Raw genomic sequence first — 45,673 nt, forward strand, 5'->3', positions numbered from 1 at the left:
CGGGCACCCCGGCAGACTGTGTTAAGTTGGCATCTAGAGAACTTCTACCTAGAAAACCCGATCTTTGTGTAAGCGGTATTAATCACGGATCTAATGCTGCAATTAATGTTATTTATTCAGGAACTATGAGTGCTGCTGTAGAAGCTGGTATCGAAGGAATTCCTGCTATTGGCTTTTCTTTACTTGACTATAGTATTGATGCTAATTTTGAACCTTCAAAAAAGTTTGTAAGTAAAATCGTAAAAAAAGTATTGGCAAATACATTGCCAAAAGGTGTTGTTCTCAATGTAAATATCCCTGTTCTTCCAGAAAATGAGATTAAAGGTATAAAGATTTGTAGACAAGCCAATGCCCATTGGATGGAAGAGTTTGATAAAAGAACAAACCCTATGGGAAGAGAGTACTATTGGCTCTCTGGGAAGTTTGTAAATGAAGACAAAGGAGAAGATACAGACGAGTGGGCATTGCGCCAGGGATATGTTTCTGTAGTCCCTACGCAATTTGATCTAACTGCTCATCATTTTATACAAGAACTTAATAATTGGTCGTTACATGATTAAGAAAGAAATGGGTATAGGCCTTGTAGCCGGTCTATTCGCAAATAGTATAGGATTTACACTTTGCGTTTTTATATTTTCAGCATTAAGTGACCAGTATCTTGGTTTTTCAACTACTGTTAAAGCCTCTATAGCTAATGACAGTTTTGGAAGTCTTATTGTCCTGGGCGCTATTCCTAATCTTGTACTTTTCTTTTTATTTCTGAAAAAAGAACAAGTGTACAGGGCCCGTGGCGTGCTTCTTGCTACACTTATTGCAGCTATATGCATCGCAATTAGTAAATTTGGTTAATAATTTTAATGTTAAGTAGTTTTTAATGAAATACTACCTTATTGCAGGAGAAGCGTCGGGAGATTTACATGGTGCTAATCTCATGAAATCTATAGTACGAGAAGACCCAAATGCCGCATTCAGATTTTGGGGAGGCGATCTTATGCAAGCCGTAGGGGGTACTTTGGTAACACACTACAAAGAAAGATCATTCATGGGATTTATAGAAATCCTTCTAAATCTGCCTAAAATATTAGGATTTATAAAGCAGTGCAAAAAAGATATTTCACTATACCAACCTGATGTTGTGATTCTTATAGATAACTCGGGTTTTAATTTGCCTATTGCAAAATGGGCTAAACTTCATGGCTTTTCTACACATTATTATATTAGCCCACAAATTTGGGCTTCTCGCGAGGGTCGTATCAAGACCATAAAAGCTTATGTAGATCATATGTATGTAGTCCTTCCTTTTGTGAAAGATTTTTATGATACCTACGAATATCCGGTTCAATTTGTAGGTCATCCTCTAATTGATGCTGTTGCTGATCACCAACCGGTACTCCCCAAAGATTTTAAAGAAAAAAATGGGCTAGACGATCGACCCATTGTGGCAGTATTACCAGGAAGCAGAAAACAGGAAATCAAAAAAATGCTCGAGGTCATGCTAACGGTGGTAGAAGATTTTCCAGAGTATCAATTTATCGTTGCAGGCGCCCCAAGTCAGAACGCCGATTTTTATCAATCTTTTATGAAAAAAAAGGGGGTATACCTGGTGATGAACCAAACCTATGATTTACTTAGTTTAAGTAATGCTGCACTGGTCACCTCGGGAACGGCTACCCTAGAAACAGCACTATTCAAAGTCCCGCAAGTGGTATGTTATAAAGGAAGTGCCATTTCATATCAAATCGCAAAACGAATCATAAATCTGGACTATATTTCTTTGGTAAATTTGATAATGAACAAACCTATTGTGACTGAACTTATTCAAAGTGAATTAAATACCAAAAGACTAAAAGAAGAACTTACTGTAATTTTGGATGAGTACAAAAGAGCGGTTATGTTTTTGGAATATTATGATTTAGAAAAAAAACTTGGAGGCAAAGGTGCAAGTGATAAAACTGCTGCACTTATTGTAGAATCTATTAAATAAACCCTTCCCCAAAATGAAAAAAATAATAACCTACTGCCTTTTTGTGATGTGTGTCGCTACTTTATTTTCTTGCGGAAGCTCATCTAAAAATAAAGCTATAATTTCAGATCAACCCACACCAGCTTTCAGAAGAGGAACACCGAAACTTTCAGTTTCCCGAAAGATTAAAAACATAGTCAAGTATGCGAAATCTTTTAAAGGAACTCGATATAAATTTGGAGGAACTACAAAAAAGGGAATGGACTGCTCTGGTTTAGTGTACACCTCTTTTAAAAAAGAAAATATAATTTTACCCAGGACGTCAAGAACTATGGCGACACAAGGCAAGTCTATTGCTATCAAAAAGGTGAGTGTTGGTGATTTACTATTTTTTAAGACCAATAAAAGGAAAAATGTGATTTCTCATGTGGGATTGGTTGTCGAAACTAAAGGAGCTATTCAATTCATTCATGCTTCTACCTCTAAAGGAGTGATCGTATCAAGCTTAGATGAAAACTACTGGAGTAAAGCTTTTGTAAGTGCGAGAAGAGTATTCTAATGAACATACTGGTTCTGATATCTAATCACATAAGGCAAAATGATAGATTCGGTATAGGGCTATTTATCTAAATTATGTCATTTTGTAACCTCAGTTTCAAAAAATGAAACTGAAATCCAGTATTCTTGCATGGGTACACATTTTAAAAATCATTGTACCCCAAAACATGAAGCTACTCAACGTTCCGTTTTTGGTGCTTACGCTATCTACTGTACTGGGTGTGATCATTGGGTGGTACGATTTACTATCGTATCCGATATCGCTTACCCTATTTATTGTTTTAGTGGCCATATTGTCATTAACTTGGTATCATTCAAAAAAAATAGACTCTCGCTCTCACAGTTTTACCATTTTTACGATACTTACATTTATTGCTTTTGGTGTTGTCTTGGTTCAAATACATCATCCAAAAAACGATGACAACCACTACAGTCATAAAATAAAGGAAGAGCAGTATTCAAAAAGTGCTTTGGGCCTCAAATTTCATATAAAAGAACGCTTAAAATCAACTGCATACTATCATAAATACATAGTTGCTATCAAGCATATTGGAGAAAATTCTGCTAAAGGCAATCTACTACTTCAAATTCCGAAGAAAAAAACACTTCATCTTTTACATATAGGTGATACCTATACCGTTTATGCAAAACTTAAGGTAATTCCCGGTGCTATACATCCATATCAGTTCGATTATGCCAAATATCTTCGTAATTTTTATGTGCATCATAGAATTATAGTGCCTTATGATCAACTTGTTCGCAATGTTGAAATACATCAATCGCCATTCCGTTTGGCAGATCGCCTTCGAAAACAAATCAATGCAGACCTCTCTAAGTTTTCATTTACCCCTCAACAATTGTCAATAATCAATGCGCTACTACTAGGGCAACGGCAAGATATTGATGATAAAACTTTTGAGCGCTATAGAGATGCGGGTGCCCTTCATATTTTAGCGATTTCGGGGTTGCATGTTGGCATCATTCTTTACATTTTAAATATACTCGTAAAACCCTTGCAAAGGTGGCGTCGCCATGGCAAAAGATGTTCATTACTCATAATCTTGATTTGTCTATGGTGTTTTGCGATTGTCGCAGGGCTATCGCCTTCGGTACTACGAGCGGTCACTATGTTTTCATTTCTTGCCATAGGTGTGCAGTTTAGATCTCAAATCGCTATGTATAATGCGCTTTTTATCTCTATGTTTTTACTTTTATGTTTTGATCCTCTTTTACTTTTTTCGGTTGGATTTCAGCTTAGCTACCTAGCTGTCTTTTCTATCGTTTGGATTCAACCCTTACTGTCAAAAATATACCATCCGCGGTATTACATTTCAAAAGTAGTTTGGGAAACATGCACTGTAACGGTTGCGGCACAGTTATGCCTATTTCCGCTCTCCTTGTTTTATTTTCATCAGTTTCCTTTGCTATTTTTAGTATCAAACCTCATCATTATTCCTTTTTTGGGAATACTTTTAGGATTTGGAATTTTAGTAATCATTTTGGCCATGCTGCATATACTTCCCGAAGTAGTTGCAAAGGTGTTAGGTACTTGTATCGACAGTATAAATGTATTGATTACCTGGATTTCAAACCAGGATAAATTTATTCTGGAAGATATTCCGTTTTCTTGGAGGATGCTTGTGGTAACCTATACTATTATAATTGCTTTAGTTTTCTTGTTTCAGAAATACGAAAGAAGAAGGCTGTATGGGTTGATGGTACCTACACTATTTTTGTTTTTAATTTTTACTTATGAAAAGCAATATGCACATACCCTTCAGGAATTGATCATTTTTCAGAATAAAGAGAACACCACTATTGGAATTCTAGAAAATCGCAAACTAAAATTATACAGTAAACAAGCAATTACCCGCTCAGAAAAATCTTTTTTAGCAGGAAGTTACAGTATTACAAATAAAGTGCATATTGATTCTTCTTTCTTCCCGTTAAAAAATATGTATCGCTATAAAGATCATACTATCGCAATAATAGATAGTAGTAGCGCTATTCATTATTTTCAGCATAGTAAGCCAGATATAATCCTTTTAACTGGTTCTCCAAAAATACATTTAGACAGGCTTATCGATAGCCTGCAACCAAAACAAATTATTGCCGACGGTCATAATTATAAATACCTTATGGTGAAATGGGAATCAACATGTAATCGACAAGGCGTACCTTTTCATAACGTAAACAAAGCAGGTGCTTTCATTTTAAGGTGAGGTAAATAATTATAGCACGACAAAAGATTCTTTGATCTCATCGAATTGCGGAGAGACAATGATTTCTTGGATTATTTTATGGAGTTTAGGGATACAGTCTTTTGCCATTTTATTTGGACTATTAAAAAGAACACATATACCCAGATCTTCGTCAGGGTAAATGGCAATTTCGCTTCTGTAATTATTTACTCCTCCCCCATGATGAATGACTTTATTTGTCTGCTTAGCTTTATTGTCATAAAATTCATGAACTCGCCATCCTAATCCGTAGAAAGAAGCTTTATATCCTGGCCATCGTTGATAATAATTTCTTCTTCCACCTACCTGTACTTTAGGGTTAAAAACCTCTTTCATAGTCGATGCCATTAAAACATCTGGATGATTTCCTAATAAAAATTTCATCCATTTCCCCATATCCGTAGCACTTGCATTGATTCCGCCAGCAGCTACAGCATTATAATATTTTTTGTTGATTTTAGTAGGTCTCCAACCTCGTCGTATACGTTGATGAGGCATTGCTACATTATCAGACAGGGTTAGCTCTTCATAACTTGCAGAAGCCGTTTTCATTGCTAGAGGTTCGAAGATTCGGTTTTTAATCACCTCTTTTAAGGGTTGATGTGTTACTCGTTCGATAATTTCGCCACTTAGTGCAAAAATCGCATTCTGATAATTGTATACGTTACCAGGTTTTTCTAGAGGTAGTACTTCATTAAAACGACCTGCGATTGTGGTTAAAGACAATCCATCTTCCACCAAATTAGTAAAACTATGATATGGCAAACCAGAAGTATGCGATAATACGTGAGATAAAGTAATCTGTTGTGTTAGTTTGGCATTAGCAAGTTTGAAATTAGGAATATGATCTATGATCTTGTCACTCCATCCAATCAAACTATCCTGTACGTGAATTCCCGCTAAAACCCCGGCAAATCCTTTAGAAACCGAACCAATTCTAAAAACCGTTTCGGCATCTACGGTATCCTTTAAAGCTACATTCTTACTTCCAAAACCTCCTGAATAAATAATAGAATCACATTTTACGATAGCAACAGAGGCTCCTACAATCTGATTTTTATCTACTGCATTTTTAAAGTAGTCGGTTATGGCTTGCTCTAACTTCTTCTGATATCGGTCCGTAAAATGAATATCTATGGATTGCGGCGCAGGGAGTGGAGCCAAATCAACAAGATTAGCAATAGTTTGATGTTTACTTTCGGGTCGTTTTGCAGCGATGAAAATTAGCAACAAAACAATCAATGACATAGAGGGGACGGCTATAGCCAAAAATCTTTTCATCCGTTTATAATTTTTGTTTTTTAATGGTCAGATGGAATCGCCATGTAATCATAATTAATAGGTATTAACATATTCTGTTTCGGCTTATTTCATCTGTCTAAAATTATGTAATTCAATGAAAAATAAGTAATTACAAAATTTTGGACAGATGTAAACACTTCGTTTTCGCACAAACTTGTTTTAATCATATCGGTAGGGTATGCTGAAAAAAGTTTATGCTCATTTTATAAATAAATTTCAAAAGGGCAAAAAAATAAAAAAACATCGACAAAAACAACAAAAAATCCCATGAAATGCAATTTTGGTGATTTTTACTAGTTTTTTTAAGGTCTTTTGTGGTTGCGAATAAGATAACGTAGATATCTGTATTTAATTGTATAAAGGATAAGAGATAGTGATATAGTGAGATAGCACATTTGAGCGTACTATTGTATTATGCTTACTTTTTGGCAGCGCCGAAGGGTGTACTGCCAAAATGAACATAGGGAATTACTATTTAACCCAGTAAATAGCAGTAAATGAGCTAATAGCACTTCCACTTTAAAATAATTACTCATTAAAAATAAACAGACGATGTGAGCGTATCCTAGTTAGAGAAGCTGCCAACAAATGATTTTTCATACTTCTTCCAGGCATCTGCAGTTGTTAGTTTCTTGTAATCATTGTTGTTAATCATCTTAAGATACAGCTCTAACTGTTTTGGAGTTTTAAAGCCTACAACAGGAGCAATAAGATTTCCCTTTTCGTCAAAAAACACCATACTCGGATAACCGGTAACCTTTAATGCATTTGCAAAGAAATGTTGACTATTTCTACCTTTTCTGCCAGGATCGTGATTAGGATTGGTATAGGTGAAGTTATTGTATCGAATCTCTTCAGTACCCTCTGCATTGAATTTTACAGCATAATAATGTTCATTCACATAAGCAACTACATCTGCGTTGCGAAACGTTTTTTTATCGAGCAATTTACAGGGGCCACACCAATCGGTATAGACATCCATAAAAATCTTTTTAGGCTCTTTTTTTTGAGCGTCTAATGCTTCATTCATTGACATCCAATTGATTTCTTGTGCAAAAATCGATGTGAATGCTAAAAATGCAATAGTAGTAAGTAGGTTTTTCATAATCATAGCTTTTGATTTTTTTCAACAATAATTGTTCCTTTTTTAAAACTTTTCTTTTCTTTTAGAAAATGAGTAACGTTAGATCAATCGTTGTGCATACAAAACGAGTTTATATGTATATTATTGGCGCTGGCAAAGGGGATGATACCCCGAGACCTGCCGCGAAATTAAAAATTGTGTTCAACCAATGTCATGGATTTGCCTTAAGATAGTTGATTAGTATTCACCTACTTCATTTTCTAAACTCATTCTAATTACTAGTGTTGCACGATTATGACTTCACTTCTTCTACAGACTCCACTAATTCATATCCTTCGGTTTCATAAACTGTTCCTTCTTTATCTTCAACACCGTGGGTTAATTTTTCCAGTTTTTTTCTGAATACCATCACTAGTAATCCAAAAGTAACACAGAACACTGCGATACCTGTAAAAATGGTAAATTCTCCTAAACTCTCAGCAGATTCTCCAAGTAATCCTGCCAATTTGTTACCAAACCCTGTCATAGCGAAATATACGCCCATCATTAATGCCCCATATTTGACCGGAGCCAATTTGGTAATAAATGACAATGCTACGGGTGAAATGCAAAGTTCTCCGATAGTATGAAATAAATACGCTAATACTAACCAATACATGGCAGAAGATCCATCAGCATTAAATTCTGATGCTGCAGCGGTCATAAAAAAGAAACCCGTACCCATAATGATAAGTCCGATAATCATTTTGAATAACGAAGTTGCCACTTTACCCTGTAGTTTTCTCTTTGCCCAATACCAAGCCACCGTTGTTCCTAAAAAAATAATAAACATAGCATTTAATGACTGAAACCATGAAGCTGGAACCTCCCAACCCATCAGCATACGATCTGTTTTTTCTTTGGCGTAAATATTCATTAATCCCCCTGCCTGCTCAAAAGCTCCCCAAAATACAATTACTAATAAGAATGAAATTAATAACACTATAATTCTGTCCTTTTCAACTTTGGTTAGGGGTCGATTCATAGCCTCTTTATCTTCTTCAACTTCAGAAGTTCCGAGAAAATTTCCAACATTTTTCAAATATTTCTGACCTAAAAGATATTGTAACAATCCCAATGCCATACCTATACCTGCCAAACCAAAACCATAGTGCCAACCATGTACTTCTCCTACATATCCTACAATTAAACTAGACAAAAAAGCGCCTAAATTGATTCCGATATAAAAAATAGTAAATCCTTTATCCCGTCGTATATCTCCCGGTCGATACAATCCCCCTACCATTGTAGAAATATTAGGTTTTAACATGCCTACCCCGGCTATAATCAAACCAAGACCAGAATACCATGCCCACATTTGCTCTACAGCCAAAACACTATGTCCTGCAACCAATAAAATTCCCCCTATTAAGACTGACTTCTTTTGACCAAGAAATTTATCGGCAATCCATCCTCCGGGAATCGACGCCACATACACCAACATGGTATACCAACCATAAAGTGCCAAAGCTTCTCCAGAAGACCAACCCAGCCCTGGATTTTCATCTACAGTCTTCGCCGTTAAGTACAGTACAAATATTGCTCTCATTCCATAGTAGGAAAAGCGCTCCCACATTTCTGTAAAAAATAATATATAAAGTCCTACCGGATGCCCAAAAAGTTCTTTTTGATGTGCTGCTTTAACTGTATTTGCCATTATGTTAATTTAATATTTATAAGTTGTCTTTAATAAAATTGGTCATTTTTGTAAACAAATGTAAACGGGTATTACCACCATAAATCCCGTGATTTTTATCTGGATAGATGGCCCAATCAAATTGCTTATTGGCCTGTACCAAAGCTTCTATAAGTTGCATACTGTTCTGAACGTGTACATTATCGTCTGCACTACCATGTACTAATAAAAACTCACCTTGCAAGCCATTTACATAATTTATAGGAGAGTTTTGATCATACCCTTTGGCATTTTCTTGCGGAGTTTTTAAATAACGTTCGGTATAGATAGTATCGTAAAATCTCCAACTGGTAACAGGCGCAACAGCAATAGCCATTTTAAATGTATCTGCACCTTTAAACAAACAGTTGCTTGACATAAAACCTCCGTAGCTCCATCCCCAAATACCTATTCTGGCTGCATCAATATAGGCAAGAGCTCCTAATTTTTTGGCTGCTGCAATTTGATCTTGCACCTCTAAATTACCTAAGTCATTTTGTGTCACTTTTTTAAATTTTGCTCCTTTTAGCCCCGTACCTCTGCCATCAACACAGGCAATAATATAACCTTGCTGCGCTAACATCATATGCCAATAATCCCTTTGGCTATTCCAGGTATTTGTAACCATTTGGGATCCCGGTCCAGAATATTGAAACATGAGTAACGGATATTTCTTCTCAGGATCGAAATTATTGGGTTTGATCATATACATATTCAATTGCTCCCCGTGTATTTCAATAGTAGAAAACTCTTTGGGTCGAACATCGTAAAGCTTTAATTTTTCTACTAAAGCACTATTCATTTCGAGTTCTCGTATAATTTTTCCGGTAGTTCCATCATTTAATGTGTAGGTATATGGAGTTCTAGCATTCGAAAAATAATTAATGTATACACTGAAGTCTGCACTAAACTCGGCATCATTAGATCCATCTTTTGAACTTAATCGTTTCTTATTTTTTCCTTCTAGGGATATGCTATACACATCTCTATTGACATTGCTATCTTCTACACTTTGATAAAATATATTTTTACTTTTAGGATCATAACCATAGTATTGCGTAACATCCCAATTGCCTTGAGTTATCTGGTTGATTAATACTCCCGATGACGAATAATGATAAATATGGTTAAATCCATCTTTTTCGCTAGTCCATAAAAAGCTGTTATCTTCTAGAAAGGTCAAATTATCAGTAATATCTACATAGGCACTATCTTTCTCGTTAAGTACTACCTTCGGAGTTTTGATTTTAGCATCGATCATCAATACATCCAGGTTGTTTTGATGTCTATTCAATACTTGCGCACTCAAAACATTAGGATCTTTAGTCCACTTTATTCTGGGAATGTAAAAATCTTTGTAGGTTCCTAACTTAATCTCATCTAGCGACATCGCTTCTAAATCGGCAATAAACAGAGAAACTTTTGAATTTTTTTCTCCAGCTTTTGGATATTTAAATACTTGTTGTTTTTGGTATAATCCTGTACCAAAAACATCCATAGAAAACTCGGGTACTTCGCGTTCGTCAAAACGTATAAAGGCAATTTTTTTACTGTCGGCACTCCAGTCAAAAGCCCTAACAAAAGAAAATTCTTCTTCATGTACCCAATCGGTAATCCCATTAATTATTTCATTCTTCTTGCCATCATTCGTAAGTTGTACTTCTTTCCCTGTCACAAAATTTAGCATATAAATATTGTTGTCGAGCACATAAGCAACTTTGTTTCCATCTGGAGATAATACGGGTTCTTGAATTTTTTGATCACTTATTTTAAAAACTCCGTTTGAAGGTACATCGTAAATATGGTAAATCGCCTTTTTTGACCTACGATAGATAGGTTCTACCGCACTTGTGAGAAGTATTCTGGTTTCGTCTTTACTAAATGTATATCCCTGAAAAGAGTTCAACCCCTCTATAGAAGAAGAGCTCACCAAAGTCTTCACTTTATTACCAGTAGCATAATCATAAACTACAATATGGGTTGCGCCAGAAATTTTATCATTTTCTAAAACCGAATATTGTGTTCCGTTTTTTAAGGAGTGTACCGATTTCAAACCTTCTGTTCCAAAAGTGCCCGCAAAGATCTCTTTCAGGGTTATTGGTTTGTTTTGTGCAATTGCAGAGAATCCTACAAATAATAAGATTCTAAAAAACAATGTTGTACTGTTCATCTTTGTATTGATTGCATTTAAAAGTTTTACGTAGTAGCTTATTTTAGAATTTCAATACTAAGTTATGCTCTTCGCTATTTATTTTCTAAATTTTAACAATGCCAAGATTACTAAAAAATCTGCGAAAAATACAATAAATGCTGTTAAATACAATAAAATTACCCTAGACTATTGACTTTTTTTTAACATATCGTTAGTGAAATGAAGAATGTTTCTTACTTTACTATTTCTTAAAATGCCAAAATTGCAAAGCAAATCTATTGCAATTATGTATTTTCATACGTTTGAATGTTTTTAATTGTTTGAAAATGAAATAATTAAAAAATTGAGAACGTATGTAACCGCAACGCTCTAACATGAAAAATTGTAAACATTCCGTTTTGCGAAGTAATTTTTAAAATTTATTACTATTCGTTTCATAAAACAGAATAGTATATTTGAAGCTATTTATAATAGTATACAAAACATGAGTCCTTTAGTTTCTGGTTTTTCTAAACTCTCTAAAACTGATAAAATCAAGTGGTTAGCTACACATCATTTTAATAATGACCCTACTGCTACAGCTGTACTGACGACGTATTGGAATTCTGATGAAAAATTGCAGCGATTACATGATGAGTTTACAGAAAATACGATTTCTAATTATTACCTTCCGTTTTCAGTAGCCCCAAACTTTGTTATTAATGGCAAAACCTACACGATCCCAATGGCGATCGAAGAGAGTTCTGTAGTAGCTGCTGCCAGTAAAGCTGCCAAATTTTGGCAAAAACGAGGGGGTTTTACAGCAAAAGTGCTGTCTACTACGAAAGTAGGGCAAGTTCATTTTTTATTTACTGGAGTTCCTGATCACCTATTACAATTTTTTACAGAAATTGAACCCGTGTTGCGTGCTTCCGTCTCTCATATCACCAAAAACATGGAAAAACGTGGCGGGGGATTAAAAAGTATAGAACTAAGAGACAAAACCGCACAACTCGATTCGTACTATCAACTGCATTGTACATTTGAAACTGCAGATGCGATGGGGGCTAATTTCATTAACTCGACCTTAGAACAATTAGCTAAAACCCTGGTGACCGAAGCTAAACATTATGAGCACTTCTCAATTTCAGATAAGCATATAGAAATTTTGATGAGCATATTATCAAACTACGTTCCTGAATGTTTGGTAAAAGCTACTGTATCCTGTAAAATTGATGAATTAGAAAGCACAGCTACATTATCTGCAGAAGCATATGCCAAAAAGTTTATAAGAGCAATACAAATTGCAAATATAGAGCCCTATCGTGCGGTAACGCATAATAAGGGTATTATGAACGGTATAGATGCCGTTGTATTGGCAACGGGTAATGATTTTAGAGCAGTAGAAGCCGGTGCGCATGCGTATGCGTCGCGAAAGGGCACTTATACCAGCCTTACTCACGCCGAAATTAAAGATGATACTTTTACATTTTCGATTGAAGTCCCTCTGGCTTTGGGTACCGTTGGGGGATTAACTAATTTACATCCCCTAGTAAAATTCGCTTTACAGTTACTCGATACACCCAATGCAACAAAATTAATGGAAATTACTGCAGTAGCAGGACTCGCTCAAAATTTTGCTGCCGTAAACTCTTTAATTACGACAGGAATTCAGCAGGGCCATATGAAAATGCATTTGATGAATATCCTTAATCAATTTGAAGCTACGGCGCATGAAAAAGCAAAGCTCATAAAATATTTTGAAACCAATACTGTTACTCATAATGAGGTAGTTACGCAAATTGAAAAGTTAAGAACATCCTAACCATCATGAAAAAATCTTTTTATAGTCACGGCAAATTATTACTTACAGCAGAATATTTAGTTTTGGATGGTGTATCGGCTTTGGCCCTACCTACTCAAAAAGGACAATGGTTATATGTTGAAGAAAGCAGTAATGAACCGGTCATAAAATGGAAAAGCATTGACGAGCACGACATCGTTTGGTTTGAAACATCGTTAACTTTAAAAAATGACTATATCGTTACCACTAATGAAGCTCAAAATGATGATGTTGTGACTAAAACATTAATCGATATTTTAAATGCAGCAAAAAAATTAAACCCTAATTTTCTCACTTCGAATATAGGATATGAAATCGAATCTAAATTAGAATTTAACAGAGCTTGGGGATTAGGATCTTCGTCAACACTTATCAATAATATAGCCCAATGGGCAAAAGTTAATGCTTTTGAGTTACTAAACCTTAGTTTTGGAGGTAGTGGTTATGATATAGCCTGTGCGCAATACGATTATCCTATAATTTATACAAGAATAGAAAACAAACCTACTATAAAAGAGGTAAATTTTGATCCTCCCTTTGCAGATCATCTTTTCTTTATTTATCTCAATGAAAAGCAGGATAGTAAAGAATCGATTAAACGCTATCAATCCTTACCGCTGAAAGACTTTGACAAGGCTGAAACTGCAGTAACAGAAATTACTGCAGCGTTAGTAACATGCACAGCACTTCCCGAATTTCAAAAACTTATAGATACTCACGAAGATATTATTTCAAACATTATTAAAACCGAAACGATAAAATCGAGAGTATTTCCAGATTACTCAGGAAGCATTAAAAGTCTTGGTGGCTGGGGTGGTGATTTTGTTTTAGCCACCGGCACTCCGTCAGATATGGAATATTTTCGAAGTAAGGGATACACTACTATTATTTCATATAAAAATATGATTCTGTAAACATAACTAGAGAAAAAACTATTTTGACTTGAAGATAACTTTAATGAACTACTGCGAGGTAAATCCATTGAATTATTAAAATTACTACCTTCTCGTTTTAAAGATTAAAAAACTTGGTTATCATTCGTCCTAAATTCTGACTTTAAAAGTCCCATCGCCCGTTTTATTTCACTCGAGGCAAAGTCTTAAAAAACTCCATTGATTAAACATACAAAAAGCAATCCTCACAATTTTTGATCTCACCATAATAGGTTTCTCTGTATTTATGAAGTGTTTGAATAGGCAGGCCTAAAATATGTTTTCTAATATAGGTCACTTTGGTGGTAAGTTCACCCATTTTTTTACTGTATCGCTTTTCTGTTTTTGTTTTTCTTTTAATTTTTATTAATCTCATTGAATAGGTTTAGGTTTGTTATTCTAAATTTTGCATCACTACGTATACTACTGTTTTTTTATAGTATTTAAAAAGTAGGATCACAAGGCGCTATTGGTACACATCACCTCCCAATATGACATTTCTGAGAAATCCAAACATTTACGTGATTTGTTTTGAATTTTCCAATAGCTTATTTCCTTGCGAATTTTGTGAGAATCTCTTTGTTCTCCGGGGATTCCGTTTTTCATGTATGTGATTTTGGTTTTGAATTATTCTTGGTTTGGTTAGTTACAAAAAAGAGTATGAATAGACTTAGATGGCATGCACAATAGCATTAATGCGATGTCGATGTACCAATCTTTCAGTAAATGCCTTATGGCCCTTGGGTGCTAATAAATGTAATTTCCCCTTTTTCATCGAGGCTACAAAACTTAGCACTTTCCATTTGACTACTAAACCTTTCGGATTTTCCTCTTTTAAAGCAACCTCAGTAAAATGCTTAGATCCTCCATGAGTAGTAAAAGATAGGTCAGCTTGTATTGCTTCTTTTGTTGCTTTACTAGTAAATACTTTGGTGTCTTCATAATCTCTATGAACAGATCGTACCGAAGTCGTAGCTTTTTTTTCTGCCCAGGCTATAGCTTTATCTAAATACTTTTCTTTACTCATATACTATTTTTACTGAAACAATTACATTTTACCTTTGATATAAAGGATTTCTACAAAGATACTTAAAATTAGTTTGCATAGAAACTATTTATGTTAACATGATGTTAATTCTAGAATGCATTAGAATTTCGTTATTCTGAAATATGAATTTCCTTAATTTAACCTGAACGGTTTGCCTCAAGCTGAATACTGAAACGAGTTCAGCACAGGCTCGTTTCAGCTTCTTATCTCAATGTACTGAAAATAAACGTAATGAGATCCTGAAATGAATTCAGGATGACTTCTCAGTTAAGTTTTAGGTATAATAAAAGACAATCAAATTCTGAAGAGCGCTATTGATATAAAACCAACCGAATAGCGAGTAAACTATCTTGAGGCAAGCCCACGAAGTATTTGTGGAAAATAGTATTTCAATTGTAAGGCAAACCTCTGGTGTTATACCTTTTGGCGGTGCCAATAAAATTTTGATACGTAATTGCGAATTGGCTTTGTTTATGATGTATCTCGTAAATACACAACCAAGTTCCCCTTATTTTTCTAGAGTATCTGGCAACTCTTTGATGGTAAGCAACGGTGCAGCGTCTATATCTTCTACATCCATAATCGATGTCAAGAGCTCAATATTTCTATCTAGTTCACCGATTTGAGACGGCGTAAGTTTTTTTAATTTTTGAGATAGTTTTTCTTGCAGCGTAGTAGGTGATTTTTGCAGTAATTCTGCTCCTTTCGCAGTAAGTGTAATATAAGTAGCTCGTTTATCGTTAGGCTCAGGCAAACGAGCAACTAACCCTTTACTTTCTAACCGTGTAATAATTCCCGAAACCGTACTTGCATTTAAATTAATATATGCTTTTATATCCTTAGCAAAAGCACGGTAATCTTGTTGATCTGACAAATATTGAAGTACCAACAACTGCGGAATGCTTACACCCAGCTCTTTTTCTATCTTTTTGCTTTCGAGATTGATCGAGCGTATGATTTTTCTTAGTTTAACCAGAATTTCAATATACTTCATTTGTTTGGTCGATTAATTATTCTTGTGCATGTCTAAAGATAACTGTAGTATGAAGTTTATTAAGAAGTCGTTACATACCTATCGTTCTATATACTAAAAAACCCCAGTTAAGACTGAGGTTTTCTTAAATTACACCTTATTGTTACAATTCTAATGCTCTGGTAGCATTATTGTTCATTAATAATTCTTCAGGATTTTCTAGAGCTTCTTTTACCGCAACCAGAAATCCAACCGATTCTTTTCCATCGATAATTCTATGGTCATACGATAATGCAACATACATCACCGGTGCCACGACAATTTGACCATCTCTTACAATAGGACGTTCTACGATATTGTGCATTCCTAAAATAGCACTCTGCGGTGGATTAATGATGGGTGTAGACAGCATGCTTCCAAACACACCTCCGTTAGTGATGGTAAAAGTTCCTCCGGTCATTTCGTCGACTGTAATCTGTCCTTCCCTTGCTCGTATTGCCAATCGTTTTACTTCAGATTCGACACCTCTAAAACTGAGGTTTTCTGCGTTTCTGATTACCGGTACCATAAGTCCTTTCGGACCTGAAACCGCTATACTAATATCTTGAAAATCATAAGAAATCATTTCTTTTCCATCGATCATCGAATTCACAGCAGGAAACTGTTGTAGTGCTTTAACGCATGCCAGAGTAAAAAACGACATAAATCCTAAACTTACCCCGTGTTTATCTTTAAACCTTTCTTTATATTGACTACGCAAGTCGAATATGGGTTGCATATCTACCTCGTTGAAAGTAGTAAGCATAGCTGTTTCATTTTTAACCGAAACCAAGCGCTCTGCTACTTTACGGCGAAGCATAGACAGCTTCTTTCGACTTTCGCCCCTGCTACCTGGCCCGGGAGTACCCATAGATGGTTTTGCTTCTATAGCATCGGCTTTGGTAATTCTACCATCACGACCTGTTCCTTTGATTTCTGAAGCATCTATACCCTTTTCAGCGAGAACCTTTTTGGCCGCCGGAGAAGCTGTTCCCGTCGCATATGTATCTTGTTTTTGAGGAGGTGTGGTTGCTTTTGAAGGTGTTTGCGTTAAGGCTTCAGCTTTAGGACTATCGGCTTTGGCATCAGTTTTATCGCGTTGTTTATCAATATCCATAGCTGCATTGCCCGGACCACCTTCATCTCCTTCATTGTCTGCATTGCCCTCGGGCGCCTCGGCTTCTGTGTCAATAAGACATACTACCTCACCCACGGCAACGGCATCTCCTTCTTCCGCCTTTAAGGTAATAATACCGCTAGCCTCTGCCGGTAATTCTAGTGTTGCTTTATCACTATCAACCTCGGCAATGGCCTGGTCTTTTGTTACATAATCACCGTCTTCGACAAGCCATTGTGCTATTTCAACTTCTGTAATTGACTCCCCTGGTGATGGGACTTTCATTTCTAAAGCCATAATGTCTATTTATTTATTCGTTCTGAATTTTTTTTAAGAAAAATTTACTGATTACTTTCAAGAATTTCTTTGATTTGAAAGTGTATTTCCGGAATAATATCTACTGTTGTGGTCCAAATAATATTTAGATTCACTCCAAAATATTGATGTATCAATCTATCTCTCATTCCTGCCATATCACTCCAAGGTATTTCTGGATAGCAGTATCTAAAATCATTCGTTAAATTTTAAGTTGCTTCACCAATAACTTCCAAACTTCTTATTATTGCTTTTTGCAATACTATGTTATTTAAAAAATCATGTTTATCAATGTTTCTAGTGTGTTCTATAATAAAGCTGCATTCATCAAATATATGTTCTAAAAACTCGATATTAGATTTTGACATAATGAACCTCTCTTAAAATATGCGGACCTATGTACTTACTCAATCCATTTTTAGTAACTACATCAACCTTACTTTTATTAAAGAGATTATCAATAAAATAGCAAAAATCCATGAAATTCCTGAAATTTTCTTCTTTTGTATTAAAATCTATCAAAATATCAATATCGCTATCTTCTTTTTGTTCTCCCCTTACATAAGAGCCAAAAAGTCCAAGTTCTCGAATTCCAAAGGATTTAATCTTATTTTTTTCAGTTTGATTCCTGGTAATGATATCTTCCTTGGTAAGCATAAATTTATCTTTTTTGATTATTTTTCTTTTTATCAAAAACGTAATCTATTACTTCTTGATGCCTTCTTTTTGATCGTGTTGCACTTCCTGCAGCTGGCGCCCCGTAAGGTCTTCTGCTGGCAAACCTAAACGTTTTTGCCTCTTCAAAATGCATCAGCATATGACTTAAAGCACCCATATTGCGAGGTTCTTCTTGCGCCCAAACCACATCTTCGGCTTTATATTTTTTGATCAATTTATTCATTTCTGAAGTTGGTAGCGGAAACAATTGCTCAATCCTAACTAAAGCTACATCATTTCTCTTTAAGTTTTCCTTCTCCTCTAGCAGATCATAATAGAACTTTCCTGTACAGAAAACCAGTGACTTTACGTCTTTGGTCTTGGCATCGGGATCATCAAGTACGGTTTGAAAGCTTCCATTGGCAAACTCATCTACAGTAGAGACCACTTTTGGATGTCGTAGTAAACTTTTGGGTGTAAAAATAATAAGTGGTTTACGAAATTGTGCTTTCATCTGCCTTCGTAATAAGTGGAACATATTGGCAGGTGTCGTCACATCGGCAACATACATGTTGTCTTTTGCGCAAAGTTGAAGATACCGCTCCATTCTGGCCGAAGAATGCTCTGCACCCTGACCTTCATACCCATGGGGCAACAACATGACCAATCCATTTTGTAACTTCCATTTATCTTCTGCAGAGGATATATACTGGTCAATCATGATTTGGGCACCATTGCTGAAGTCTCCAAATTGTGCCTCCCATAGTGTTAAGGTGTCTGGACTTGCCATAGCATATCCATAGTCGAAACCTACTACACCATACTCAGACAATAAAGAATTATAAATGTAGAAATCTCCCTGGTCTCCTTTTAATTCGTTGAGCAAAAGCACTTCTTCTTCACTATCCTCTACCTTGATCACAGCATGCCGATGCGAGAAAGTACCGCGTTCTACATCCTGACCGCTCATACGTACATCGTAACCTTCTTTCAAAAGTGAACCATAGGCTAATAACTCACCCATTGCCCAGTCGAGCTCGTCAGTTTCAAAAAACATTTTATGTCTTTGATCGATCAATCGCTCTATTTTGCGCATGAACTTTTTATCTTCTGGCAGCTTAGTAATGACCTCAGCTATTTCAGTCAATTTATCTTTTGAAAAAGTCGTATCGATGGTTGCCATCATTTCATCCTCTTGCACACGTTCGAAACCGGCCCATTCATCCTGCATAAATGGTGTAATTATCGTTTTTTCCTGTTTGCGCGAATCTTCTAATTCTTCTTCAAGAGATGATTTGTATTCTTTTTCAAGTTTAGACACATAATCTTTATCAATAATGCCTTCGGCTATCAATTTATCTGCATAGATATCTCGTGGGTTTTTGTGCTTAGCAATTGCTTTATACAACTTAGGCTGTGTAAATCGAGGTTCGTCTCCTTCGTTATGACCATATTTACGATACCCCAGTAGATCTATGAATACATCCCGCTTAAAATTCATTCTAAAATCTAAAGCGAAATTAGTGGCATGCACAACGGCTTCGGCATCATCGGCATTTACGTGCAAAACGGGAGATAACGTAACTTTACCTACATCGGTACAATACGTTGAAGATCGTGCATCTAAATAATTGGTAGTGAACCCGATTTGATTATTCACGACAATGTGAATGGTTCCCCCGGTTTTGTATCCATCCAGCTTTGCCATCTGAATGATTTCATATACCAAACCCTGACCTGCGATAGCCGCATCACCATGTACTACGATAGGCAAAACACAAGAGGTATTTTCTTTATAATGCCGATCTTGCTTAGCTCTGGTAATTCCTTCAACAACTGCTCCAACGGTTTCTAGGTGAGATGGATTAGGCGCTATGTTCATATTAATAGCTTTGCCCGAATCTGTTTTTCGCTTAGAAGTCCACCCTAAGTGATACTTTACATCACCATCAAAAACATCTTCTTCATAATCCTTACCATCGAATTCACTAAAAATATCTTTTGGACTTTTACCAAAAATATTGGTTAACGTACTTAAACGACCCCTGTGAGCCATACCCATCACAAATTCTTTGACTCCCAAATCGGCCGCTTTCTCTACCAAAGCATCTAGCGCCGGAATTAACGTTTCTCCCCCTTCTAGCGAGAATCGTTTTTGGCCCACATACTTGGTATGTAAAAACGTTTCAAAAGAAACTGCCTGATTTAATTTTTTAAGAATATGCTTTTTTTGATCTGCAGAAAATTTGGTTCTATTCGTATTAAAATTTATTCTCGACTGTATCCATTCGCGTTCCTGTGGATTACGAATATACATATACTCAATACCTATCGAATCACAATAAATTTGTTCTAGATGAACGGTGATATTGCTTAGTGTATTTGGACCAATCCCAATGATTTCTCCCGCATTAAAAACTGTATTCAAATCGGCCTGGCTTAATCCGAAATTTTCTAATGCCAGCGTTGGCCTATACTTTCTACGGTCTCTTACCGGATTGGTTTTGGTAAATAAGTGCCCACGTGTTCTATACGCATCAATTAACTGAACCACACGAAACTCCTTTTGAACATTCTCTGGGACAACTGTCGTTTCTCCCAATTCCTTTTCTACGTAAATCGTTTCTCCGGTCTCGTTGGCATTTTCTAAACCAAAATCAAACCCCTGAAAAAAAGCCCTCCAACTAGGTTCTACGCTATCAGGGCTTTGTAAGTATTGATCGTATAAATCTGCAAAAAATGCGGTATGAGCCGCATTCAAAAATGAATATTTATCCATATGTAAGTACTCAATCGTCTTTTTTAACGACAAACACTACAAAAATACAACAAATAGAATTTACTAACTATCGAAATATCTATATTTATATAAGATTTTTTCTGAATTTTAACTCTGAAAGTATATATTCTTCAAACCTATTGACTTTTTATGGTGTTCGTCACTATTTTATATTAATTTTGCTATTCTATGCTTGGTATATCATTTTAGATAGTAAACCTAGTTTATGCATTAGGACATCCCCGCCTGACATTTTAGTTAGAAAAAGGCGGGCGGGTATTATGGCTTGAAACTACTGCAAAACCGAGTTAAACACTTCTATTCATAAGTTTTGAACCGAATACTCGTAATAAATCTTTTTTTGAATCTGAAATATCCAAGTGATTTAATGTAGCAAATGCTTTTTGGGTATATTGTTCTATTTCTTTGCGGGTACGTTCTTTGGCTCCTGTGCTTTCAAACAGATGTTTCACGGTACTTATTTTATCTGAAGGGTCATCAGGATTTAGTGAAAATAATCCTGCCAATTGCTTTTTTTCATCTTTTGATGCATATTCTAGTGATTTTAAATACAGAAAGGTTTTCTTATTTTCTATAATATCACCCCCAATTTGTTTTCCAAAAGTATCGGGATCACCAAATGCATCAAGATAATCATCCTGAAGCTGAAAAGCCAATCCCAGTAATCTCCCGAAATCATAAATCGAGTTGCTACTATGTGTTGAAACTCCTGCGATAATAGCGCCCATTTTCATTGCGGCTCCTACCAAAACCGCAGTCTTATATTCTATCATTTTAATATATTCGGGAATGGTAACATCATCACGAGTTTCAAAATCGATATCATATTGTTGACCTTCGCATACTTCTATAGCTGTTTTTGTAAATAGTTGGGCAAGCTCTTTAAATGTGTTGCCTTCATAATTTTCAAATAATTGATATGCATTAATGAGCATAGCATCACCTGATAAGATTCCGGTATTTACATCCCATTTTTCATGAACGGTTTCTTCACCTCGACGTAACGGGGCAGCATCCATAATATCATCGTGAATCAGCGAAAAATTATGAAATACCTCTATAGCCAAAGCCGCATCTAGTGCTTCTTTGTAGGAGCCACCAAAAATCTCGGTTGCCATTAACACTAGCGTAGGTCGCAATCGCTTCCCCCCTAAACTTAAAATATATGCAATAGGTTCATATAAATTTTTGGGCTCTTTGGTTATTTTTTGCTTTGACAAATATTCCAAAAAGAACCCCTGGTACTCAGAAATGGTATGCACAGTCAATTTTTTCTGCTAAAATAAAAAACTATAGCCAAATCAATCGCAATTAACAATGATTTAGCTATAGCCGGTTATCTCTTAAAAGATCTAGTTTACGTGTATGTTAAATAAATGTAAAACTTAGGAAACTTTAATTGTTTTTTTAGTTTCCTGATCTATATTTGCTTCGGTTTATAAAAAATTATACCCAATAATGAAAGAGAAAATTATAGAAAAGGCCAATGATATGTTTTTGAATTTGGGTTTCAAAAGTGTGACTATGGATGATCTTGCTTCAGAAATGGGCATGTCAAAAAAAACTATTTATACACATTTTCAAAACAAAACAAAGCTTGTAGAAGCAACTACCGATCATTTGTTTTGTAGTATTTGTGATGGTATTAACGGTATACTTGATCAAAAGCATGATCCAATAGAAGAGTTGTATGCCATCAAGGCCTTTGTAATGAATCATCTCAAAAATGAAAAGACAGCACCGCTACACCAATTAGAAAAATATTATCCTCACATTCACCAAGGATTAAAGACGAAGCAATTTGAAATATTTCAGGATTGTGTGGTTGATAATTTAAAGCGAGGTATAGAAAAAGGGGTGTTTAGAAAAAATATCGATATACAATTTATTTCAAGAATATATTTTATAGGTAGTGTTGGGATTAAAAACAAAAACATGTTTCCCGAACATATGTTTCCGGTAGGAAAATTAATGGATGATTACCTAGAATATCACATTTTAGGTATCACTACCGAAAAAGGACGAAAAATTTTAAACACTCTCATTAAAGAAGATCAAATATGAAAAACAACCTTTGGATAGTTTTTTTTAGTTGGCTATTTACCAACGCGCTATTTTCGCAACAACCACAAGGCGATGTTACCTACTCATTTACGCTAGACGATGCTATTGAGTTTGCTCTAGAGAATAGTTATCAATCGATCAACGCACGTCGCGATGTAGCCAAAGCCATAAAGCAAAAATGGGAAGCTACGGCAGATGGGCTTCCTCAAATTGACGGACTTGTTGATTATCAAAATCAGTTGAAACAACAACCTTTACTTCTTCCGGGAGCTGCCGCTGGTATGCCAGAAGTTGAGTTCGTAGAGTTATTTGGACCATCACAACAACTTTCTGCCACTGCCACTTTGAGTCAAAAGATTTTTGACGGATCGTATCTTGTGGGTATCGAAGCTGCAAAGAGTTTTTTACAATACTCTGATGATGTCGAAGAAAAAACCCAGCTCGAAGTTCGAAAAGGGGTGGTTAACGCCTATGGCAGTGTTTTGGTAGCTCAGGAAAGTGTACAGATCCTTAAAAAAAATCTAGGTGCTCTTGAAAAAAACTACCTCGAAACCAAAAAGATTTTTGAAAATGGTCTTGCTGAAGAAGAGGACGTCGAACAACTGCAAATCACTTTTTTACAAATTACAAATCAGTTAAATAACGCAGAACGTCTCGAAAAAATCGCTCGGCAAATGTTTAATTTAACGATTGGGGTTGATGTAAATGCCACTACGGTCTTAACAGACTCTTTGGATGATCTGTCGATGAAGAACATGAATTCTTCAATAATTACAACACCTTTTATCTTGGAGAATAACATAGATTATCGTCTGGCATACTTACTCACAGAGCAAACTCGATTAGAACTCAAGCTCGAAAAAAGTAGGGCATTACCAAGGTTAACCGCTTTTATTAATTATGGTACTGCTGCTTTTGATAATGATTTTGTGTTTTTGGATAGTGAGACACCATGGTTTCAATCTTCTATATTAGGAGCTAGTCTTAACATCCCTATTTTTAGTTCCCTACGCAGAAGTGCGAGAACACAACAAGCAAAAATAGCCGACGAGCAGGCAAAAACCGATCTATTGAGAGCGCAGCAAGAAATCGAGTTACAATACAATACCGCTATAAATGATTTCAAATTTTCTATAGAAAGTTATGATACTGCCAAACAAAATTTAGCACTGGCAGAACGCATAGAGCAAAAGAATCAAATTAAATATTCTGAGGGTCTTGCTTCAAGTTTTGAGCTCAGGCAAGCCCAGCTTCAATTGTATTCTTCGCAAGACGAACTTTTAAATGCGATGCTCAATATTATTAATAATAAAGCTGCCTTAGAAACCATATTAAACACCCCTGCCAAATAAATAATAAGCATCATGAAGAAACATAAGTCTAATAACCGCAACATTGCTTCAGTCAAGGTGAGGCCACATAGTTTCCGCGCTACACATCATTCAGATATAACCACTGTTCAAACAATAAATACTTCTCAAATGAAAAACATTCTTACCTTAGTTTTCATCTTACTTCTAATTAGTTCATGCGGGGGAAACGATGGCAAATCTGTAGAAAAAGTTATCGAACAAGGTGACTTGCAAGCACTTCGAACCAAAAGAACCGAAATCGTTGCTACACAGCAAACTGTTGCAGATCAACTGCAACAAATTGATAAAGCAATCGCCAAATTAGATACGGTACAAAAACTGCCTTTGGTAACTACGATAGTTGCTAAAGATACCTTATTTAATCACTATTTAGAATTACAAGGAAATGTAGAAACCAAACAAAATATTGTATTGTATCCTGAAATGAGCGGTATTTTGACCAAAGTGTATGTAGACGAGGGTCAAAAAGTATCCAAGGGGCAAGTATTAGCGCGCATCGATGATGGTGGCCTAAGTCAGCAACTATCGCAAATCGAAGTACAGGCACAACTTGCCAAAACTACGTTTGATCGTCAACAAAGGCTATGGAAACAAAAAATAGGTTCAGAAATACAATATCTCGAAGCAAAAACAAATTATGAAGCTCAAAAAAATGCTGTAGATCAAATCAAACGACAACTTGCCAAGACTACCATAAATGCACCGTTTTCTGGAGTTATCGACGATGTGATTACAGAACAAGGTAGTGTAGTTTCTGCAGGGCAAAATCAAATCATTCGTATTGTAAATTTAAGCAATATGTATATAGAAACCGAAGTACCAGAACGCTATCTTGGCAGTATTACCAAAGGTAAAGACGTAGAAGTATATTTCCCTGTTCTCAACAAAACCATAAATACCAAAGTTCGACAAGTAGGAAATTATATCAATCCTAACAACAGATCCTTTATGGTCGAGATAGGAATCCCTTCTAAAGACGGTAGTGTTAAACCAAATTTGACAGCAAAGGTAAAAATCAACGATTACACCAGTGAAAATGCAATTTTAATACCTCAAAGTATAATTTCTGAAAATGCTGAAGGAGACCAATATATCTATGTAACCTCTGGTGTGGATGCCAAAAACATCGCAGAAGCTAAAAAAGTGATCATAACCACCGGAAAAACTCAGGGAGACCTTATAGAGATTACTAACGGCATTACTAATGGCGATGCTATTATTAGTGAAGGTGCCAGAAGTGTTAAAGATGGTCAAAAAGTTAAAATTTTAAACTAACCTCATTATGGAAATAAAGAAAAAAAAGGTAGATAAAGAATTTAGGTTATCCTCTTGGGCAATCGACAATCCTACTACCATTTATGTAATGATTGCCATATTTCTGGTTCTTGGGCTCTCTGCCTATTTTTCTATGCCTAGAGAGAACTTTCCAGAAATTAATGAAACCAAAATATACATAAGTGTTCCCTACCCTGGGAATACAGCCGAAGATATTGAGCGTTTAATTGTAGATCCGCTGGAAGATCAGCTTAAAAACGTAAGCGGGGTTGTAGAAATTTTATCAACCTCTCAAGAAGATTATGGTATAATTACCGTAGAATTTGAAGAAGATATCGAAGTAGCGGTCGCCAAGCAAAAAGTGAAAGACGAGGTAGATTCAGAAAAAGCGAATGAGGATTGGCCCACTTTTAATGGTGCCAAGGTAGAACCCAATGTTTTTGATTTGAGCATGTCTGAAGAGATTCCTATTCTAAATATCAATATCGCAGGAGATTATCCGGTAGATAAATTAAAAGAATATGCCGAATATCTAGAAGATGAAATTGAAGATTTAAAAGAAATCAAAAAGGCTGAAATACGTGGGGCGCAAGAAAAAGAGGTAGAAGTTGCTGTAGATATTTACAAAATGATGGCGGCTCAAGTAAGTTTTGATGATGTGATTAACACTATTCGTAACGGAAATATGACCATGTCTGCAGGAAATATGATTACCAGTGGCCAACGAAGAACTATACGTATTCTTGGAGAAATTCAACGTCCGTCTGAGCTTGATGATTTTGTGGTAAAATCTCAAAACGGGGCTGTGTACCTTCGAGATATCGCCGATGTAACGTTTAAAGAAGAAGATAAAACTACCTACGCCAGAGAATTTGGCCATAGTGTAGTCATGTTAGACGTTATGAAACGATCAGGAAAAAACATGATCGAGGCTGTTGAGAAAATAGATGGCATTCTTGAAAAGGCCAAAGAAAACGTTTTTCCGCAAGATCTTAGCGTTACAGTTGCCAATGATCAATCTGAAAAAACTGAAAATCAGGTAAGTGACCTGGTCAATAATATTATTTTTGGTATTATACTAGTTGTAGGTGTACTGATGTTCTTTTTAGGATTTAGAAATGCACTATTCGTAGGTTTTGCCATCCCGATGTCGATGTTCATGTCATTTATGATCTTATCTCTTTTGGGATATACTATGAACACCATGATACTTTTTGCCCTGATTATGGGATTGGGTATGCTGGTAGACAATGGTATTGTTGTGGTAGAGAACGTATACCGACTTATGGAAGAAGAAGGAATGTCTCGAATAGAAGCTGCCAAAAAAGGTATAGGCGAAATTGCATTCCCAATTATTATCTCTACCGCCACGACAGTCGCCGCCTTTATACCTTTAGGAATGTGGCCCGGTGTCATGGGAGAATTTATGATCTACTTCCCTATTACATTATCTGTAGTACTGGGATCCTCTCTATTTGTAGCTATTTTTATCAATTCGATGTTAGTTTCTCAATTTATGGAGGTAGGTGAAAAGAAATTAACCCGCAAACAACTAATTCGAATAAGTATTATTTTGGGAGGCCTGGGTATTTTTATCATCCTGGTAGGAGGTCAAATTCGTGCTCTTGGTACGCTAATGATCTTTACAGCCATTATGTTTTGGGTATATCGCTATGTATTAAAAGGCGCTGCCAATGTTTTTCAGCGTAAATTTTTAGTATGGCTCGAAGGCATTTATCAACGTTTTTTAACTTTTGCTTTAAAAGGGTGGAAAGCTTATGCATTTACTTTTGGTACATTTTTACTACTTATTGTTGTTTTTGGAATGTTTGGAGCATCCATCGGAAGTCAGCGTACTAAAGTAGAGTTTTTCCCAGACAACAAACCCAACCAGATTATTGTATACATTGAATATCCGCAAGGTACCGATATCGACAAAACCAATGCAATCACCAAAGATATCGAACAAAGAGTGTATGCTGTTATAAATGAAGACGAATATGTAGAAGGTGATGATTACAACTTCCTGGTAGAATCTGCAGTGTCTCAGGTAGGCGAAGGTGCCGGTAATCCGCAAACCGATGGTGGTAGTAATGCAGAAATGCCACATAGGTCAAAAATTACGGCAACCATGCGAGAATATAAATACCGTAAAGGAAAAGACTCTGAAATCTTACGTCAAAAAGTACAAGATGCTTTAAAAGGCATTTATCCCGGAGTCGCTATTTCTGTAGAAAAAGATGCCGTAGGCCCACCTGCAGGATATCCTATTAATATTGAGATCGAAGGTCAGGATTATGATGAACTCATTACTATTGCCGAGCGTATGCGCAATTTCATCAATGAGAAAAATATCCCCGGTATAGAAGAACTCAAAATTGATGTAAACAAAGGGAAGCCTGCCATGCAAGTCGTAGTCGATCGCGAAAAAGCAGGAGAGTTAAATGTAGCAGCGGGACAAGTAGGAAACCAATTGCGCAGATCCATTTTTGGCGAAAAAGCAGGTATTTATAAAAAAGAGGGCGAGGATTATGACATTTATGTTCGTTTTAATGAAGATAACCGGTACAATACCAGCGCACTTTTTAATCAAAATATCACCTTTAGAGATCAGGCCACAGGGCAGCTTAGGGAGATTCCAGTTTCTGCGGTAGCTTCTCAAAAAAATACATCATCCTTTAGTGCGATCAAACACAAGGATACTAAAAGAGTGGTAACTGTCTATTCGGGGCTACAACCTGGCTTTACAGACGCTGGTGCTATTGTTTCGCAAATCCAAACCGAGATGGCCAGTTTTTCTGATCTCCCTAGAGGTATCACAATAGATTACACAGGTCAGATTGAAGAGCAAAATAAGCAAATGGCGTTTTTGATGAGCGCGTTTTTCTCTGGCTTAGGATTAATCATGTTGATTTTGATTTTTCAGTTTAGTTCTATATCCAAACCTACGATCATCATGATTGCTATTTTCTTAAGTTTTATAGGAGTATTTGGTGGTATTTTGATTACCGGAGCACCATTTGTGATTATGATGACCATGATGGGTATCATTTCGCTAGCAGGAATTGTAGTAAATAATGGCGTAGTCTTGTTGGACTATACCCAACTGCTTATCGATCGCAAAAAGGCTGCACTCGACGTTGCCGAAAGAGACCTCTTACCCAACGAAGAAGTAATGAAAATTATCATTAAAGGAGGTAAAGCACGTCTACGGCCCGTATTATTAACTGCAATTACTACAGTATTAGGATTAATTCCTTTAGCTATTGGTTTTAATGTAGATTTCTTCTCGTTATTTAGCACAGGAGATCCAAAAATATACCTGGGTGGTGATAACGTAATTTTCTGGGGGCCCCTGGCCTGGGCTGTAATATACGGTTTGATCATTGCTACATTTCTTACGCTTATTATTGTACCTTGTCTGTTCTTTATAGTTCAACGATTTAAAGTACGGTTTAGCAAAAAGAAAGTGACAACGGTAACTGCTAGTCCGGCAACGGCTTAGGACTATTAAATGTTAAAAAAAGCTGTTTGAAAAGTCCTTCTCTCTGTCATTTCGAGACCCCATTTAAAATTTTAAATGGGGTCTCATAGTGATAGTATATATTCGTCATTGCGATTCGCCCTAAGCGAAGAAGCAATCTGTTCGCTAGTAGCAGAAATATGGTCATAGTAGAAAGATTACTTCGTCATACCTCCTCGTAGTGACGACCAATTCGTCATTGCGATTCGCCCTAAGCGAAGAAGCAATCTGTTCGCTAGTAGTAGAAATATGATTTCATAGTAGAAAGACTACTTCGTCATACCTCCTCGTAGTGACGACCAATTCGTCATTGCGATTCGCCCTAAGCGAAGAAGCAATCTTTTCGCTAATAGCAGAAACATGTTTTCATAATAGACAGACTACTTCGTCATACCTCCTCGTAGTGACGACCAATTCGTCATTGCGATTCTACTTTATTTTAGGAAAGTAGGGTGAAGCAATCTTTAACTACGTATTCGTAAATATCGATCCTCTAGATTTATCAATAACGAAACTCTTCCCTTGTTTTAAGGCGATAACTACTAGTACTTTCGTTTCTGAGTTTACAAAATGACTTCCAGATAAAACTAAACCCCTAGCGTCATTTTTTTAAACTATAGCTAAATCAGTTTCAATGTAAATATATCGTCAATGTTGTAAAATATGTGTTTAATCATTTAACATGGGAATTACAATGAGCACTATCATCAAACAAGCCGAAAGTATCCAACGTATAGACCAGTTGATTCGTTTACAAGCTACAGGTCCTGCCGAGGAGTTGGCCTCAAAGCTAAAAATTTCGAGAACAACACTATTTAGATTGATCAATGTCATGAAAGATTTAAATGCGCCTATTGAGTATGATTTTACGTTGGATAGTTACGTATACTCAACCGCTGTAGGGTTTCAATTTGGCTTTTTTACTAAAAAATCTACCAAAGATAAGACCCGCTTTACCAATACATAATACAATTATTCTGGCAGTAGTCTTTACTTACCCTGTACTGTCAAAAGTTTAAAAAATTAGTTGAGTTTCAAAAAATGAAACTGACAAGTTTTAATATTGTTTACTACAAAGTGGTAATGAAGTGAGATGATGCGATGAAATTGATATCACTTTATAGATTCGACACCTGAATTTTTAATACGATAATACACCATGTCAATCAATCACTAATCACACAACATACAAACCAATGAAAAGATTATTTGTATCACTTTTTTTAACAGCAACGTTTGCTTTTGCACAAGAGTTGCCAATTATCATGTCCCCTTCGCCCAATGCAGCATCATTAGCACAATATGTTGAAATCCCGGTATCTGCGTATACAGGACTGCCCAATATCAACATTCCTTTGTATACCATCACTACAAAAGACGTAGGGATACCTATCGGGTTATCATATCATGCACGTGGGGTAAAACTGGCAGAGCTGGCCTCTAGTTACGGGATGGGATGGTCACTGAACGCTGGGGGTATGATCACTAGACAAATACGCGGTAATGCCGATGATTCTGGTTCCGGTACCGGATATCTAAACCAACCCTGGTATGATAATTTTTTTACCTCTGAAACTACCCGAAAAGCTGCTTACGCTGCCGAGCTAAACGGAGAGTTTGATCGTATGCCTGATCAGTTTATATTTAATTTTTTAGGCTTTAGCGGTAAGTTTATGTTTGACAGGGATACAAAAAAGCCAATCCTCAACACCTTTGATGATCTAAAAATAGAAACCATAGGCGACCCCACACGCAAGATTGAAGGATTTGTCGTTACCGATACCCAAGGGACCCGATATTATTTTGGAAAATCAAGTAGTGGTATCACTGCTACAGAAGAAAACAATGTGGCAAGAAATTACTCCTTTTCATATGAGAACGGGGTAAGTTCTTTTAACCCCTCATCAGCCGGTAGTATAAATACCTGGCACCTTTTGGAAATAGTCCCTCTATCCAACCGACGAATTCAATTTTCTTATGAAACTGAATATACTACAACCTATCAAAGATTTGAAGAAGTCGCAGCAAGGCAAGGTCATGATTTTGTAAAAACCTCTTATTTCTCTGAAATAAGAAATGCGCAAAAAAAAGTAAGTAAAATTGCTTTTGAAAATGGAGAAGTCAGATTTGAATACGACTTTACACGAGAGGATCTTAGAGGGGTTAACGGAGATACCCCTACTGCACTCTCTAGCGTATCGGTTTATAATAATATTGGTGATAGAATTAAAAAGTTCAATTTTGATTATGAGCATACTACCTCTACTGATAGCCGTAACATGATCAATTTCTTTAATATCAATGCCCCCGAAGCCAAGAAACGGATCTTTCTTAAATCAATACGTGAAGTAGGGAAAGACAATAGTCTCCTTCCTCCTTATCAATTTACCTATGACCCTCAGGTGTTACCTAGTCGATTCTCTACGGCTCATGATAAATGGGGGTATTATAACGGTAGAAATAATGGGCTTTTTTCTGTCTTTGCTGAAGCCCCTAGTGAGGTTGATGGGACAAGGATCGATACACTAAGAGTTCAAGCAGGGCTTTTAAAGAAAATCCAATACCCCACAGGGGGATCAGCAGAATATCATTATGAAAGTAATCGAGCAGAATTTCCCGACCACCTTCAGGGACATATTGCTTTTCTACAAAATAATCCACTTAAAAAAATGTATGCTCATATTGATAAAGATAGGGCATATTTTGATGAAATTACTGAGAATTATTCCAATCCCTTTACCATAGGTCCGGGCTTTGTCGTTTCAAACCCAACCATTGGGGGCACCATAAGTGCTACTGTATATTTAGGCGGGGACGAATGTGGGGATGTGGAGAGTTATGATTGTGGTTATTTGATGAGAATATTAAATAGTGACGGTAGTGTATATGCAATTCTTCACGATACTTTCGATAATCAAACCGGCAATAACATACCAAGAACTGTAACCATTCAACCGGGAGACTATATTTTAAGGGCTATCTCTAATAATGATTTTGAGGATCCTGATGATGGTAATGACGATTTTGGAGTACAGCTGGAATGGGAAGAATATACAGATCCAGAACCCTATGATATTATTTACACCGGAGGTAACCGGATCAAAGAAACCATTCTTACCGACGAGGCTGGTAATACAATTAAAAAGAACTATGAGTACACCGACCAAAATGGTAATACTTCAGGAAAAGTATTTTCGCTTCCATCCTATTATGCCTATGATGAAGTGGTACTTCAAGATGGCACACCCATAACGTTATATCACCACATCATGTTTAGACCGGCCAATACCCTGACTTTGGAGCAAGGAAACCATGGGGGGTACCATTATGTAACAGAATACATAGGGAACAAAGCAGAAAATATCGGAAAGACAGTGTATCGATTTAGCACATTTTATGACGATGGGCAATACTTTACCCCACCTTATCACTTGCCTGATGATAATGAACGTAAAAGAGGAAAACCTATATCCATTACGAACTATAAGTTTAAGGATGGAGCCTATATCCCAGTAAAAAGAATCTTGAATCATTATGATTTTGGCGCTATTTCAAATAATACTAGCACATCAAAGGTTGTAAAACTGATCGTATTTTACGCTATAAAAAACCGAAGAACAGGTGATATTGATATTAATAACATTCATAATAAATATCGAACCTTCCGATTAAACTCTTCAATTGTAAAACTTAAAGAAACTGAGGTTACTGAATTTTATGAGTATGGAGATGTTATTGAACATACTTCATATTACTATGATTATGACCAGCACTACCAGGTGAAACATACCCGTACCGTAGATAGTGAAAATAAGAAGATCGTGCGTAAGTTTATGTATCCACAAGACAAACCAACGCCGCTAGCCCAAGCAGAGCGCCAAATGGTAAACAATAACCAGTTTGATGTGATCGAATCCACAGTTTTTATAGACGGTAATGATAATCTGGAACATGATACCCATGAAGTGCTCATGGAAAAGAATATAAATCACTATAAGCAATTGTCAGGAAACCAGGTCTTACCTCAAACCATTGAAACAGTAAAAGGAACCAACACTACCGGACAGAAGATCATATACCGCAGCTATGATGATCATAGTAACCCTACAGAGCTTAGTAGAGAAAACGGAATTTCTATATCCTATATCTGGGGGTATGATAAAAAATACCCCGTAGCCAAAGTAGAAAATGCAACTCGATCTCAAATTGAAGCTTTACCAGGATTTGGAGCTAATTTTCATACAGCTGCAGGCGGATTAACAACTACTCAAGAAAATACCTTACGTAGTTTACCCAACGTCATGGTGACTACTTACACCTACGATCCACTAATAGGAATGACCCGTATGACCGATCCCAAAGGCTACACCACCTATTATACCTACGATGATTTTAACCGCCTCGAGTTTGTAAAAGATGCAGAAGGTAAGCTGATTTCAGAAAACAAATACAACTATAAAGGTCAATAAAGTGCTCAAGTCATAAGCATCGAATAACAAATTGAAAATTACAAATCTCAAATACCGGAAATGAGATCTGAACAAGTCACTGATCTTTTTATGTATCGGTAAAAAAACACAAAAATCACACTTTTTTAAAAAGAGCACACAACTTATAAATAATATGAAAACAAATATGCACCTCAGACCCAAAACATATAGCTTCACTGCTATGGTTTTGATGCTATTTTTTGCTTTATGTAGTTCTAATGTAGTATCACAATCCTCTGTAATTGGTGGTGATACCTCAGTACTGCAAGGTGAAATTCGAACCTATAACCTCAAACGGAGTCCCAAGCCACCTTTCTTTACACAGTGGGATGCCGATGGTAAAATAATAAGCTCAGATAATTATAGGGTTCGGGTACAATGGACCCGCCCGGGAAGAAAGTTGGTAAGTGTCGCTGCCGAGAATGAAGAATCAGGGAATGATGTGGTGTTTGGAGACTTAGAGGTTATGGTGACTGCTGTCTCACCAGACCCCCCAGAAAACCCAACCATCATTAGTAATGGTTGTGGGCGGGCTACCCTAAAGAGAAACGATAGGCTTCCTGATAATGTAGAATGGTACTGGCAAGGCAAATCACCCAATGGTACCAGTACAGATCTTGGTCGTGGAACTACCTTCGTTGCCAATCAAGGTAGTGGTAGGTACTATCTTCGCGCCAAGTTTGATGTAACTAACCAGTGGAGTGAAAGTTCGGCATCGGTCTATGTCAATATGGTCAACCTTAGCCCGGGATCCATAACCGGGGATCAAACGGTTTGTTTTTTCAGAAGCCCAGGTGTATTGTCTAATGTATCTTTAGCAGGAGGGGTCAGTGGCAGCGTATCATATCAATGGCAATATTCTAGTAATGGTAGTAGCGGTTGGACCAATATTGAAGGGGCTACCGCCACTAGTTACGACCCTCCAAGACTTACGGCATCGCGCTGGTATCGAAGACGGGCATCTTGTGCCAGCCAGACACGATATACCTCTCCTGTTAAAGTAACTGTGAATCCCCCATTAGTTCCCGGTAGTATATTAGGCGCCCAGACCATTTGTTTTAATGGTGATCCTGGTAATTTATCGAGTACTTCTTCAGCCTCTGGTGGGAATGGCAGCTACTCTTATCAATGGCAATACTCCGACAATGGCAGTACTGGCTGGACAAACATTAGTGGGGCTACTTCAAATACATACAACCCTCCCAGTGGGTTGACTTCTTCAAGATGGTATAAAAGAAGGGTCTATTCATGTTCTCAAACTAAATATACCGATGCTGTTAAAGTAACAGTCAACCCTCCTTTAACCGCAGGGGCCATCAGCGGCACACAGTCGATATGCTATGGGGGTGACCCGTCAACTATAAATAATAGTACTTCCCCGGCGAATGGTTTAGGGGGATATGCCTATCAATGGCAATATTCTAACAACGGCAGTAGTGGCTGGACCAATATTAGCGGAGCAACTTCTAATCAATATGACCCTCCTGGTGGTTTAACCGCTACCCGATGGTATAGAAGAAGGGTGGTATCTTGCGGACAAACAAGTTACACCAGTGCCGCAAAGGTTACTGTGAATTTTACTACCTGGTATGCTGACACTGATGACGATGGCTTAGGTGATCCCAATACTACCCAAAGAGCATGTTCACAACCTGAAGGCTATGTGGCTAATGCCGATGATAGGTGTCCAGCTGAATATGGAGAATATCAAGGCTGCCTGTTCCCGGTACATGATCTAAACCTATCTAATGAAAACTATGTCTTTACCCGCCTCTACCAGGAACCTATGAATAGCCCTTCTGAGATTCGGTACAATAAAGACGTGATAGAGAGCGTCACCTACTTCGATGGACTGGGCAGGGCTAAACAACAGCGAGCTATTCATGCATCACCCGATCAAAAGGATATCGTTACCCATATCACCTATGATGATTACGGAAGGCAAGACAAGCAATACCTTCCTTTTGTATCAGGAGATAACGGGACATTTAAAACCGTAAATGTTCTCGATGATATCAACAGCTACTACCTAAACAAACACAGCGAAGACTTCCCTGGGATCACAAACCCCTTAGAGGTGAATGCCTATAGTGAAAGTGTATTTGAACAATCTCCACTTAATCGCGTGCTAGAACAAGGTGCCCCGGGGACCGCCTGGAAAGCCGATCCAGGTAGCGATCATGATCATACCATCAAATTTGATTGGGCTACCAATACTACAGGGGAAGTGATTCGATTTGATGTCAACTTTCCCAATCCCAATAACACCGAAGCCCCTGCACTACAACAAAATGGGCATTACCTTGCCAATGAACTGTATGTCACCATCACCAAAGATGAAAACTGGAAGCCCGGGGATGAAGACCTAAGAACAACTAGAGCATATAAAGATAAGCTTGGTAACGTTATTCTTAAAAGAACTTTCAATAGCTCCTCCCCCTCTACAGGGGGAGGTGGCGAAGCCGGAGGGGGTGCACATGATACCTACTACGTATATGATGATTTCGGGAATCTTACTTATGTCATCCCCCCAAAAGTAAATACCAGTGACGGGGTCACTCAAAGTGAACTTAATGAGCTGTGCTACCAATACCGATATGACTATAGAAACCGACTCATCGAAAAGAAAATCCCTGGCAAAGGAGATCAAAACAATTGGGAATCGATTGTTTATAACAAACTGGACCAACCCGTACTTACCCAGGATCCTAACCAAAAAGCAAAAAACGAATGGCTCTTTACCAAATACGATGCCTTTGGTAGGGTAGCTTATACCGGTAAGATCACCATACCCAACAAAACAAGAAAACAATTACAAACTGAAGCTACAGCATATAACAATAAGTTATGGGTACAACGAGGTAGTGCAGTGATGATTGGGGGTACCACTATGCATTACAATAATGGAGGATATCCAAACGTACAAAATGCAGAAGTGCTTACGATTAATTATTATGATGATTATGATTTTGACAGGGCAGGGATCAATGATCCGGGTACGGTCTACGGGGTAGGTACCAGTGATCGTACCAAATCCCTGTCTACAGGAAGTAAAGTAAAAGTACTAGGCACCTCTTTTTGGATCACTACAGTCACCTATTATGATAATAAAGGAAGGGTGATCTATACAGAGAGTAAGAACGAATACCTGGATACCCATGATAGTGTAAAAAGCAAGCTTGATTTTACAGGAAAAGTAGAGAAAACCCATACCTACCATAAAAAAGGCAGCCACGAAGCGATCGTTACCGAAGATACTTTTACCTATGACCATGTAGGCAGGCTTACCTCTCAAAATCAAAAGATCAACAATCAGGATGCAGAACAAATCGTTGCCAATTCGTATGATGAGTTAGGGCAGTTAGTTCAAAAAAATGTTGGTGGTACCGTCACTGCGAGCGGTAGCGCGGCAGTCTCACCGTTGCAAACCGTCAATTACCACTACAACATCCGCGGTTGGTTAAAAGGAATCAATGATGTAAATAATTTAGGAGACGATGTATTTGCTTTTGGAATAGGCTATACTGATCAATTGGGAGTTGCTGCTCCTCTGTTTAATGGAAATATTAACAAGACCGAATGGCACTCGGCTACCCAAGATGCTAAACAAGGTTACTTCTATTCTTATGATGCTCTTAACCGATTAACCGATGCTTTTACTGGTGATGCAAGGCATGATGTTTCAAATATTTCTTATGATAAGGGCGGTAACCTACTTAGCTTACAACGAAACGGAAAGAAAGCAAACGGTGACTTAGGAGGAGGAGCTATACTTGCAGAAACTGCATTTCTAGGGTTAGATGTATTTCTAGGAGGAGGCTTTGAGAGCGATAGTGAATTGATAGATGATCTGGTTTATATTTATGAATCGGGAAATCGATTATCAGGAGTAGTAGATTTGACATTTGATCCCGCTGGCCAAATACCATATTCTGGTATTGGAGGTCAATATAATTATGATCTAAACGGAAATATGATTAGCGATGAAGGTAAAGGCATCTCAAGTATAACCTATAATCATCTAAACTTACCCGAAACGATTACCATTACCAATCCTGGTGGAGGTAGTAATCCCGATGTTTTTCCGGTGGAAGGTGAAGGAACACCCCAATCGGGAACTATTTTGTATATTTATGATGCTCTAGGTACGAAGCTAAAAAAACAAGTGATTACTCAGAGTACGATAGATGAAACGCTATACGCCGGTAACTTTGTCTACAAAAATAGAAACCTTGACTTTTTTAACCAACCGGAAGGGTATGTAGAAAAAGAGGATGATGGGTATAAATATATCTATCAATTTAAAGACCATTTAGGCAATATCCGACTCTCCTACTCTGACGCTGATAGCGACGGGAAAGTAGACGTTCTTAAAAATAACACCGATATCGATGGGGATGGGGATTATCAAAACGAGATACGCGAAGAAAAAGCGTATTATCCTTTTGGGATGACCTTTCAAGAGGAGGAACTTTCTTTGATCTCTGGAAATGTGCATCCCTATGGGTTTAATGGTAAAGAAGAACAGAATGAACTGGGATTAGATTGGTTGGATTTTGGGGCTAGAAATTATGATGCTGCATTAGGTAGATGGATGAACATTGATAATCATGCTGATACCTATTATAATTGGTCTCCATATACTTATGCCATTAATGATCCCGTAAACGTTATAGATCCTGATGGGAATGATATTTATATTTTGACTTGGTTTTCAACAGATAAAAATGGAGGAGAAACAGGGCATGCTGGGATTGCTATTGATAATTATAAAACAGTAAATAAAAAGGATGCCAATGGGAATGATATTTTAGATGCTAATGGGAACCCAGTTACTGAACAAGTTGCGGATGGCACATTCACTTATTATGATTTATGGCCTAAAGACCCCGTTGGTAATTTAGATATGCAAGATGATGTTGATTCAGGTTATTCAGAAGGTATACAGATAAACAGTATTAGTGATTTAAAAAACACTGATGTAACTACACAAGTTAATGGTAATGTACATACAGAAGGTAGGTCTGCTGATGGCATCGTTCAAATATCAACTTCATTCCAACAAGATGAAGCAGCTAAAAATGTTGCAGAAACAGAAATACAAAATAGAAATCAATATAATGCCTGTAAGAATAATTGCTCAACTTTTACACAACGAGTAGCTAACACGGCTTTAGGTTCTGGAAATCAGATAAACGCAAAACAACGAATATCTCCTGGTTGGACTTTAAGGGCGTTAGGTTACAAAGCAACAGATGTTATTGCTCCAAATAATCTTTATAATGCGGCTTTAAAAGCTAAAGGAGCGAAAAAAGTAAAAGGACCAGTAAGTGTTCAGGCGAAGCCTTATTTAGAATATTTTGGTAAAAACTAAAACAATGAAATACATAATAATAATGATTGCAATAATTACATCTTTAGCATGTAATAAGCAAAAGGTGAAAGAAAGACCTTTAACGACAGTTATTAAACTTCAATCTGCTGAATCTATTTTAAATTTTGAGGAAGCTAAAAAGTATATTGATGTGAAAGCTGTATTCGAGAAATATCCTGGGTCTAAAAATCCTGAAAAGGAGTGGAAAGAAATGGTATCTTTTTTTTATAATTTAGGCAATAATAAAAAGTTTACAAGTCAGTTTAAATATTATAATTACAATGTTACTGAGACTATAAGTAAGCAATCTGCAAATGTTATTTTTACATCTATTAATAAAGAAGTTAAAATAAAGAAAATTTTTTATTCTCTTGAAATGAGAGAAGAAAATTGGATTGTTATTGAAATAAAATATATTAATTGATTCAATACGATAAGTATAATTTTTAAAAAATTATCCAAACCCAGCATTTTATTAAATGCTGGTTTTTGTAAATTTATTTATAAACCTTATTGATGAATTTAGATTTCAATGTTTTTAATATAATCATGTTTGCTGGCATAATACAAGGTTTTTTATTTGGCATAGTAGTTCTGACTTCAAAAGGTTTTAGTGATAAGGTAAATAGGTTTTTAGCATTGACTATTATTACTTTATCATTTAATAATCTATACTATTGGTTTATAGATATAGGACTCGAAGTTCATTTTAAAGAAATTACCTTATTCTACCTTCCTTGGCATTTATTATTTCCTATTACTTTTTATATATATGTAAATGATTATGTAGGTGATAAAATTGGTAAATATGCTGTATGGATTTTGTTTTCTCCTTTTCTAATTTCTTCAATTACTCATATATCAATTAATACTATTTATGACCTTACAAATGATATTCCTTTTTGGATTAAAGTTTTTTATATAGGAGAGGAATATCTTGCATTTACAATTGCATTATTAGTAGGTTTTTTATCATATAATAAATTAAAAAGAGTAATGAAAGAGAATAGTAAAATTGATGTTGAATGGTTGAAAAAATTACTTAGAGCTGGACTGATACTTTGTGTATTATGGTCAGCTATGTACACTGTGTCCATAAAATTTAATATAGAAGGCTTAAAACTCTATTATCCAATATGGTTAGGGATATCAATTATGTTTTATTGGATTGGATATAGAGGATTATATCAATTTAAATTGGCAAAAGATCGCAAAGCAATTAGTATGTTACTTCAGGAGGTTAAGAAAAATATTGAACCTGAAGAAATTAGTCCATCTAAAGTTAAAAATCAGCTTTTTAATTCATTTTTAAATCTAATAGAAAATAAACATTTCTACAGAAAACAAAACCTAACCTTGGATAGTACTGCTAAAAAATTAAAAACGAATCGAACCCACTTATCAAAAATAGTAAATCAGGTTACGGGAAAACGATTTGATGAGATCATAAGCGAATACCGTGTAAATGAAGCTAAAAAACTTCTTTGCGCGCCCGATGCAGGCAAATATAAAGTCGAAGCTATTGGTTATGAAGTGGGGTTTGCACATGTAAGTACCTTTTACAGTACTTTTAAAAAATATACCGGGGTATCGCCTGCCAAGTTTCGAAAGGAGCATAAACACGTTGAGGCACATTAAATTTCTAAAAAAGAGTACAAAAATCTTTCTAAAATGCCCCTAAACTCGTCCAAATCACGTCTACGACACTCGTATAGCTGTATACTATTATAATATGGCTCCAAAAAATCGTGTCTTAAACCGCAAAAGTTCAAGTAAAGCAGTCGGTGCGCAGCTATTTTATATAATTGTGTTATTAAAGAAGAAAAACATATGAACGCAAAAGAAGTAGTAGAAAAAAGCAGGATAGCAACTTTTGAAACTAAAACTTTAACCAAACACTTTGAGTTTCAAAAGAGTCCGGATATAGAAATTATCGATAATAATTTTACGATACGTGCAGAAATTGTTGAAGTTCTATTAGAAGATTTTTCAAATAAAGATGTTGAATTAATACGCCTTTTGTTTCATGAAGAGTTTAAATGTGTATTGGAAACAGGAAGGAACCTTTGTCTATATCAACTTTGTTTTTATTTATATAACCTAGGGAATTTAGAAGATATATATCGAGTTTATAGCGCAAAATATGGCGGTAATAATATGGATGTACAAATCTCTATAGATAGAAGCATGTTATATATGAATACAACTATAGAAAGAGTAATCAACTACGTTGAAAATGATTTTAAAACTAAAGAGAGTAACAAGAAAAAATATCCTGAAATCCTCACAAAATTGTATGATTTAAAAGAAGAACCCGATTACGAAAGTGAGGAAGCTTACAATTTGTTCATTAGTGGATACTTTTATGGTCATCAAAATATAGGAAAAAATAATTGAATATCCGTAATTTGTGATAAAGTCTTATATCAACCTGAATACTAAAACGAGTTCAGTATTCGGAATGACGCAAAGTAACTTCTTTATCCTACAAAAACAGCCAATCTTTAAAATGACTAATGTGAATGATTCAGAAAACAAAACGATAAGCGAGTTCATTTCTGCTTATAAAAATGGCCAACGTAAATTTGCGAATTGGAATTTTAATGAAGATAATTCTGTAGAAGGTTTAGATTTGCAGAACATACATTTTGAGGAGTGTTTTTTATTTTTGAATCTTAGAAACACCAACTTAGCCAATGCAAAGTTTATTACATGCAATATTAAAACTGCAGATTTTAGAGGAGCAAATATGACAAATGCAATCATCAAAAATTGTCGCGTAGAAGGAGTCATGTTTAAAGGGGCAATTACAGATCAATTAGTTTTTAAAGAGAACTATTGTCACAGTACAACAGTTGGTCAAGATGATTTTGAAACGTTTTTTAAAGAAACTGATATCGATTGATAATAAAATGTACTTTTAATTTTGGATAACTTGCTGTGCATTTTGATTATTTTATTTAAAATCCGTCAATTCGAGTGCTTCGACCAGAGGAAGAAGTGTATCGAGAATAGGATTTTGGATACAAAAAGCTATTCTCGATACAATTTTTCTTCATTTTATTATGAAAAATCACTCGAATTGACGCTTTTCTTTAATACTTCTTTCATAATACATATTGAGTTTGAATAATAAAGATTTAATACCGAAAGATAAAGCTGATGTAGATTTCATTCATAGATTGAATAAAAAATCAATTCATGAAATTCGGGACATTCTTCCTAAGTTACTAGAATGGATGCAAGATATTAATTGGGTGCAAGCAGGATTACTATACGATTATTTTTCGCCCTTTATCAATGAAATTGACAATGAGATCATCAGTATTTTAGAAACCAATGATGATCCTTGGAAATATTCAATTTTAATAGGATTAATATTAAATCCTAGTGTAAAAATTATTCCAAATGATAAAATCTTGTCTGCAATTAAAAAACTACATGACAACCCCTCAAAAGATGATTTAATAGGTGGAAACGTAGAGCTCGCCGAAGAAATATTAAAGAAGTATAAATTTCATCAAAAATAAATTTAATGTGGTTTAAAAAAGAAAAATTTGCTATTGGCGGGTTGCGAGAAATGGGATTTAAACCAAATACTGATATATTGATGCTTCTTTCAAGCCAGGGAAGAGGAATATTTGATTGCATCAAAGCAGAAAAAATTGAAAGAGACTCATATGATTATTATATGGAAGAATGGGATGAAAAAACAAGAATTGTACAAGGTTTCGGGAAATTTAAGGATGAAGTTTTTATATGTGGAGGCTTTGAAGCAAAAGACCCCATAAAGAAAGAAACAAAAGACGGATGGAAAATCAAAATAAAACAAGAAACACGACTAGATTATAGAAAAGTGATGAAAGAGGCCGAAGTTATGTATCTGGTTAATAATGATAAACGCATAGAAATAGATGTATTTCATTATGGTATCGACAGGGCTTATGGTTTTTCTGACACAGGAAACTCTTTTGTTTTAGGTATATCTAGTGATTTATATATATGGAGTAGATCAAAACACATCCAATATCAAGAAATCTAATATAAATTGATGATGTTTCTTCAATTACATACTTTTTAAACAATAATGACACTAGAAGAATTTTACGAAGCGATAGAAGATCTATCACAGATTTATGAAAATAAGGATTTAGAAGAATTCCTATTAGCGCTTTATGATAGGGTTGAAGCATATAAAAAAGAGAAATTAACTTTTGATCTGGTGCTAAAGATGATCAACGAATCATTTACAGGTAAACCTATCAATTTTCAGAATGATTGGTTACAGTGTACTAAACCACCAGATAGCAATAGGATGAGTAAAAAATTTTCTAATCCAGGGATTAATTATGCATTTGACCAAGAAAACACTTCATCATTACAACCTTACGAATTCACCCTTGCAGTGTTAAGGTTTCAAATTGCAGAGTTGCATAAAATGAAAGAAAATCAACTTAAAAATGAATTACGATATTTTGGCGTAGACTCTGAAACCGGTCATCGATGGTATAATTTTGATCCTTTTGCCAATTTAGAATGTGGTGTTAGATGTATGATTGACAATGAAGAAAGATTTGGTTCTTTAGATTGGTCATTTATTGGCGAATTACTGGAAAACGGAAGGATTTACGAATAGGTTTTGAGCAGTAAAACAAAGATTAAAAACAAATGAATTACATCATATTAGATCTTGAGGCTACCTGCTGGAAAGACAGGAACCTAAATAAACAAAACGAAATTATTGAAATTGGAGCAGTCAAAATTAATGAACGAGGAGAATCTATTGGAGAGTTCTGCGAATTTATTAAACCAAAACTTAATCCTATCCTATCAGAATTTTGTAAAGAATTGACGACTATACTACAAAAAGAAGTTGATGCTGCAGACACCTTTGATCTTGTAATAAAACGATTCAAAAATTGGATTAATATAGACGAGCCATACGTTTTATGTAGCTGGGGATTTTATGATAAAAAGCAGTTTGGCAACGATTGTGCTTTACACAATTTAGATACGGATTGGCTTACCAATCATATAAGCATAAAACATCAATATGCATCCATTAAAAACCTTAAAAAACCTATTGGAATGGGTAAGGCTTTGAAAATAGAAAATCTGCAATTGGATGGCACTCATCATAGAGGAATTGATGATGCCCGAAATATTGCCAAAATATTCAAAGCTTATCTAGGTCAGTGGAAAATGGATTTTAAAAATACTCTTGGAGGACAAGCTAGATAAAAATGTAAAAATTTTAGGATATTAAACTATCTTTGTTGTGAATGTAAAAGAATTAATTATGAGTATGGTAGATATTAGACAGGAACTGCAAGACTTTATAAGTCAGGAAGATGATAAGTCATTAAAAAGGTTCTATAAAATGGCAAAAGCCTATATGGAACAACGACGAGAAGATAAGCTAATGGCAGAAGCCGAAGAAGATATTAAAGAAGGAAGAATCCATAGTCAGCAAGACGTAAAAGACCTTATCAAGAGTTGGACAGAATAATAAAACCTGTCTTTTGGACAAATCGTGCCTCCAAAGACTTAGAAAAAATAACTCGCTTCAATACAAAATTAAAAGGTAAAGAAAAGTCAAGAGAAATCTCTGAGAATATACGATCAAGTACAGAGCAATTAGAAAATCCTGATTATGATTATACAGCTATTGGAACTATAGATGATCAGTTTGCATACTTGAAAAGGGAGTATCGAAAAATCTTTGCAGAAGGATGTAAAATCACATATCGAGAAGGGAATAATAAGATATTTATTACAAGAGTTTTTGATCAGAAGCAACGCCCAAGTAAGAACAAGTAAAACTACGTTATAGGAAAAATGACCGAATCTGAAATCATACATCTAAAAATGGAGATAATACAGTCAATAATCAACTGTAATGATGAAAAGGTATTGTTAAAAGCAAAAGAGATCTTACAAGGTATAGAAAAGTAGGACTCACATATCGGCTCGGCAAGTTATTATGGGCGCACCACAGGTGTTTTACCAATGAGCTGTTATAATAAATTGTTCCGAACCGATTTGAAAAACTTTCATAATTACTAAAATGTGTATTTGCAAAAATCAAAACATAAAAATATCAGTATATTAAATTATCTTTGTTGTGAATGTAAAACTGAACATTATGGGAGCATTAGAGTTAAGAAATCTTATATCGGAATATGTAAGTACTGCAGATGAGCGCCTATTAAAAATCGTAAAAGCTGTTATGGAAAGTTATAGAGAAGATGATATCGCAGCCTATACCATAGAAGGAAAAGCTCTAACAAAATCGGAATATCGTCAAGAGTTGATAGATGCCCAGATAGAAATAGAACAAGGCGAATATACTACACAAGAGGATTTAGAAAAAGAATCAGAAAACTGGTAAATGGGCAAACTGAAGATTATTTGGTCAAATAGAGCCAAAGCACAATTAAAATCTATCCACGATTATATAAATGACCAGTCCTAAATAATCGATACAGATTATTGATAGATTAAATTTATTATTTAATTCTCAGAGAAGCTAGCTTCTCTGAGAATTTTTGTTTTATACTGTTTTGGTTTTAGTTCTCTTTGTTGATGCATTTGTTTAGGTGTAAGCATATGGTTGGATAGATGAGGTCTGATATGGTTGTAGAGTTTTATGTACGTCCCTGATATAGGTTGACCACTTTTACAAAGAAGTGATTACCTTATGAGAGCAAATTTAAAGACAATCAGGAAGCAGCGAGTTTATTCAGAAGATTTTAAACGACAGTTGGTTTCGGATTTTGAATCAGGGAAATTCAGTGTTCCTCAATTGGAGAAGTTACATAAAGTTTCCAATGCTAGTATTTATAAGTGGATTTATAA

At 35.9% G+C, this 45,673-nt stretch carries 37 protein-coding genes and 1 pseudogene (1 of these 38 only partly in view); 25 read left to right on the forward strand and 13 right to left on the reverse strand.

Annotation, left to right across the window (positions count from 1 at the left end):
* The 5 genes from surE to J8281_RS10380 form a co-directional block, all read left to right on the forward strand.
* A protein-coding gene (gene surE, locus J8281_RS10360; protein WP_210197542.1) for a 5'/3'-nucleotidase SurE crosses the window boundary here: on the forward strand, window positions 1-560 show its 3' portion. 223 nt of this gene lie to the left of the window's left edge; only the last 560 of its 783 coding nucleotides appear in the window; its start codon lies off the left edge, out of view; the stop codon is at window positions 558-560.
* Window positions 553-849 (forward strand): hypothetical protein, encoded by a 297-nt coding sequence (locus tag J8281_RS10365; RefSeq protein WP_210197543.1) that lies wholly within the window; start codon window positions 553-555, stop codon window positions 847-849. The genes surE and J8281_RS10365 overlap by 8 nt, the downstream gene beginning before the upstream one ends.
* A gap of 25 nt (window positions 850-874) precedes the next feature.
* Window positions 875-1,984 carry a lipid-A-disaccharide synthase gene (gene lpxB, locus J8281_RS10370; RefSeq protein WP_210197544.1) on the forward strand — a complete coding sequence of 370 codons (1,110 nt, stop codon included), beginning with the start codon at window positions 875-877 and terminating at the stop codon, window positions 1,982-1,984.
* 13 nt (window positions 1,985-1,997) lie between these two features.
* A complete protein-coding gene (locus J8281_RS10375; protein WP_246849074.1) occupies window positions 1,998-2,522 on the forward strand; it encodes a C40 family peptidase in 525 nt (174 codons plus the stop codon).
* Between the two features lie 103 nt (window positions 2,523-2,625).
* Complete coding sequence (locus J8281_RS10380; protein ID WP_210197545.1) at window positions 2,626-4,743, forward strand: ComEC/Rec2 family competence protein; 2,118 nt, start codon at window positions 2,626-2,628, stop codon at window positions 4,741-4,743.
* 9 nt (window positions 4,744-4,752) lie between these two features.
* Here J8281_RS10380 and J8281_RS10385 read toward each other — a convergent pair whose 3' ends face one another.
* The 4 genes from J8281_RS10385 to J8281_RS10400 form a co-directional block, all read right to left on the reverse strand.
* On the reverse strand, window positions 4,753-6,042 hold the full coding sequence (locus J8281_RS10385) for a serine hydrolase (protein ID WP_210197546.1): 1,290 nt from the start codon (window positions 6,040-6,042) through the stop codon (window positions 4,753-4,755).
* 586 nt (window positions 6,043-6,628) lie between these two features.
* On the reverse strand, window positions 6,629-7,168 hold the full coding sequence (locus tag J8281_RS10390; protein ID WP_210197547.1) for a thioredoxin fold domain-containing protein: 540 nt from the start codon (window positions 7,166-7,168) through the stop codon (window positions 6,629-6,631).
* Between the two features lie 271 nt (window positions 7,169-7,439).
* Window positions 7,440-8,843, reverse strand: a complete 1,404-nt coding sequence (locus J8281_RS10395) for a peptide MFS transporter (protein ID WP_210197548.1) — start codon at window positions 8,841-8,843, stop codon at window positions 7,440-7,442.
* A 16-nt stretch (window positions 8,844-8,859) separates the two neighbouring features.
* Window positions 8,860-11,031, reverse strand: a complete 2,172-nt coding sequence (locus J8281_RS10400) for a S9 family peptidase (RefSeq protein WP_210197549.1) — start codon at window positions 11,029-11,031, stop codon at window positions 8,860-8,862.
* Window positions 11,032-11,497: 466 nt separating this feature from the next.
* On the opposite strand from J8281_RS10400, the gene J8281_RS10405 reads away from it, so the two are divergent.
* Together J8281_RS10405 and J8281_RS10410 are read left to right on the forward strand one after the other, a co-directional pair.
* Window positions 11,498-12,817, forward strand: a complete 1,320-nt coding sequence (locus tag J8281_RS10405) for a hydroxymethylglutaryl-CoA reductase, degradative (protein ID WP_210197550.1) — start codon at window positions 11,498-11,500, stop codon at window positions 12,815-12,817.
* Window positions 12,818-12,822: 5 nt separating this feature from the next.
* Window positions 12,823-13,749: a GYDIA family GHMP kinase gene (locus tag J8281_RS10410; RefSeq protein ID WP_210197551.1), complete on the forward strand. Its 927-nt coding sequence runs from the start codon at window positions 12,823-12,825 to the stop codon at window positions 13,747-13,749.
* A gap of 202 nt (window positions 13,750-13,951) precedes the next feature.
* Here J8281_RS10410 and J8281_RS10415 read toward each other — a convergent pair whose 3' ends face one another.
* From J8281_RS10415 to J8281_RS10455, 9 genes and pseudogenes are all read right to left on the reverse strand, one after another.
* A complete protein-coding gene (locus tag J8281_RS10415) occupies window positions 13,952-14,143 on the reverse strand; it encodes a hypothetical protein (RefSeq protein ID WP_210197552.1) in 192 nt (63 codons plus the stop codon).
* An 80-nt stretch (window positions 14,144-14,223) separates the two neighbouring features.
* Entirely contained in the window at window positions 14,224-14,373 is a 150-nt protein-coding gene (locus J8281_RS10420; protein ID WP_210197553.1) for a hypothetical protein, read from the reverse strand.
* A 64-nt stretch (window positions 14,374-14,437) separates the two neighbouring features.
* Entirely contained in the window at window positions 14,438-14,794 is a 357-nt protein-coding gene (locus J8281_RS10425) for a hypothetical protein (protein ID WP_210197554.1), read from the reverse strand.
* Between the two features lie 529 nt (window positions 14,795-15,323).
* Entirely contained in the window at window positions 15,324-15,809 is a 486-nt protein-coding gene (locus J8281_RS10430; RefSeq protein WP_210197555.1) for a MarR family winged helix-turn-helix transcriptional regulator, read from the reverse strand.
* 142 nt (window positions 15,810-15,951) lie between these two features.
* Complete coding sequence (gene odhB / locus J8281_RS10435) at window positions 15,952-17,241, reverse strand: 2-oxoglutarate dehydrogenase complex dihydrolipoyllysine-residue succinyltransferase (RefSeq protein WP_210197556.1); 1,290 nt, start codon at window positions 17,239-17,241, stop codon at window positions 15,952-15,954.
* Between the two features lie 44 nt (window positions 17,242-17,285).
* Window positions 17,286-17,627: pseudogene (locus tag J8281_RS19965) on the reverse strand (DUF86 domain-containing protein).
* The gene (locus J8281_RS10445) at window positions 17,614-17,916 is read right to left on the reverse strand and encodes a nucleotidyltransferase family protein (RefSeq protein ID WP_210197558.1); all 303 of its coding nucleotides are present in this window, start codon (window positions 17,914-17,916) and stop codon (window positions 17,614-17,616) included. The pseudogene J8281_RS19965 and the gene J8281_RS10445 overlap by 14 nt, the downstream one beginning before the upstream one ends.
* A gap of 4 nt (window positions 17,917-17,920) precedes the next feature.
* A complete protein-coding gene (locus J8281_RS10450) occupies window positions 17,921-20,695 on the reverse strand; it encodes a 2-oxoglutarate dehydrogenase E1 component (RefSeq protein WP_210197559.1) in 2,775 nt (924 codons plus the stop codon).
* 308 nt (window positions 20,696-21,003) lie between these two features.
* Window positions 21,004-21,978, reverse strand: coding sequence for a polyprenyl synthetase family protein (locus tag J8281_RS10455; protein ID WP_210197560.1), 975 nt, complete (start codon window positions 21,976-21,978; stop codon window positions 21,004-21,006).
* A gap of 196 nt (window positions 21,979-22,174) precedes the next feature.
* Here J8281_RS10455 and J8281_RS10460 point away from each other — a divergent pair, with 196 nt between their 5' ends.
* The 18 genes from J8281_RS10460 to J8281_RS10545 all read left to right on the forward strand — a co-directional run bounded on the left by J8281_RS10460 (window position 22,175) and on the right by J8281_RS10545 (window position 45,206).
* Window positions 22,175-22,780 carry a TetR/AcrR family transcriptional regulator gene (locus tag J8281_RS10460; RefSeq protein ID WP_210197561.1) on the forward strand — a complete coding sequence of 202 codons (606 nt, stop codon included), beginning with the start codon at window positions 22,175-22,177 and terminating at the stop codon, window positions 22,778-22,780.
* Window positions 22,777-24,132 (forward strand): TolC family protein, encoded by a 1,356-nt coding sequence (locus J8281_RS10465; protein ID WP_210197562.1) that lies wholly within the window; start codon window positions 22,777-22,779, stop codon window positions 24,130-24,132. Before J8281_RS10460 ends, J8281_RS10465 begins: the two co-directional genes overlap by 4 nt.
* A gap of 129 nt (window positions 24,133-24,261) precedes the next feature.
* Entirely contained in the window at window positions 24,262-25,428 is a 1,167-nt protein-coding gene (locus J8281_RS10470; RefSeq protein WP_210197563.1) for an efflux RND transporter periplasmic adaptor subunit, read from the forward strand.
* A gap of 7 nt (window positions 25,429-25,435) precedes the next feature.
* Window positions 25,436-28,933 carry an efflux RND transporter permease subunit gene (locus J8281_RS10475; RefSeq protein ID WP_210197564.1) on the forward strand — a complete coding sequence of 1,166 codons (3,498 nt, stop codon included), beginning with the start codon at window positions 25,436-25,438 and terminating at the stop codon, window positions 28,931-28,933.
* 712 nt (window positions 28,934-29,645) lie between these two features.
* On the forward strand, window positions 29,646-29,918 hold the full coding sequence (locus J8281_RS10480) for an HTH domain-containing protein (RefSeq protein WP_210197565.1): 273 nt from the start codon (window positions 29,646-29,648) through the stop codon (window positions 29,916-29,918).
* 229 nt (window positions 29,919-30,147) lie between these two features.
* Window positions 30,148-33,420 (forward strand): RHS repeat domain-containing protein, encoded by a 3,273-nt coding sequence (locus J8281_RS10485; RefSeq protein WP_210197566.1) that lies wholly within the window; start codon window positions 30,148-30,150, stop codon window positions 33,418-33,420.
* A 154-nt stretch (window positions 33,421-33,574) separates the two neighbouring features.
* Window positions 33,575-38,815: a DUF6443 domain-containing protein gene (locus J8281_RS10490; protein WP_210197567.1), complete on the forward strand. Its 5,241-nt coding sequence runs from the start codon at window positions 33,575-33,577 to the stop codon at window positions 38,813-38,815.
* 4 nt (window positions 38,816-38,819) lie between these two features.
* Window positions 38,820-39,239 carry a hypothetical protein gene (locus tag J8281_RS10495; protein ID WP_210197568.1) on the forward strand — a complete coding sequence of 140 codons (420 nt, stop codon included), beginning with the start codon at window positions 38,820-38,822 and terminating at the stop codon, window positions 39,237-39,239.
* Window positions 39,240-39,331: 92 nt separating this feature from the next.
* Entirely contained in the window at window positions 39,332-40,453 is a 1,122-nt protein-coding gene (locus J8281_RS10500) for an AraC family transcriptional regulator (protein ID WP_210197569.1), read from the forward strand.
* Window positions 40,454-40,645: 192 nt separating this feature from the next.
* Window positions 40,646-41,212, forward strand: coding sequence for a hypothetical protein (locus J8281_RS10505; protein WP_210197570.1), 567 nt, complete (start codon window positions 40,646-40,648; stop codon window positions 41,210-41,212).
* 121 nt (window positions 41,213-41,333) lie between these two features.
* On the forward strand, window positions 41,334-41,720 hold the full coding sequence (locus tag J8281_RS10510; protein ID WP_210197571.1) for a pentapeptide repeat-containing protein: 387 nt from the start codon (window positions 41,334-41,336) through the stop codon (window positions 41,718-41,720).
* A gap of 220 nt (window positions 41,721-41,940) precedes the next feature.
* Window positions 41,941-42,345 carry a DUF5071 domain-containing protein gene (locus tag J8281_RS10515; RefSeq protein WP_210197572.1) on the forward strand — a complete coding sequence of 135 codons (405 nt, stop codon included), beginning with the start codon at window positions 41,941-41,943 and terminating at the stop codon, window positions 42,343-42,345.
* Window positions 42,346-42,350: 5 nt separating this feature from the next.
* The gene (locus J8281_RS10520; RefSeq protein WP_210197573.1) at window positions 42,351-42,857 is read left to right on the forward strand and encodes a hypothetical protein; all 507 of its coding nucleotides are present in this window, start codon (window positions 42,351-42,353) and stop codon (window positions 42,855-42,857) included.
* A 45-nt stretch (window positions 42,858-42,902) separates the two neighbouring features.
* Window positions 42,903-43,451 (forward strand): hypothetical protein, encoded by a 549-nt coding sequence (locus J8281_RS10525; protein ID WP_210197574.1) that lies wholly within the window; start codon window positions 42,903-42,905, stop codon window positions 43,449-43,451.
* A 32-nt stretch (window positions 43,452-43,483) separates the two neighbouring features.
* Entirely contained in the window at window positions 43,484-44,056 is a 573-nt protein-coding gene (locus J8281_RS10530) for a 3'-5' exonuclease (RefSeq protein ID WP_210197575.1), read from the forward strand.
* A 37-nt stretch (window positions 44,057-44,093) separates the two neighbouring features.
* Window positions 44,094-44,324: a hypothetical protein gene (locus J8281_RS10535; RefSeq protein WP_210197576.1), complete on the forward strand. Its 231-nt coding sequence runs from the start codon at window positions 44,094-44,096 to the stop codon at window positions 44,322-44,324.
* Window positions 44,312-44,635, forward strand: coding sequence for a type II toxin-antitoxin system RelE/ParE family toxin (locus J8281_RS10540; RefSeq protein WP_210197577.1), 324 nt, complete (start codon window positions 44,312-44,314; stop codon window positions 44,633-44,635). Before J8281_RS10535 ends, J8281_RS10540 begins: the two co-directional genes overlap by 13 nt.
* A gap of 325 nt (window positions 44,636-44,960) precedes the next feature.
* Window positions 44,961-45,206, forward strand: coding sequence for a hypothetical protein (locus J8281_RS10545; protein ID WP_210197578.1), 246 nt, complete (start codon window positions 44,961-44,963; stop codon window positions 45,204-45,206).
* Window positions 45,207-45,673: the final 467 nt, after the last annotated feature.

Origin of the sequence: Aquimarina sp. U1-2, from assembly GCF_017897595.1 — a bacterium.
Classification (GTDB): Bacteria; Bacteroidota; Bacteroidia; order Flavobacteriales; family Flavobacteriaceae; genus Aquimarina.

What these genes read in the sequence shown, in the direction of transcription:
- J8281_RS10415 (WP_210197552.1), bottom strand. Translation starts at nt 14,143, where the DNA reads ATGAGATTAATAAAAATTAAAAGAAAAACAAAAACAGAAAAGCGATAC.
- J8281_RS10485 (WP_210197566.1), top strand. Translation starts at nt 30,148, where the DNA reads ATGAAAAGATTATTTGTATCACTTTTTTTAACAGCAACGTTTGCTTTT.
- J8281_RS10390 (WP_210197547.1), bottom strand. Translation starts at nt 7,168, where the DNA reads ATGAAAAACCTACTTACTACTATTGCATTTTTAGCATTCACATCGATT.
- J8281_RS10525 (WP_210197574.1), top strand. Translation starts at nt 42,903, where the DNA reads ATGACACTAGAAGAATTTTACGAAGCGATAGAAGATCTATCACAGATT.
- lpxB (WP_210197544.1), top strand. Translation starts at nt 875, where the DNA reads ATGAAATACTACCTTATTGCAGGAGAAGCGTCGGGAGATTTACATGGT.
- J8281_RS10520 (WP_210197573.1), top strand. Translation starts at nt 42,351, where the DNA reads ATGTGGTTTAAAAAAGAAAAATTTGCTATTGGCGGGTTGCGAGAAATG.
- J8281_RS10420 (WP_210197553.1), bottom strand. Translation starts at nt 14,373, where the DNA reads ATGAAAAACGGAATCCCCGGAGAACAAAGAGATTCTCACAAAATTCGC.
- J8281_RS10470 (WP_210197563.1), top strand. Translation starts at nt 24,262, where the DNA reads ATGAAAAACATTCTTACCTTAGTTTTCATCTTACTTCTAATTAGTTCA.
- J8281_RS10545 (WP_210197578.1), top strand. Translation starts at nt 44,961, where the DNA reads ATGGGAGCATTAGAGTTAAGAAATCTTATATCGGAATATGTAAGTACT.
- J8281_RS10380 (WP_210197545.1), top strand. Translation starts at nt 2,626, where the DNA reads ATGAAACTGAAATCCAGTATTCTTGCATGGGTACACATTTTAAAAATC.
- J8281_RS10400 (WP_210197549.1), bottom strand. Translation starts at nt 11,031, where the DNA reads ATGAACAGTACAACATTGTTTTTTAGAATCTTATTATTTGTAGGATTC.
- odhB (WP_210197556.1), bottom strand. Translation starts at nt 17,241, where the DNA reads ATGGCTTTAGAAATGAAAGTCCCATCACCAGGGGAGTCAATTACAGAA.
- J8281_RS10480 (WP_210197565.1), top strand. Translation starts at nt 29,646, where the DNA reads ATGAGCACTATCATCAAACAAGCCGAAAGTATCCAACGTATAGACCAG.
- J8281_RS10465 (WP_210197562.1), top strand. Translation starts at nt 22,777, where the DNA reads ATGAAAAACAACCTTTGGATAGTTTTTTTTAGTTGGCTATTTACCAAC.
- J8281_RS10405 (WP_210197550.1), top strand. Translation starts at nt 11,498, where the DNA reads ATGAGTCCTTTAGTTTCTGGTTTTTCTAAACTCTCTAAAACTGATAAA.
- J8281_RS10385 (WP_210197546.1), bottom strand. Translation starts at nt 6,042, where the DNA reads ATGAAAAGATTTTTGGCTATAGCCGTCCCCTCTATGTCATTGATTGTT.
- J8281_RS10460 (WP_210197561.1), top strand. Translation starts at nt 22,175, where the DNA reads ATGAAAGAGAAAATTATAGAAAAGGCCAATGATATGTTTTTGAATTTG.
- J8281_RS10430 (WP_210197555.1), bottom strand. Translation starts at nt 15,809, where the DNA reads ATGAAGTATATTGAAATTCTGGTTAAACTAAGAAAAATCATACGCTCG.
- J8281_RS10500 (WP_210197569.1), top strand. Translation starts at nt 39,332, where the DNA reads ATGAATTTAGATTTCAATGTTTTTAATATAATCATGTTTGCTGGCATA.
- J8281_RS10410 (WP_210197551.1), top strand. Translation starts at nt 12,823, where the DNA reads ATGAAAAAATCTTTTTATAGTCACGGCAAATTATTACTTACAGCAGAA.
- J8281_RS10495 (WP_210197568.1), top strand. Translation starts at nt 38,820, where the DNA reads ATGAAATACATAATAATAATGATTGCAATAATTACATCTTTAGCATGT.
- J8281_RS10530 (WP_210197575.1), top strand. Translation starts at nt 43,484, where the DNA reads ATGAATTACATCATATTAGATCTTGAGGCTACCTGCTGGAAAGACAGG.
- J8281_RS10505 (WP_210197570.1), top strand. Translation starts at nt 40,646, where the DNA reads ATGAACGCAAAAGAAGTAGTAGAAAAAAGCAGGATAGCAACTTTTGAA.
- J8281_RS10490 (WP_210197567.1), top strand. Translation starts at nt 33,575, where the DNA reads ATGAAAACAAATATGCACCTCAGACCCAAAACATATAGCTTCACTGCT.
- J8281_RS10450 (WP_210197559.1), bottom strand. Translation starts at nt 20,695, where the DNA reads ATGGATAAATATTCATTTTTGAATGCGGCTCATACCGCATTTTTTGCA.
- J8281_RS10365 (WP_210197543.1), top strand. Translation starts at nt 553, where the DNA reads ATGATTAAGAAAGAAATGGGTATAGGCCTTGTAGCCGGTCTATTCGCA.
- J8281_RS10375 (WP_246849074.1), top strand. Translation starts at nt 1,998, where the DNA reads ATGAAAAAAATAATAACCTACTGCCTTTTTGTGATGTGTGTCGCTACT.
- J8281_RS10475 (WP_210197564.1), top strand. Translation starts at nt 25,436, where the DNA reads ATGGAAATAAAGAAAAAAAAGGTAGATAAAGAATTTAGGTTATCCTCT.
- J8281_RS10425 (WP_210197554.1), bottom strand. Translation starts at nt 14,794, where the DNA reads ATGAGTAAAGAAAAGTATTTAGATAAAGCTATAGCCTGGGCAGAAAAA.
- J8281_RS10395 (WP_210197548.1), bottom strand. Translation starts at nt 8,843, where the DNA reads ATGGCAAATACAGTTAAAGCAGCACATCAAAAAGAACTTTTTGGGCAT.
- J8281_RS10445 (WP_210197558.1), bottom strand. Translation starts at nt 17,916, where the DNA reads ATGCTTACCAAGGAAGATATCATTACCAGGAATCAAACTGAAAAAAAT.